Here is a 48,555-nt window from a genome sequence, read left to right on the forward strand (position 1 = left end):
CGCCGGTTCGGGCCTGCTGCACATCGAGGCCCCGCCGGAGTCCCTCGTCATGTCGGGCGGCCTCTTCCACGGTCTGCAGCTGTGGGTGAACCTCCCCGCCAAGGACAAGATGATGGCCCCGCGCTACCAGGACATCCGCGGCGGCAACGTGCAGCTGCTCACCTCCCCGGACGGCGGCGCGCTGCTGCGCGTCATCGCGGGTGAGCTGGACGGTCACAAGGGCCCCGGCATCACGCACACGCCGATCACGATGATCCACGCGACCCTCGCCCCGGGCGCGGAGGTCACCCTGCCCTGGCGCGAGGACTTCAACGGCCTCGCCTACGTCCTCGCGGGCCGCGGCAGCGTCGGCACCGAGCGGCGGCCCGTCCACCTGGGCCAGACCGCCGTCTTCGGCGCCGGCTCCGCGCTGACCGTCCGCGCGGACGAGAAGCAGGACTCGCACACCCCGGACCTGGAGGTCGTCCTCCTCGGCGGGCAGCCGATCCGTGAGCCCATGGCCCACTACGGCCCGTTCGTCATGAACACCAAGGACGAACTCATGCAGGCCTTCGAGGACTTCCAGAAGGGCCGGCTCGGAACGATCCCCGCCGTGCACGGCATGACGGCGAGCGGCCCCCAGGGCTGACCCGCCCGGAGCCGACCTCGGCGAACCGTACGAGAGCCCCGCCCGGCCACGCGCCGGACGGGGCTCTCGGCATGCGCGGCCGCGGAGACCTCTCGGCGGGCGGCGACGCATCGGGCACGGATGGAGCAGCCCACGCGGCGTGCCTCCCGCACCGCACCTAGCGTCGGTGATGTTCCTTCTGTCCCCCTGACCTCCTCGGGAGTTCGACGTGAACCGCATAAGCCGCACCCTGGCCGGCACCCTCGTCACCACCCTGCTCACCTTCGGCGCCCTGGCCGCGGCAGCCCCCGCCCAGGCACAGACCGCCCCCCGTTCCACGGTCGCCGCCGACGACACCGGAAGCGACGGCACCGGGAACGACGGCGGCGACCTCCTCGGCGGCCTGCTGGGCCTTGTCTCCGGCCTGCTCGGCGGAGGCGCCTGAACCGACAGATCGGCTGGAAACCGTGCAGCTGCTGCCCGACCCCGTTCGCCGGCTCGCCGCCTGGTGCGCCGCGCTGCTGCTCGTCGCCGGGGTGGGCTGGGTCGGGGTGCGGCTGTGCGGGGAGTTCCGTACGGCCGTCACGCCGGTGCTGCTCGCGCTGCTCGGGACCGCGCTGCTCGGGCCGCTGTACCGGCAGCTCGTGCGGGCCGGGGTGCAGGCGTCGGTGGCGGCCGGTCTCACCTGTGTCGCCGTCGTGGCCGTCGTCGGCGGTGCCGTGTACATCGTGGTCGCCGCGCTCATCGACACCGGAGACCAGATCGTCGCCTCGCTGCGCAGTGCCGCCAAGGCCGTCGCCCAGCACTTCGGGGCCGCCGGCACCGGTCTGGGCGATCTCGCCGCCAACGCGCGCAAGCTGCTGAGCGCGTTCGGCGCCACGGCCGCGTCCAACGTGATCAGCGGGGTCAGCGTCGTCGGCGAGAGCATCGCCATGGCCGTACTCGCACTGCTGCTGGTCTTCTTCTTCCTGCGCGACTCCCACCGGGCCGTGGAAGCCCTGCGCACGATCGCGCCCCGCGGCACCGCCGACACCCTGGAGGCCATCGCCCGGCGCGCCTTCGCGGCGGTGGAGGGGTTCATGCGCGGCACGACCCTCATCGCCCTCATCGACGCCCTGTGCATCACCGTCGGTCTGCTGATCCTCCAGGTCCCGGGCGCTCCCGGGCTCGGCGCGCTCGTCTTCGTCGGCGCCTACATCCCCTACCTCGGCGCTTTCCTGTCCGGCGCGGTCGCCGTGCTGGTCGCCCTCGCCGACCGCGGCTTCGTCATCGCGCTGTGGGCCCTCGGGGTGGTCCTCGCGGTGCAGGTGCTGGAGGGGCACGTGCTGCAGCCGGTGATCCAGAGCCGGACCGTGCAGATGCACCCGGCCGTGGTGATGATCGCCATCACCGCCGGGGCGTCCGTCGCGGGGATCCTCGGCATGCTGCTGGCGGTGCCGCTGACCGCCGCCGTCTTCGGCGTCGCGCACGAACTGCGGGCACGGTACGCCCTGCCCTCCGCGGACGCGCCCGCTTCCGAGCCACCGGACGCGTAGAACGGCGGTCGGGCAGAACGGCGTCCGGCTCTGAACGGCGGCCGGGCAGAACGGCGGTCGGCTCTGAACGGCGGACGCGTGCGACGACGGTCGAGCAGAACCGCCGACCCGTCTCAGGCGGCGCCCTCCCCCGCGCCGGCCTCCAACGCTGCCTCCACGTCCACATCCACATCCACATCGATGTCCATCTCGATGTCCACGCCCCCGCCTGCGTCCGCCTCCCCGGACTCGTACAGCTCGAACCAGATGCTCTTGCCCTCGCCGCGTGGGTCCACGCCCCAGCCGTCCGCGAGCAGCTCGATCAGCATCACGCCGCGGCCCGAGCTGGCCAGTTCGCCGGGGCGGCGCCGGTGCGGGAGGTCGTCGCCCGCGTCGGTGACCTCCACCCGCAGCCGCCGGCCGCACGTGTCCCCGGTCACCTCGGCGAGCAGCAGCGCGTCGGCGTCGGTGTGCACCAGGACGTTGGTGACCATCTCGGAGACCAGTAGCACCGCGGAGTCCACCTGGTCGGCCGACACCCAGTCGTGCAGCAGCTCGCGCACGTGCTGGCGGGCCTCGGCGATCCGCTCGGGCTCGTCCTGGGCCACCGACAGCAGGGTGCGCCGCACGGTCGGCCGTACGGTCACGACGTCGCCGCAGCCGCAGCCCTCCCCGGGCCGGCACAGCACCACCAGCGCGATGTCGTCCTCGCGGCGGTCGGCCAGTGGTCCGGTGGTGTGGTGCGAGGACGGGCCGTGCACGCCCTGGACCAGCGCGTCCGCCAGTGCCTCCACGTCGCCCTGGTGGTCCTCCAGGATCGCGCGCAGCCGGCGCCAGCCGCTCTCCATGTCGTGCCCGCCGGTCTCGATCAGCCCGTCGGTGCACAGCATCATCGTCTCGCCGGGCTCGAGCGCGAACCGGGTCGTCGGATAGTCGGCGTCCGGGTCGATGCCCAGCGGCAGCCCGCCCGCCGTCGGCCGCATCATCACCGTGCCGTCGGCCATCCGGACGGCCGGGTCGGGGTGCCCGGCGCGGGCGATCTCCAGCATCCCGGTCGCCGGGTCGGCCTCCACGTACAGGCAGGTCGCGAACCGCTGGTCGGAGGCCTGCTGGTCGCGGGCCTCGTGGGTGATGCCGTGCAGGAAGCGGGAGGCGCGGGAGAGGACGGCGTCGGGGCGGTGTCCCTCGGAGGCGTAGGCGCGCAGGGCGATTCGGAGCTGGCCCATCAGCCCGGCCGCCCGCACGTCGTGTCCCTGCACGTCCCCGATGGCCAGGGCGAAGCGGCCGGAGGGCAGCGGGATCATGTCGTACCAGTCGCCGCCGACCTGGAGTCCGCCGCCGGTCGGGATGTACCGGGCGGCCAGCCGCATCCCCGGGATGTCCGGGCCCAGCGACGGCAGCATGGAGCGCTGCAGGCCCTCCGTGAGCTCCCGCTCGGACTCGGCGGCCTCGGCCCGGGACAGTGCCTGGGCGAGCATCCGGGCGACCGTGGTCAGGACCGCGCGCTCGTCCGGGGTGAACGCCACCGGATAGGCGAATGCCGCCAGCCAGGCGCCCATCGTCCGTCCGGCCACCGTCAGCGGCAGGAAGGCCCACGAGCGGCGGCCGAAGTGCCGGGCGAGCGGCCAGGTGACGGGGTAGCGGTCCTTGTACTCGTCGGGGGAGGAGAGGTAGACGGCCCGGCCGGTCCGTACGACCTCGGTGGCCGGATAGTCGGTGGCCAGCGCCATGTGCGAGAAGGGGTTCATGTCGCGGGGCTGGTGCCCGTGCTGACCGGTGATCGTCAGCCGGTCGCCCTCGACGCCGAACACCACGAGCCCGTCCGGGGTGAACCCCGGCATCGACAGGCCGCCCGCCACCCGCAGCACCTCGGCCGTCGACCGCGCCTCCGCCAGCGCCCGGCCCGCGTCCAGCAGGAACGCCTCCCGGGAGCGCCGCCAGTCCCCGGTGACCGCGCTGCGGGCGGCCGGTGTGCCCGGGGTCGGTTCGGTGACCTCCTGGAGGGTGCCGACCAGCTCGTACGCCCGCCGCCCGGGGTCGTAGGAGGGCTTCGAACGGCTGCGGACCACTCGCAGGACGGTCCCGTGCTCGTCCATGATCCGGATGCGCACCTCGGCGAGCGTGCCCTCCGCGACGGCCAGCTGCACGACGCCGGTGATCTCGTTCCAGTCGACCGGGTGCAGGCGGGCCCGGGCCTGGGCCTCCGTGAGGGTGGTCCGCTCCGGGGGCAGGCCGAGCAGCCGCGCCGCCTCCGCGTCCACGGTGACCAGCCCCGTGGCCGTGTCCCAGTGCCACATCCCGGTCGCGAGGGCGGCGAGGACGTCCCCGACGTACGGGAGAGGCTCGCCTGTGCGCATTGCCCCACTTTATGAAGATCTAGTTGATAGGTGCCACTGTAAGTAGATCTGATGGGATCGGTTCCACGGTTGGAGGTATCGACGAAGGCCTCGTGCCGGTGCCCGGCGGGCGGGGGGTAAATGGTGGGGAGCCGATCTTGGGGTGCCCGGTACCCTTGATGGGTCCGGGCCCCGTGCCCGTTCTGGCCGGGGAGAGCAACCTCCCCCGCAGACCCACACACGAAGGACGATGAACGACGATGCATCGGTACAGGTCCCACACCTGCGGCCAGCTCCGCGCCTCTGACGTCGGCACCGACGTCCGGCTGAGCGGCTGGCTGCACAATCGGCGCGACCTGGGCGGCATCCTCTTCATCGATCTGCGCGACCACTACGGGATCACGCAGCTGGTCGCCCGCCCGGGCACCCCGGCCTACGAGGCCCTGGACAAGACCTCCAAGGAGTCCACGGTCCGCGTCGACGGCCGCGTTGTTTCACGTGGAACCGAGAACGTGAACTCCGACCTGCCCACCGGCGAGGTCGAGGTCGAGGTCGCCGAGGTCGAGCTGCTGGGCGCCGCCGCCCCGCTGCCCTTCACGATCAACGCCGAGGACGGGGTCAACGAGGAGCGGCGCCTGGAGTACCGCTTCCTGGACCTGCGCCGCGAGCGCATGCACCGCAACATCATGCTGCGTACGGCGGTCATCTCGGCGATCCGGCACAAGATGACGGCGCTGGGCTTCAACGAGATGGCGACCCCGATCCTGTCCGCCACCTCCCCCGAGGGCGCGCGTGACTTCGTGGTTCCCTCCCGCCTGAACCCGGGCAAGTTCTACGCCCTGCCGCAGGCCCCGCAGCAGTTCAAGCAGCTGCTGATGATCTCCGGCTTCGACCGCTACTTCCAGATCGCGCCCTGCTTCCGCGACGAGGACGCCCGGGCCGACCGCTCGCCGGGCGAGTTCTACCAGCTCGACGTCGAGATGAGCTTCGTCGAGCAGGAGGACGTCTTCCAGCCGATCGAGCAGCTGATGACCGAGCTGTTCGAGGAGTTCGGCAACGGACGCCACGTCACCTCGCCCTTCCCGCGGATCCCGTTCCGCGAGGCGATGCTGAAGTACGGTTCCGACAAGCCGGACCTGCGCGCCCAGCTGGAGCTGGTGGACATCACCGACGTCTTCGAGGGCTCGGAGTTCAAGGCCTTCGCCGGCAAGCACGTGCGCGCCCTGCCCGTGCCGGACGTGTCCGCGCAGCCGCGCAAGTTCTTCGACCAGCTCGGCGACTTCGCCGTGTCCCTGGGCGCGAAGGGCCTGGCCTGGGTCCGCGTCGGCGAGGACGGCGCGCTGTCCGGCCCGATCGCCAAGTTCCTCACCGAGCAGAACGTCGCCGAGCTGACCAAGCGCCTCTCGCTGGCCCCCGGTCACGCGATCTTCTTCGGCGCGGGCGAGTTCGACGAGGTCTCCAAGATCATGGGCGCGGTCCGCGTCGAGGCCGCCAAGCGCGCCGGCCACTTCGAGGAGAACGTCTTCCGGTTCTGCTGGATCGTCGACTTCCCGATGTACGAGAAGGACGAGGAGACCGGCGCGATCGACTTCTCGCACAACCCCTTCTCCATGCCGCAGGGCGGACTGGAGGCGCTGGAGACGCAGGACCCGCTGGACATCCTGGGCTGGCAGTACGACATCGTCTGCAACGGCGTCGAGCTGTCCTCCGGCGCGATCCGGAACCACGAGCCGGAGATCATGCTCAAGGCCTTCGAGATCGCGGGCTACGACCGTGAGACCGTCGAGGAGAAGTTCGCCGGCATGCTGCGCGCCTTCCGCTTCGGCGCCCCGCCGCACGGCGGCATCGCCCCCGGCGTGGACCGCATCGTCATGCTCCTCGCGGACGAGCCCAACATCCGCGAGACGATCGCCTTCCCGCTCAACGGCAACGCCCAGGACCTGATGATGGGCGCACCGACCGAGCTGGAGGAGTCCCGCCTGCGCGAGCTGCACCTGACCATCAGGAAGCCGCAGCCGAAGTAGTACCGGGTGTCCGTGCGCGCCGATTGTCCTGACTCGCTCTTGACGATCGGCGCGCACAGCCGTTTCCGGGCTCACCGCTGCGGGACGCGGCGGTCGACATCTGGCACTGCAACGCCGTCGGCGTCTACTCCGGATACGAGGCGTCGGGCAGCGGCGGGGCAGGCGGCGGCCCGGCCCCGACCGGCACGCCCACCGGCACACCCACGGGCGTGCCCCCTTCCGGTGGCCCCGGGGGCGGTGGTGGAACACCACGACCCGCACCACGCTCGACGAGGACACCATCCACGACGGCCCCGGCACGACGGCCCCGGTACGCCGACGGGGTGCGGCCCGCGCGGACCGCACCCCGTCTCTCGCCGGCGCGAGGCTCAGGACAGGGACTTGTATCCGCCCCAGCCCGTCGCGATCTTCGTACGGGAGCCGAAGGAGCCCCTGCCGTCACCGTTGTTGCGGTAGAGAGTGCCGCTGCTGTCGCGGGAGACGAGGTCGGCCCGGCCGTCGTCGGTGATGTCGCCGACGCCCACGACCGCGTTGTAGGAACCGCCCCAGGCCGTGAACAGCTTCACGCGGGCCGCGAAGGTGCCGTTGCCCCTGCCGTCGTACCGGTAGAGGGTGTTGGCCTTGTCCTGGGCGAGCAGGTCGCCGATGCCGTCGCCGTTCAGGTCACCGGCCCCGACGATCTTCTTGTAGCCCTTCCAGTCGTCGTACAGCTTCACCCGGGCGGACAGCCTGCCGGTGCTGGTGCCCTTGTACAGGTAGACCGCACCGGTGGAGGCGTTGCGGGTGACCAGGTCCGGCCGGCCGTCGCCGGTGACGTCACCGGGCGAGGTCAGCACGTCGTACTGCGTCCAGCCGCTGCTCGCGAGGGTCGTGTACGACGTCTTCGGAGTGACCGCGTGGCCGCAGCCCGGCTTGTACAGGCGCAACGCGCCGCTGCTCAGCCGGACGAGCACGTCGTTGCAGAGGTCGCCGCTCAGGTCGCCGAAGGGGACGGCCTTGACGCTCGTCGCCCAGCCGGTGCCGGTGGTCTTGCCGCCGAACGTGCCGGTGCCGGTGCCGGCCTGGAAGGTCAGCCCGCCGGAGGAGTTCAGGGTGAGCAGGTCACCCCGGCCGTCCGGGCCGTCGGGGCTCGTGAAGTCGTGCCGTACGGCCGCGCCCCGGGCCAGGAAACCCTTGCCGGTCGCCACGGTGACCGAGGTCCCGGTGCCGGTGCCGGTGGCCTTGAGGGTCCAGGTGAACTCCCCGTTGGGGAACCGGACTCCGGTGGACGTGGTGCCGTACCAGTTCGTCGTCACCCAGGCCGAGGACGCGCCCCCGGTGATCGTGTCGGTCACCTTGCCCGCGGCGCCGCTCTGGACGGAGGAGAACGTCACCGACCAGGACGTGACCGGGCGGGACAGCAGCCAGAAGCCCTCGAAACGCATGCCGGGGTCCACATGGCCGGAGGCCCCGGTCTCGAAGGCCGTCACGGCGGACGGTGTGACGCCGGTGGCGGCGACGTGCGTCCGCTCGTACAGGTCGGTCCAGGCGACCAGCCCCTTGTACTCGTCCACGGTCCACTTGAAGCGGCGGTCCACGGCGAGGCCGGTGCCGGCGACGTCGGTGGCGAGCACCCGGGCGGCGCCCGTGGCCGCGTCGGTCAGCACCAGGGTGCCGGCGGTGTGGTCGTGGCGGACGGTGAAGCCGTCGCCGAGCAGCACGTCGCCGCCGGTCACCGCGCGGGACGCGGCGGCCTCGGTGTCGTACACCCCGGCCGAACCGTCGGCGCACGCCCAGTACACCCAGCGGCCCGCCGCCTGCAGCTCGCTCGGCGCACAGCCGAGACCGGGCACGGTGACCGTGGCCAGGGTGCGGTCCTCGGTCAGGCTGTACGAGGTGAGCTTGCCGGTGCCCGCGGCGCTCCACAGCGTCGAGCCGTTCAGGGCGGCGGCGCGCACGGACCGTTTCAGCTTCTGTCCCTGCCCGAACTCACCGACGTACTGCGCCGGGGAGGCGCCGCCGGAGTCGTAGACCGCGTAGTCGTCGGAGACGTCGACGATCTTGCCGCCCTCGGTGCGGAACTCCAGGGGGTTGCCGGAGGAGCCGTCGTTCATCGCGACCAGCCGGTCCGCGTGACCCAGGCCGGTGCCGCCCTCGTCACCGTCGTAGAACGTGGTGAGGAAGACGTCACGCGGGCCGTCGCCGAGGTTGCCCCACAGCGCCGAGCAGTCGGCGCCCGCGTACGGGCACACCGCGTCGATCGTGTCGCCGGCCTGCGGCTCGGACGCGGTCAGCCGGCCGGCGACCGTGGCGAGCGTGCGGGTCGAGGTGGTGTCCAGGGTGCCGCTCGGGTCGTCCTCGGCGACGCGCAGGCTGCCCCGGCTGAGCGCGATGCCGGTCTTGGCGTTCTCCACGGCCGGGACCTGCGCCGCCCTGGTCACGGTCAGCGAGCCGTCGGCGGCCTGGCTCACCCGCTGGGCCCACCAGTCGGTGGCGCCGGTGCCGCCCGTGACCAGAGCGTCGTCACCGAAGGCGTGGACCGCGTACGCGCCGGCCTTGGCCAGCAGGGTGTGCGACGAGCCGTCGGCGAGGGACACGGCGGTCAGACCGGTGCCGGTTCCGCTGCCGATGCCGCCGGACAGCGGCAGCAGCAGCCAGTCGCCCAGCAGGACCGGGGCGCCTTCCAGGACTCCGCCGGGCGGCGGCAGGTCGATCACCTGCTCGGTGCCGCCCGGGTCGGTGCGCGGCTTGAGGTGCAGATCACCGGAGCCGGGCTCGTACCAGCCGATCCGGTCGTCGCTCATGACGGTGACCGGACGGGCGCCCACGGCGCCGAAGGCCTCGGTGGCGACGGCCGTGTCGACGTCGAGGTAGTACAGGTCCGTGCCCAGCCGGAACAGCGCGCCGTGCTCATCGGCGGCCGTGATCGTGCCCGAGGTGACCCGCAGGCCCGCCGGCGTGATGGCACGGGAGCGCCAGGCGCCGTCCACCCGGTCGTGCAGGGACCGCTCGGTGATCACGGTCCGGCCGGCCAGCCCCCGGTACGCCTCGTCGGAGGTGAAGGACGACGCCGTCCGGGTCGCCGGGTCCCAGAGGTCCACGGCTCCGGCCCGCGGCAGCGCGACCAGGTCGCCGTCGGTGCCGTACCAGGCTTCCCCGCAGGTCGTCGAGCCCAGACTCTCGCAGGAGCCCGCGGGCGTGTAGACGCCGTCGGCGGTCCGGACGACGACGCTCGTGCCGTCCGAGTAGTCCGTCCACAGGAGCCCCGGGATCCCGCTCTGCCGGTGCAGGAAGCCGCTCGGACCGGCGACGAGGGGCCGGTCGGTGCGCGGGCGGGTGGAGCCGGGGTCGGTCAGGGTGACCTCGGTGGTGTCGGCCACCGGGGCGGCCGGATCGGCCGAGGCACCGTCCTGCGGCAGGACTGCGACGGACACGGCCGCCGCGGCGACCGTCAACGAGGAGACGACCGCGGCCAGTCCGCGCCGTCTCGGGGCGTGTCTGCCCACGTGCGATTCCCTCCCCACGAGGGCCTGTGCCCTCGCCAAGTGAGCGGACTTTACCAGTCCTTTTCCCGCTCTTGGGATGCCGGGTTCCGCTTCATTCCTCGGCGTCCGGGGGCTCCGTGTCGGGGGAGGCACCGTCCTCCAGCAGCCGTTCGGCGATGTCGTCGGACCACCGCTGGGCCCACGCGCGCACCTCGCCGACCTCGGCTTCCGTCAGTCCGTAGCGGCGGAAGTCGGCGTCCGCGTAGAAGTCGGTGCCGGTCAGCCGGGACTGCAGGGTGGGCAGGTCGAAGGGGTCGTGGGCGTGCCGGCGGCCCAGTTCCTCCAGGTCGGGGAGGGAGAAGCGGGCCGCCGCCGCGTGGGCGTCGACCAGGTCGACGGCGGCGCCCCGGTCGTACAGGGCACGGATCTTGGTGCCGACGGCGTCCTCCAGGGAGAGCGTCGGGCCGTACTCGGTGAGGTCCGGCGGCTGCCAGAACGCCTCCTTGTGCAGCCCGATGGCGCAGCTCCCGCCGCTCGCCGGGTCCGTGACCGTCAGCCGGGCCGTGAGCGCGGTGCCGGTCCCGGCCCGGACCTGCCGGCCCCGCGCCTCCAGGGCCGTACCGACCGCGGCGGCGACGCGGTCCATGGGCTCGGCGCTCTGGGTGGCGAAGTCGAGATCGGCGTGCGGACGCGACACCAGTCCGTGCGCCTGCAGGGCGTAGCCGCCGGCGAGCACGAGCCCGTACGGGCCGCCCGTGGTGACGACCTCGGCGAGGAGCCGGCGGTGGGATTCGGGGAGGTTCACGACCTCCGTACTCTGCCAGAACCGGCCCGGCGCACCCGTGCGACCCGCGCCGGTCACCCGGAGCGGCGCCGCCACCAGCGGCGGCGCCGGGGCCGCTCGGCGGGCCCGGAATCCGCGAGGGCGCCGAGGATCCGGTCGAGCGTCACCACCGGGTGGTGGCCGAAGCCGTGATCGTCGGCGGGCAGCAGCACGCCCGCGCACAGCAGCTTGAAGGAGTCCTCGTCCTGCGGGGCGCTGTAGAAGACCGGGGCGCCCACGCAGCCCTCCGGCAGCCGCGCGCTCCAGCGGACCGAGCCGTCAGCCGCCCGGGCCAGCGAACCGACCAGGATCGCCTGGTCCCGGTCCTCGTCCTCCCCGGTCACGTCGTGGGCCAGGGCGTACGCCGTCACCGGGGTCCCGGTGATCAGGGAGAGGTCGTCCGCGCGGGCCGTCAGGCCGTCCCGGATCCCGTCGGCGGCCCACGTCCAGCCCTTGCGCGCCGCGTACGCGTGCAGCCCCGCGGTCGGCTGCACGGCCACGCCGAGCCCGTCCAGATGGGTCCAGCCCCCGGCGAAGTCGCGGATCAGCAGCTTCTGCGCGCTGGGCGCCGGATCGCACAGCTCCGGCCGGATCGTCACCTCGGCGAGTTCGACCCGGCGCGCCGGTTCGGAGGCGGTCACCAGGAGCTGGCGGACGGTGTCCGTGTCCCCGGTGGACTCCAGCAGCTCGTTGAACCAGAACATCGTGCCGTACGGGCCCCTCGCGTGCGCCCGCTGGAAGGGGAGCGTGGCCGGGCCGGCGTAGGAGAGGATCGCGTCGATGGTGGCCTGGTGCAGGTCAGGAGCTTGCGAGGACATGGAGCGGGACCTTACCGGCCGGTGCGGCGGGAGAGCAGGGGGACGGTCCCGAAATTTTTCTCCGGCACCTGTCACACGACGTCCGGCGCCGGTGTCGAAGAGGTGTCCGCAGCTCACCGAGCGCTCGATGGGAGCCTCTCATGCACACCGCCCACGTCGTCGTCACCCTCCTCGCCGCGCTGATGGCCGGGTTCTCCGGGGCCGTGCTGCTCCTGCGGGCCCAGTGGATCGTCAAGGCACTGCGGGACTACTCCGTGCCGCAGGGCTGGTGGCCCTGGCTGGGGCTGGCCAAGACCGCCGGGGCCGTGGGGCTGGTGGCCGGGCTGTTCGTGCCGGTGATCGGGGTGCTGGCCGGGATCGGGCTGGTGGCCTACTTCGCCGGCGCCGCCCTCACCGTGGCCCGCGCCCGCTGGTACTCCCACATCCCGTTCCCGCTCGTCTACGCCGCACCGGTGGTCGGCGCACTCGTCCTCGGGTTCGCGAGCTGAGCCCGCCCGTTCGGCCGCAGCCCCGGCAACGGCGAGGGGCCCGGGAAGTCTCCCGGGCCCCGGCCTCGTACATCCGATCCGTCATCCGCTACGCGGTCGGCTTCTCCTCCAGGCGCGGGAAGAGCACCGCGCCCTTGGTGACCGTGGAGCCCACCGGCAGCCTGCCCCACGCGCCCGCGTCCTGGACCCGCTGCTCGGCCAGGGAGCCGAGGCCGGCCTCCGCGCCGAGGGACTCCCACAGCTTCTGGGAGGTCTCCGGCATGACCGGGTTGAGCAGGACGGCGACCGCGCGGAGCGACTCGGCGGCCGTGTAGAGGATGGTCGCCAGGCGGGCCCGGCCCTCCTCCGACTCGTCCTTGGCCACCTTCCACGGCTCCTGCTCCGTGATGTAGCCGTTGACCTGCTTGACGAAGTCGAAGACGGCCAGGATGCCGCTCTGGAAGTCCAGCTCCTCGCCGATCTTCAGGTCGGCCGCCGCGACGGCCTTCGCGAGGCCCTCGTGGACCGCCTTCTCGGCCTCGCCGTCGGCCGTGGCCTCGGGCAGCGTGCCGCCGAAGTACTTGCCGACCATGGCGGCCACGCGCGAGGCGAGGTTGCCGTAGTCGTTCGCCAGCTCGCTCGTGTAGCGGGCGGAGAAGTCCTCCCAGGAGAAGGAGCCGTCCTGGCCGAAGGCGATGGCGCGCAGGAAGTACCAGCGGTAGGCGTCCACGCCGAAGTGCGAGGTGAGGTCCTGCGGCTTGATGCCGGTCAGGTTCGACTTCGACATCTTCTCGCCGCCGACCATCAGCCAGCCGTTCGCGGCGACCTTCCCGGGCAGCGGCAGGCCCTGGGCCATCAGCATGGCCGGCCAGATCACCGCGTGGAAGCGGAGGATGTCCTTGCCGACCAGGTGGACGTCGGCCGGGAAGGTGGTCTCGAACTTCTCCTGGTTCTCGTTGTAGCCGACCGCCGTGGCGTAGTTCAGCAGCGCGTCGACCCACACGTAGATCACGTGCTTTTCGTCCCAGGGGATCGGGATGCCCCAGTCGAACGTCGAGCGGGAGATGGAGAGGTCCTGCAGGCCCTGGCGGACGAAGTTCACGACCTCGTTGCGCGCGGACTCGGGCTGGATGAAACCGGGGTTCGCCTCGTAGTGGGCGAGGAGCTTGTCGGTGTACGCGCTCAGCTTGAAGAAGTAGTTCTCCTCGCTGAGGATCTCCACCGGCTTCTTGTGGATCGGGCACAGCTTCTGGCCCGCGAATTCACCCTCGCCGTCGAGCAGCTCGCCCGGGAGCTTGTACTCCTCGCAGCCGACGCAGTACGGGCCCTCGTAGCCGCCCTTGTAGATCTCGCCCTTGTCGTACAGGTCCTGCACGAATTCCTGGACGCGGTCGGTGTGGCGCTTCTGCGTGGTGCGGATGAAGTCGTCGTTCGCGATCTCCAGGTGCTCCCACAGAGGCTGCCAGGCCTCCGTGACGAGCTTGTCCGCCCACTGCTGGGGCGTCACCCCGTTCGCCTCGGCCGTGCGCATGATCTTCTGACCGTGCTCGTCCGTGCCGGTGAGGTACCACACCTTCTCGCCACGCTGGCGGTGCCAGCGCGTGAGGACGTCGCCTGCGACGGTCGTATAGGCGTGGCCCAGGTGAGGAGCGTCGTTGACGTAATAGATGGGCGTGGAGACGTAGAACGCCTTACCCGCCTGCTTCTCGGATCCAGTGGCCGCCATAAGTCGAAATCCTACTGGGCCCGTGGAGATCGACTCACACGCGTTTCGGGGGGTGGACGCGGTGGTCCACCCCCCGACGGCATCGGCCTTACGGGCGCCAGGCGGCGAGGACGCCCTCGTAGAGCTCGGTGTCCGTCAGCTCGCGGGGGGTGGGGCCCGCGTGGAAGAAGGACGTGTTGGCGGTCTTCAGCTTGCGGAGGTAGTCGAAGGCCTTGTTGTCGTGCTCGCCGAAGGCGACGAAGGAGAAGAAGAGGGCGGGGTGGGTGTCCGCCGCCGCGGTGAGGGCCTGGGTCGCGGGGGTCTTCGCGTCCGGGGCGCCGTCGGTCTGGAAGACCACGAGGGCGGGTGTGCCGGGGGCCGCGTTCTTCTCGTAGTGGGTGACGATCTCCTCGACGGCGGCGTGGTAGCTGGTACGGCCCATGCGGCCGAGGCCCGCGTGGACGTCGTCGATCTTCGTCTCGTGGTCCGGGGTGAGGGTGAGGTCGGTGGTGCCGTCGAGCTCGGTGGAGAAGAAGACGACGTGGACCGTGGCCTCGGGGTCCAGGTGGGCGGCGAGGGCGAGGGTCTGGTCGGCGAGGGCCTGGGCGGAGCCGTCCTTGTAGTACGGGCGCATGCTCGCGGAGCGGTCGAGCACGAGGTAGAGCTTGGCTCGGGCGCCGGTGAGGTCGGTCTTCTTGAGGGTGGTGGTGGCGGCCTTGTAGGCGGCGGTGAGGGAGGGGGTGCGGGACTTCACCCGGGTGAGGGGGGTGGCGGGCTTGGGCTTGGGGCCGGTGGTGGCGTCCGTTTCCGGCTCCGGGTCCGCGTCTGCCTGCGGCGCGCCTGCGGGGGCGGTGGTCGCCTCGGCTTCGCCTTCGGCGTCTTCGTTCCCACCCGCACGGGGTGCCTGCGGCGCGTCAGCGGGTGCGGTGGTCGCCTCGGCTTCGCCTTCGGCGTCTTCGTTCCCACCCGCACCACCCGTGCGGGATTCGTCGTCGAGTGCCGGTGGCCCCTGTGGGGTGTCCTCGCCGTCGGCGGCTTCCGGTTCGATCGCCTCTTCGGTCACCGTCACGGCGGAGTCGTGCACCTGCGCCGACACCGGCTCGGGAGCCAGCTCGGGCTCCGCCTGCGGCTCGGCTTCAGTAGTCGGCTCGGGGGATTCCTCGGCCTCGGCCTTCGTTGCCTCGGCCTCGGCCTCGGCCTCGGTCTGCTCCGCGACCGCGGGCTCGGGCTCGGCCGCAGCCTCTGCCTTCTCCGTGACGGCGGGCTTGGGCTCGGCCTCTGCCTTCTCCGCGACGGCGGGCTCGGCCTCTGCCTTCTCCGCGACCGCAGTCTCCGCCGTCTCCGCCGTCTCCGTGGTCTCCGGCTCGGTCGTCCGGTCGTCCGTCGGTTCCGCGGGATGGGGGACCTTCACGTTGTCGAAGGCCGCTGCCACCAGGTCGTGGGACTCGTGGGGCTCGTGGGTCTCGTGGGCCGAGCTGCGGGGTTCGGGGACCGTGGGTGTCGACTCGCGTGGCTCCGGGGTGGGCTCCGTGGCGGGGGCCGGTACCGCGACGGCCTCGGCGGGCTCCGCTTCCTCGCGCCGCGTCGGTTCGGCGGGCTCGGCAGGAGCGGTCGCCGGCCCCGCGGTGGCCGCCGTCGTAGACGATTGCTGCAGGTCGGAGGGGAGCGCCACACCCTCTGCTTCGGTGGCCCGTACCTTGCGTGAGCGGCCGAATGCGTTCCGCAGGAGAGTGAGAATGCCCATGTGCGCAACCCTTCGCGTGAGTTGATGCCCGTTTGAATCCCTGGCCAGGACGGACACGTAAGGTTAGCGAAGCCCTCAGTGTGGGGAAGCGATCGACCGGGCCGCGGCGACTTCCTGGCGGAGGGACTCCAGGACGCTCCCGGACGGACCGGTCAGATCGGTGCGGACCGGCGTCAGGGTCTCCGCGTTGCGCACGCCCTCCGACAGCTCCCGGAGCTGGAGGGTGATCTGGGTGATCTCCGCGGGTGACGGGGGTGCGGCGCCGTGACGGACGCGGACGCGGGCCGCCGTCGTGGCGTCCACGATGCGTTCCACGGCGACGACCAGCGGCCACCAGGCGGCGGCCCGGCGCCCGGTCGGCGGGGGCTCGGTGAGGGCCCGCTGGAACTCCGTGCGGATGACGGAGAGGTCCCGGTAGAGGCGGCGGCGCATGCGGGCGCGTGCGGCGGGGTCGGCGTCGCCGGTGGTGCCGAACGCCGTCTCCACGTAGCGCGCCGTGTCCGACACCGCGTCGGCCAGGCGGTCGCCCACGCGGGTGCGCCAGCTCTCCGGCCAGAGGAGGTAGCCCGCGATCAGGGCGATCGCGCAGCCGAGGAGCGAGTCCGCCAGCCGGGGCAGGAGCAGGGCCGTGCCCTGGTGGTTCAGGATGTGCGAGAGCAGGAGGATCACCGGGGTGATCGCCATCGTCTGGTAGCCGTAACCCCGGGGGGTGAGCGCCGGGATCAGCGGCGCCAGCAGGAACATGACCAGGACGTCCCACGGCCCCAGCGGGACCTCCGTCAGCACCACCGCCGCGATCCCCAGGCCCGCCACCGTGCCGAGGGCGCGCAGCAGGGCGCGGGAGAAGACCGAGCCGAAGTCGGGCTTCAGCACGAAGGTGATGGTCAGGGCCACCCAGTAGGAGCGGGGGACCGGGAGCAGGGAGACCAGGGTCTGGGCGATGCCGATGCAGACCGCCAGCCGCAGGCCGTAGCGCCAGGAGTTCGCCGAGAGGATGACGTTGCGGGCCGCCCGGGCGGTGCGGATGCCCAGGGCGGCGGGGCGGCCGAGGCGGTCGTCGATGCCCCGGGGGTCCACGTCAGGGGCCGAGACCACCCCGGCGGTGTGGCGCAGGGCGTGGTCCACCGCGCGGGCCGTCTCCGTGGTGGGCAGGGGGAGGGACAGGGCTATCGGTCCTGTGTAACCCGTCTCGACCGCCTGGGCCAGGTGGTGCACGGCCTCCGGGATCTGTGCGGGCAGGGGGCGGCCGGCCTGGTGGGCCGCGGGCGCCGCCTCGACCACCGGGATGATCGCGTTCAACTGGGCCAGCAGCCGGGTGAGTTCGGGGCTGCGGCCGTGGTGGCGGGCGCGCCGGGCCAGGATCAGGTCGTACGACTGGTTCAGCGACTGGGTGACGGCGCGGCGGGCCTCGTCGTACTCCTCCGTGCGGTCCGTGCCGGAGGCGGCGAGCAGGGCGGCCACCGTGCGGTAGGCGGCGGCCACCGCCGACCGTTCGGGGACGCCCGAGCGCAACGGCCAGGCCAGCAGGGCGAGGAGGAGGACCAGCAGGCCGCCGCCGGTCATCAGGACCGGCGCCAGCCACCAGGGGCGGGGCAGCGGGAGGCCCGCGCCCACCACGCAGTTCAGCAGGAGCAGCAGGCCCGAGACCGACGCCACCGCGCCGATCGTCGAGATCATCCCGGACACCAGCGCGACGCCGGTGACGGCCGCGACCGCGTACCAGCCCTGCCCGAACACCAGCGAGCCCAGCGCGACGCCGACCGCTCCGAACAGCTGGGGAACGGCGATGTTCAGGATGCGCATGCGGTAGGCGTCGGCGGTGTCGCCGATGACGCCGGACAGGGCGCCCATGGAGGCGAGCGCGCCGTACGCCGGGTAGCCGGTCGCGAAGCCGATGGCGAGGGGCAGGGACAGGGAGACGGCGGCGCGGGCGGCGGCCGCCCAGTTGACGGGCGCCTGCTGGGATCGGAGGTTCCGCACCAGCCAGTCGGGAGGGGTGAGGCCGATGGGGAACTCTCGGGACATGCGCCCATTATGGCCGGACCGCCCGGCCCCTCCTCGGCTCATTCGCGCTGGTGGAGCGTGACGTCCACGACGAGCGCCCGGTGGTCCGAGCCGGTCACGCGCAGGAAGTGGGCGCCGGTCGCGGTGAAGTCCCGGGAGAGCAGGACGTGGTCGATCTGGGCGCCGATGACGGAGGCGGTGCGGGCGGGCCAGCTGGGGGTGCGGTCGTGACCGGAGAGGCGGGCCGCGTCGGTCAGGCCGGTGTCCAGGATGCGGCGGAAGGCCGCGTGGTCCTGGGAGGCGTTGAAGTCGCCCGCGAGGACGGTCGGGGTGCCCCGGCCGGCGGCGGCGAAGGCGCGCAGCCGGCCGAGTTCGCGGCGCCACAGGTCCACCTGGCGCGGCAGCGGGGGCATGGGGTGGGCGAGCTGGAGGCGTACGGCGTGGCCGTGCACGTCGGCGACCGCGCCGGGCATGCCCATGGTGCCGTGGACGCCCGCGGCCGGTGTCAGCGGGAAGCGGCTGAGGACGAGGGAGCCGTGCGAGCCGGCCGCGCGGACCGCCTGCCGGTACGGGTAGGCGGCGTCGAAGTCGCCCTCCAGCGTGGCCTGGCACGTGTACTCGCACTCCTCCACGAAGACGACGTCCGGGCGGCGGGCGCGGATCTGCGGGACCAGGGCCGGGGTGCCGCGGCCGAACTCGACGTTCGAGGTCAGCACGCGGAACGTGGCGAGGGGCGGCCCTTCCGGCTCGTCGGTCCTGCCGTACGGGTCCAGGTGCCAGGCCAGCAGGCCGAGCACGGCGACGCCCCACACCAGCCCGGGCCACCAGCGGGCGAGCAGTGCGCACAGCAGGGCGAAGGCGGTCGGGGCGAGCAGCCAGGGCAGGAAGGCGAGGAGCTGGGGGACGGGGGTGACGCCGTCGGTGTCGGCCACGCGGCAGCCCACCACCACGCTCACACCCGCCAGCAGCAGCCCGGCACACCAGGCGCCGAGCCTGCGTCCGGGGCGTCGGTTCACGGGCCGAGCCTACGGTCGGCCGGCGCGGCCCGCCAGGAAACCAGCTGATATCGGGTGCAGCGCGGGCGAGTTGCCGGCGGTGGGGTGGCAAGCGGTCGCGGTTGTCCACAGGTTGGGGACAGCGGCCACGCTCCGGGGCTGCGCCATGCCCCCGTCTGCGCCTCGCTCCGGGCCCGCCGACGCCGTCAGACCTTGGCCCGTGTCAGACCCTGGCCCCTGTCAGACCCTGGCCCGTGTCGGTGCCTGGGCCTGTGCCGGGGTCCGGGCCGGTGCCGTGGCTCCGCGCCGGCGTCGTGCGGGACGGACCAGGCGCAGGTACCGGGTGAGCCAGGCGGTGAGGGCCACCGCGAGGCCGAGGCCCAGGAGCAGCCAGGAGACCGTGCGCAGGGTGCCGGTCAGGGCGTCGTAGACGGCGCCCGCGGCCGGGTGGGGCACGTCGGCGGGCAGGTCGGCGAGGGTGAGGCTGCGCCCGAGCGCCACGGTGAGACCCAGCAGCGCGCCGCCCAGCGCCGTGCCCAGCGCGGTCGCCGCGATGGCGCGGCGGCGGTGGACGGCCAGGGCGATCCCGGTGACGGCGAAGACGACGGCCGTCACGGGCAGCCAGAAACCGGCGACTTCGAGCACGTGGAACCCCTTTCGCAGTGCGGCCAGTTCGGCCGCCGGGAGCACGGCGACCGCCGTGTGCTCCACGGGGATGCGCTGGGCGAGCGGCATGTGGTCCTGGGCGAGCTGGCGTTTGACCTGGGCGGTGACGGGGGCGAAGTCGACGGTGACCTGCTGTTCGCGCTCGTCCTCGTCACGCAGGGCGCGCAGCACCGCGTCATGGGTGATCCGGTTGCCGGTGTTCCAGGCCAGCCGGAAGGCCCGGGTCTGGGTGAAGGAGCGCACCGCGTCGTGCACGAACGGGCGGACCGAGCCGCGCAGCGGGCGCACGTCCACCACGTGCTCGTCCACCTCGCGCAGGATGCCGTCACCGACCGTGTCCGCGACGGCCTCCCGCACGTCCGGGTCGGCGGCGAGCGGGGCCATCGCGGTGACGTACCGGCCCGTGTCGGTGAGCCCGTACGCCGCCCAGGCCGCCAGCGCACCGAACGGTACGAGGAGACAGGACAGGGCGATGAGTACGGCCGAAAGGGCGCTCCTTGGTCGTGGTGGCACCCCTCCAGGCAACGGCCGGGGGCGGTGCCGCGCGAGCGGTGCGCCCGCGTCCGGGCGACAACTACGCCCGAACGGGTGTCATTCGGTCCGCCCGCCGGGCGGAACCGCGGAAGCCGGCCTCCGGTGGAGAGTTCGCCCGAACGGGTGTTTCCTGGTGCTGGGGAGAAGTCCGGCCGCGTGTCCGGGTGGTGGGTACAGGGGAGTGCGTGGGCCCCGGCCGACCGGCCGGGGCCCACGCACACACCGCCGCCCTCGCCTCCGCCCTCGCCTTTGGCTCAGCGGACCCGGATTCCGAACGCGTCCTCACGCGTGTAGTAGCGGTAGAAGAACACGAGGAACGTCGTCGCCGCCACGACCAGGGACATCGCCACCGCCCGCCAGACCGACTCGTCGCTCTGGCTGTAGAGGAAACCGAACGCGACGCCCGCGAACCCCGACCACAGCAGCGCGTGCAGCTCCCGCGGCATCCGCGGGGCCAGCGCCAGCAGTGCCATGCTCACCACCGCGAACACCAGCGCGCTGACGAACCCGAGCAGCAGGTTCCAGCCGGTGATGGGGCCGCCCGCGCGGTTGTTGGCCGCGACCCAGTAGCCGTAGATCAGACCCAGCGCGATCGGGACGGCGATCCGGGCGATCGCATGGGTGCGCGCGTCGAAGACGTCCGGCGTGCGGCGGGGCGCGGCCCGCCCCTCCACCTCGGGTGTCCGGCCGGGCCGGGGCATCCTGCCGGGCGCGGGTGCCGCATGAGCCATGAGAGCACTCCTCTCTCCTCGCCCCGCTCTCCAGCCCACACCTGGGGCCAGGGCCTGGCAAGTCGGCCAGGAGAGTGACGAGTGCCCGGATGCGGCCGTTTCCCTCCCGTGTTTGGCTGGGGAGCATGGAGGGCTGCCCGCCGTGACCGAGATGGAGTACGGGCGGCGGCGGCGCCGGATGCTGCGCGTCCGCGGGCGGAGCATCGCCTGGGTCCCGCCCCTGCTGCTGCTCGCCGGCATCGTGCTGCTGGACTACAACACCACCGAGCGGTTCCGGATCATCTCCTGGATCGTGCTGGTGCCCGGGATCGCCGCCGCGATCTGCGGGGTGTGGACGACGGTCGCCCTCACCTTGCTGTCGGTGGTGACGTACGTCGTCGCGGACAGCACGTGGCCGGACCAGTACCAGGCCGGGCTCGGCGATTTCGTGCTGGTCGCCCTGGGCGGGCTGCTGGCCGTGCTGGCCGCGGCGGTGCGGGTGCGCCGGGAGCGGGAGACCCTGCACATCCAGGACATCGCCGAGACCACCCGGCGTACCGTGCTGCGCCCGCTGCCGCCGCGCTGGGCGGGGCTGGAGCACGCCGGGGTGTATCTGGCGGCCGACGTCGACGCCCGCGTCGGCGGCGACTTCTACGACATCCAGCCCAGTCCGCACGGCACCCGTGTCCTCGTCGGCGACGTGCAGGGCAAGGGCCTCGGCGCGGTGGAGGCCGCCGCCGCGCTGCTCGGCACGTTCCGGGAGGCGGGCTACCACGAGGGGGACCTCGCGACCGTCGCCGAACGGCTGGAGATCCGGATGCGCCGGCACCGCGTCCACCTCGGCGCGACCGGCCGCGAGGACGGAGACCGCTTCGCGACCGCGCTCCTGATCGGCTTCCATCGGGAGGGCGCGGACGAGGACACGGTCGAACTGGTCAACTTCGGCCACGAGCCCCCGCTCGCCGTGGGCCCGCGCGGGGTGCGGGAGCTGCCCAGCGGCGACGGGCTCCCGCTCGGCCTGTGCGACCTCGCGGGCGCCCTGCCGCCCGTGCGCAGGGTGCCGCTGGCCGCCGAGGAGACGTTGCTGCTGGTCACCGACGGGGTGACCGAGGCCCGCGACCAGTCCGGCTGTTTCTACCCGCTGGCCCGCGAGGTGGCCCGCGCGGTCATCGCCGACCCGCGCCGCAGCGAGCCGCGGCGCCTGGTGAGCCTGGTCCGCGACGGCGTGCTGCGGCACAGCAGGGGCCGGCTGGACGACGACACCACGGTCTTCGCCGTGCGGCGGACGACGGACGGGGCGGCCGGGGAAGGAGAGGCCGGGGAGGGGGAGGCCGGGGACGGGGCGGCCGGGGGACGGCGTGGACGGGGAGGGGGAGGGCGGGGAGGGCGAAGGCCCTGAACCGGGACAAGGTGCCGAACGAGGGCGTTTGCGGTCCTGAGGCGCCGGTTTGCAGCCGCAGCGGTTACGGTGCTGGCTGGAGAGCGGACCTGGAGGCCCCGAGGTCCGCAGGGGGGAGGGACGATGCCCGGAACCGTGCTGCTGCTCGCGGCCTCGCCGCTGGGCCGGGGGCGCCTGGTGGACGCGGCCGGGGTGCTGTCGGTGCTGGCCGCCGTCGCCCCCTCCGTGCTGTCCGGCACCGAGACGGCGAACGTGGTCGAGCTCGCCGATCCGCTGGAGCCGCAGGCCGTCCTCACCCGGCTGCGCGCCGCGGCCGCCGCACCCGGACCGCTCACCGTGTACATCACCGGCCAGCTGCACCTGGACCGCCGCCAGCGGCTGCCGCATCTGGCGCTGGCCCGCACCACGCCGGCGACCGTCCGCTACACCGCGCTGCCGTGGCACTGGATCCGTGAGGAGCTGCGGTTGCGCTCCGCCGCGGACACGGCGCTCGTCGTCGACCTGCACGCGGACGCGGAGGCCTGGCGGTACGTCGCCGAGCGCGGACTGGACTGCGGGCGTACCAGCACCGTCCACGGCCGCGTCGCGCCGCCGCCCGGTCGGCGGGGCGTGGCCGAGCCGGTGTACATGAAGGCCGTGGCGACGCTGCTGCGGAGCGGGCACCGGCCGCCGCTCGTGCAGTTGCACGAGCAGGCGTGGGCGCGGATCGCCGAGGCCGGCGGGGGCCGGGACCTGGTGCTGTCCGTTCCCGGAGGATTCGCCCCCGGCCTCCCCTACGCCCACCCGCCCGCCGCCGCGCAGGACCCCCACACCGCCATCAGCACCGCCGTGCAGGCCGGCCGGCACCTTGACGCCGACGTCCTCGCCGCCCGGCACGAGCAGCTCGCCGTCGGCTCTCACGGACCCGCCTCCGAGGAAGCCCTGCACTGGGCCGAGGTCCGGGCGGACCTCGCGATGTTCGCGGGGGACCCGGTGCGCAGCTGCCGGGCCTGGCTGGGGGTGGCCGGGGTGCGGCTGGCCGCCGGGCAGGCCGTGGACGCGCCCGCCGTGGAGGCGGCCGTGGACCGTGCGCACCACCAGTGGACCCGTATCAAGGACACGGCGCGGGCCCGTGAACTCGGGCCCGCGCTCGCGGAGTTGCGGCTCAGGGTGCCGGGCCGGCGGAGCGGCGCGCTGGAGAGCGTCCAGCGGCAGCTGGGCCGGCTCCAGGCCGCCCGGTGAGCCTTACTTGGTGAAGGTGAAGTACTTCCAGGCGCCGTGCGTCGTGGAGTTCACCGTGTCACCGGAGGAGCCGTTGATGTACGACGAGCGGACCCGGAAACGCCAGCCGACGTCCTCGCCGTGGTCGCCGGTGATGCGCACCTGGGAGACGCCGTTGCCGCCCAGCTTGAAGTAGGCCGGGTCGCCCGGGTACCAGCGGCCCTGGGCGTACACCTCGAACTCGAACTTCTGCGCCCGGCCCGGGAAGTACGACATCGTCGTCGTGATCAGCGGGTCCTTGGTCTTGTGGAAGAAGTAGTACGTGTGGCCCCACGCGGACGTCGACTTGTAGTGGTTGCCCACCGACGTGGAGATGCTGACCCGGGCTCCGGCCGTGCTGGACGCGGAGGCGGACGTGTACCGGGAGTCGCCCGCGAACTTCGCGGTGACCTTGGTGTCCCGCTTCATGTCCAGGGTGACCGACAGGTTGCCGTGGGAGTCGACCTTGCCGGACTTCACCAGCTTGTTCGGCTTGTCGTAGCCGAACGGGTCGGCCCAGATCTCCACCGTGCGGTTCTTGTACGTCGTGCCCAGGTGGGCGGTGAACTTGACGTCCTGGCCGTACGAGTAGACCTTGCCGTTGTTGTCGACGGTCAGCGTCGGCTTGGCGCGCGAGACGGTCACCGAGTCGGAGCCTGAGGACGCCGCGTGGTCGGCGTCGCCCGCGTAGGCCACCTTGTACGTCACCTTGCCGCCGGCCGGCGGGGTGTCGGTGAAGGAGAAGGTGCCGTCGGCCTTGGTGGACACCGCGGGCAGGGCCCTGCCCTTGGGCGAGTCCAGGTCGGTGCGGGTGACGGTCAGCTTGGTGCCGGCGGGCAGCGGCAGCGTGGAGGCGGTCTTGCCCTTGACGGTGAGCTGCTTGGCGCGGGTGGCGGTGGCCGGGGCGTCGACCGTGATGGTGGTGGCGGCCTTGGCCGGCGATTCGAGCACCCGCAGCGAGTACACGTCCCCGTCGTTGTGGGTCACCGCGAACAGGCGGGAGCCGTCCGGCGCCCACGCCAGGCCGGCGGTGGCCAGGGTGTCGGCGCCACTGCTGTGCCCGGTGTTGGGGAAGTCGTAGGTCCGCACCGCCTCGCTGCTGCCCGGTCGGAAGACGAAGACGTCCGGGTCGTACCAGGCGAAGGTGCCGCCCGCGACCGTGCCGTCCGGGGCGATCGCGACCGCGTTCGGGTAGGCGTCGGACACGTACTTGCCGTCCTCGTCGAGGTCGGCGGTCTTGAAGACCTGGTGGTAATACGGTGCACCACTGGCCACCACGACGTCCTTGCCGTCGGGAGTGACCTGGAGGTCGCCGAGGTTGTCGCCGGCCTCCCGGGTGGAGGCCAGCTTGGCCGGGGTGCCGGAGGAGACGTCGTAGGACGCGATCTCGGCCGGGCTCTGTCCGGCAGCGCCCGCGACCAGGGTGTTCGAGCCGGGCGCGGCGTCCAGCAGGGGCGCCGAGTACCAGGTGCCGCCGTCGACCTGCCCGAGGGTGACCTCGTGCTGGTCGCTCGTGAGGTCCACCGACCCGATGTTGCCGCCGGTGTCGCCGCCGTAGCCGAACCACAGCCGGCCACCGGCCAGGGCGACGCTGCCGGGCTTGTCACCGACCGCGTACCGGGCGGTCTCGGCGTCGGTGGCGGTGTCGATGACCGCGATGGCGTCGAGGTCCCGGACGGCCGCGTAGAGCGTGCCGGAGTCGGCGGACAGCTCCAGGCCGTCGACCCCGGACAGGTTGGTGCTGAGCTGCTTGACGACGTCGCCCGCGTAGTCGGTGACCACGATCTTGCCGTTGCTCGGGTCGCTGATGAACACCTGCCGGTGCACGCCGTCCACCACGATGTGGCCGACCTGCTTGACCGGCAGGGCGGCGCTGGAGTCGGCGGACGCCGGGGTGGCGGCGAGGACCGCCGAGCTGAAGAGGACCGCCAGGGTGGTGGCGGCCGTGAGAGAGCGCTTGCGCACGCTGATTCGAACCCCCCGGATCGAATGAAGAGTTGGGATCGCCACGCGGGCACGACTGCGCGGCCCCTTGTGAACCGGGTGTGCGCCGTGTGTGGCGAGTGAGCGAAGACTAGGTCATGCCACCGACAACAACGCCAGCGCCCCGGACACCAGCGTGCGGACACCGGGGGCGATCACGGACAGGTCGGGCGCGAAGTGCGGGCTGTGGTTGCTCGGCACGGCCGCGAACTTCTCCGGCAGGGTGTCGCCGGGGGCCCGGTCCCACACCTCGGCGGGGGTCGTGGTGACGAACCAGTACGAGTACGGGATGGCGTTCTCCAGCGCGAGTTGCGGGAAGTCCTCGCTGCCCATCGCCGGGCCCGGGTCGAAGACCGTGCCCGCGCCGAAGACCTCCTGGTGCACGGCGGCCACCGTCCTGTCGGTGTCGGCGTCGTTGACGGTCACCGGGAAGGTGTTGCCGATGGTGATCTCCGGCTCGCGCGGGCAGCCGGCGGCCAGGCACTCGCCCCGCGCGATGCGCCGGATCGCGTCCAGCATCCGCTGCCGTACGGCCTCGGACTGGCTGCGCAGGTTCAGCGAGATCCGCGCCTCGGACGGGATGATGTTGTGCCGGGTGCCGGCCTCGATCCGGCCGACGGTGAGGACGGCGGACTCGCCGGCCGCGATCTCCCGCGAGACCACGGTCTGCAGCCGGGTGACGAGATAGGCGGCGGTGACGACGGGATCCACGGTCGACTCCGGCCGCGAACCGTGTCCGCCCCGGCCGTGCACCACGATGTCGACGTCCGTCGCGGCGGACATGATCAGCCCCGGTGAGTGCGGGTACAGCCCCGCCGGGCCGGGCGCGGCATGCTGCCCGAGCAGGACGTCGGGCCGCCCGAACCGGTCGTACAGCCCGTCGGCGAGCATCCGGCTCGCCCCCTGCCCGCTCTCCTCGGCGGGCTGTCCGACGACCAGCAGGGTGCCCCGCCAGGTGTCCCGCCCGGCCGCGAGCGCCGTGGCGGCCCCGGCCAGCCAGGTGACGTGCAGGTCGTGCCCGCACGCGTGCATCACGCCGTCCGCGGTGGAGGCGTACGGCAGCCCGGTCTCCTCCCGCACCGGCAGCGCGTCCATGTCGGCGCGGAGCAGGACGGTGGGCCCGTCGCCGTTGGCCAGCCGCCCCACGACCCCGGTGCCGCCGACACCCTCGGTGGTCTCGAACCCGGCTTTCGCCAGCCGCTCGGCGAGTTTCCCGGCGGTGCGGTGCTCGCGCAGGGACAGCTCGGGGTGGCGGTGCAGGTCCCGGTAGAGGTCCTCCAGCGCCGGGACGGGCAGCTCGGCGGTCAGGTCCAGGGCGGTGCGGGCGGCGGCAGAGGGGGTCATGGCCCGTCAGCGTAGGCCTCCGGCGGTTTCGCCGACAGGCCCACCTGGGCGGAGTCGGCTGGCTACTCTCGGTACATGGTGAACATCCGCGAACTGGATCCCGCGGCCTCGCCGTTGGACTACTTCGGCTACGAGCTGCGCCGCAGGCGTGAGGCGGCGGGGCTGACGCAGAGGGAACTGGGCGCGATCGTCTTCTGCACGGGCTCGCTGGTCGGCCAGGTCGAGACCGGGGCGAAGGTGCCGACCCGTGAGTTCGCCGAGCGCGTGGACGCCGCGCTGGTGACGGAGGGCTTCTTCTCGCGCCTGGTGGGGCTGGTCCTGCGGAGCCAGCTGCCGACGTGGTTCCAGCCGTTCGCTGACATGGAGGCTACGGCGACGTACATCTCCACGTATCAGGCGCAGATGGTCTATGGCCTTCTGCAGACCGAAACGTACTCCAGGGCGGTGCTGGCAACCGGCGTGCGGGACAGGCTGGATGAGCTCGTGGCCGCGCGGATGGAACGCCAGCGCATTCTGCTACGCGAAGAGCCCCCGCTGACCTGGGTGGTCCTGGACGAGGCCGCCCTCCACCGGCCCATCGGCAGTCACCGGATCATGCGCGAGCAACTCGCACACCTGCTGACCTTCCTCGACCACAAGTGGGTGCGGGTGCAGGTGCTGCCGTTTTTTGCTGGTGAACACGCGAGTCTGATCGGGTCGTTCACGAGTCTTCGCTTCGACGGTCACCCAGACCTCGTGTACACGGAGGACATCATCTCGGGGCACATGACGGCCAACCCGGAGACTGTCAAGGAGGCAGCCCTTCGTTACGCTCACTTGCAGGCGTCCGCCCTCTCCGTGGAGGATTCGGCGGCACTGATCACCCGCGTGATGGAGGAACGTTATGCGCAAGCTGCCGAACCTGACGGACGCGGTGTGGCGTAAGTCCTCCTACAGCGGCAACACCGGCGGCGAGTGCGTCGAGGTCGCCCGTCACCCCGCCCTCGTGGCCGTCCGCGACTCCAAGACCCCCGGCGCGGCGCACTTCTCCGTGACCCCCGGAGTCTGGGGCGCCTTCGTGCGGGCTCTCAAGGCGTAAACCGACTGCTGGTGCTGAGCGGTGTGTCCCGACTCCGCCGCCCGCGCCGGGCCCGCGTTCGCCGCGGTTATCAGTGCCGCCACGGCGATCACGGCGGCGGCGACGGCCCTCCGCGCGGTGGGGGTTCCGTAGGGTGCGGATGTACGTCCGAACACGGCGACCTCGCAACACGACAGTGGCGTATTAAACAGGTTTAACCCGCCGTTTAACCTAGGGGCTGTACAACCCGAACGGCAAGGGGCGACGGGCGAGTTGGGGGGCCGGGGGTATGCGGGAGCGGGACGATCCCGAGGTCATCGGGCGGCGCGTGCAGAGGTTGCGCACCCAGGCCGGGTTGACGCAGCGTCAACTGGCCGAGCCGGCCTACACACCCGCCTACATCTCCACCCTGGAGGCCGGCCGGGTGCGCGCCTCCGACGAGGCGCTGGGGCACATCGCGGCCCGGCTCGGGGTGGCCTTCGAGGAGCTGGCCGTCGGCCGCCCCGCCCACCTCGCCACCGGCCTGAGGCTGCGGCTCACCGAGGCCCAGCGCGTCCTCGCCGACGGCCGGGCCGAGGAGGCCGCCGCGCAGTACACGGCGCTGCTCGCGGAGGCGGAGACGCACGGCCTGCGCCACGAGCAGGCCACCGCACTGCTCGGGCTCGGCGAATGCGGCCTGGAGACCGGAGAGCTGGGCACGGCACGCGACTGCTTCGAGCGGGCCGAGGCGCAGCTGGCCGACGAGTCGCTGCCGGCCCGGGTGCCCGCCGTACGCGGCCGGGCGGTCTCCCACTACCTGGCGGGCGAACTCCGGTACGCGGTCTACCTGCTGGAGTCCACCCTCGACGAGCTGAACCGCGGCGGTCTGCACGACCCCGACGCCCTTCTGCTGCTGTACGCCAGCGTCATCGGCCCGTACATGGACATGGGCGCCCAGGCCCGCGCCGCCCAGGCCGCCGAGTTCGCCCTCGCGCTCGCCCCGCAGGCCGCCGACCCCGCGCTGATCGCCCGGATGCACCGCTCGGTGGCCCGCACCCTGCTCACCGAGGGCCGGGCCGCCGAGGCCGACGCCTCCCTCGCCAAGGCGGCCGAGCTGTACCGCCGCCTCCAGCTGCGCACCGAACTCGCCAACTGCCACTGGATGCGCGGCTACGTCTGCGCCCAGAACGGCGAACTGGACCGCGCCGAGGTCGAGTTGCGCCAGGCGCACACCATGCTCGCGCAGACCCGGGCGGCCCTGTACCGCAGCCAGGCCGCGGTCGAGCTGGCCGACGTGCTGCACCGGCGCGGCAAGTCGGACGAGGCCGCCGGACTGCTCCGCGGCGTTCTCGGCGACTTCTCCTCCGAACGCGGCGCGGTCCACGCCGCCGCGGCCCACCGCCTCCTCGGCATCATCGCCGAGGACACCCGCGACACCGAGGCCGCCGAGGAGCACTACGTCCGCGCGCTCAGCCTCCTGGAACGCGCGGGCGCCGCCGGTGACCTGGCCGACCTGTGCCGTCTGCTCGGCGACCTGTTCCGCCGCACGGGCCGTACCGAGGCCGCCCTGGACGCCTACCGCACCGGCCTGGGCCACCGCACGACCCCCGGCACCACCACCCTCGGCCCGGCCCCGGCCCAGCCGCCCCTGTGACCCGGCCCGGCCCGGTCAGACCTGTGCCCGGCCCTGTCGGCGCACGTCCGCCAGGCGCAGGGCGCCGACCTGCACGGCGGCCTGCGTCGCGTCGTTCGGTACGTCGCCCAGGCCGCCGTTGGTGAGGGCGAAGGAGTCCTGGCCCACCCGGACGGCGGCCACGTCCAGCGTGAGCAGGTACTCGTCGCCCTGGTCCGTCGTCGTGGCGAGGCTGACCCGCAGCCCCTGACGCGCGTCCCCGACCTCCGGCAGCGGCGCGTCCACGACCTGCACGTCCTCGACCAGCCCCAGCTGCGTGGTGGCCGTGAACCGCGCGCACTGCACGGGCATCGTGCGCAGCCACGCCAGCGTCCTGTCGACGTCCGCCGGGCGGCGCGTGCCGATCTGGTAGCGCAGCTGGGCGTCGGTGTCGGCGTCGTCCAGGCCGACGGCGGCGCGGGCCGGGGCGCCGAGGAGTTCGTCGCTGTACAGGGCGTCCATGAACTTCTGGCACTCACCGGCCGAAGTGGCCGCCTTCAGCAGCGCGTCCCGCCAGGTGGCCGCGCCGCGCGTCGCGGTCCAGGGGGCGCCGAGGTCGGTCTCGGTGAGGAGCGCCGCCTGGGCCTGCGCCTCGGTGAGCGAGGCGGCGTCGGTGTGGCCGCTCGTCCTGGGCGCCGGGGTGGAGGCGGCGATCGTCGGGACGGGGTGCGGCGCGGACGCCGGCTGCTTCAGGCCGAGGGCGGCGATGCCGCCGGTGGTGAGCAGGCCGGCGCCGAGGAGGACGAGCAGCACACGGGGAGGTATCGCGGCGATCATGGGGTGCCTCCTGGGCAGCGGGCCGGTGGGGATGCCTGCTCTCACGGCACCACCGCCCCGACCGCCCCACCAGCGCTCCGGGCCGTCCGGGTGAGCGGCCCCGCGAAAACGCGTCGCCCCGGCCGGCCGGCGCTGTTACGGTCGCCGTATGCAGCGCGCCCCGCAGTGCCCGTCGAGCACGACGACGCCGGAGACCGTCCCGGCGCGCTGACACCTGACCAGCATCGAAGCCCCGGGGCGAGCGCCCCGGGGCTTCGGCGTCTTTGGCGTCCCCACCCCGGTTCCTCGCCCCCGCACCGCGGAGGATTCCCGATGAACGACCAGCTGCCCGACCACCGCCGCCTCGGCCGCGAACTGGACCTGTTCGACACCGACCCGCTGATCGGCGCCGGCCTGCCGTACTGGCTGCCCGACGGCGCGGCCGTCCGGCACACCCTGGAGGAGTACATCCGCGAGGCCGAACGCCGGGCCGGCTACCGGCACGTGTACTCACCCGCCCTCGGCAAACGCGAGCTGTACGAGATCTCCGGGCACTGGGACCACTACAGCGACGACATGTACCCGCCGATGAAGCTCGGCGCGGAGGAGGTCGTGCTGCGCCCCAGCCTCTGCCCCCACCACGCCCTGATCTACCGCTCCCGTTCCCACAGCTACCGCGAACTGCCGCTGCGCCTCGCCGAACTGGGCCCCATGCACCGCGCGGAGCTCTCCGGCGTGCTCGGCGGCCTGACCCGCGTCCGCGCCATCCAGCTCAACGACGCCCATATCTTCTGCACCCTCGACCAGGCCGTACAGGAGGCCCGCGCCGCGCTGGAGCTGATCGCCCGCGCCTACGCCGACCTCGGCATCCGGGCCGTGCGCCACCGGCTGTCGCTGCCCGGGGAGGGCGGCAAGTACGTCGCCGACCCGGAGCTGTGGCGGCGGGCGACCGAACTGCTGCGGGAGGTCCTCGCCGAGGCCGGGGTGGCGTACGAGGAGGCGGCGGGCGAGGCCGCCTTCTACGGCCCGAAGATCGACGTGCAGATCGCCGACCCGGCCGGCCGCGAGTCCACCCTGTCCACCGTGCAGATCGACTTCCACCAGCCGGCCCGCTTCGACCTGCACTACATCGGCGCCGACGGCGCCCGGCACCGGCCCGTGATGGTGCACCGCAGCATCATCGGCAGCGTCGAGCGGGCCGTCGCCCACCTGATCGAGGCGCACGGCGGGGCGTTCCCGGCCTGGCTGGCCCCCGTCCAGCTGGTGGTGCTGCCGGTCGGCGAGGAGCAGCTGGAGCAGGCGTCGGCGCTGGTCCGCGAGGCCGTCGCGGCCGGCCTGCGCGCCGAACTCGCCGCCCCCGGCCAGGGCACCCTGGGCGCCCGGATCCGGGCGGGGCGCCTGGTGCCGTACCAGGCGGTGATCGGCGCCCGCGAGGCCGGCGCGGGCCTGGCCGCCGTACGGCTGCGGGACGGCCGCAGGCCCGGCGCGCTCCCCGTGCCCGGCCTGCTGCACCGGATCTCCGAACGGGTGGCGGCACGCGGCACCGCGCTGTGGGACTGATCCAGTGTGCTGGATCTAGTGTGCTGAGCACAGGGCCAGGTACGACGAAGGAGTCCGCTGTGACCGGTCAGCCCATCCCCGTGATCATCGACTGCGACACCGGCGTCGACGACGCCCTGGCCCTGCTGTTCGCCCTGCGCCACCCGGGGATCGACCTGCGGGCGGTGACCTGCGTGGCCGGGAACACGGACGTCGACGGCGTGGTCCGCAACACCCTCACCGTGCTGGAGCAGGCGGGCGCACCCGACATCCCGGTGGGGCGCGGCGCCGAACGCCCGCTGATCGAACCGGCGCGCCCGGCCCGGCATGTGCACGGTGCCGACGGCATGGGCGACCTGGGCCTGCCCGCACCGGTCCGCACCCCGGCCCCGCTGGACGCCGTGGCCCTGCTGCGCCGCGAGATCCTGGCCTCCCCGCGCCCGGTGACCCTGATCCCCACCGCCCCGCTGACGAACATCGCCCTCCTGCTGCGCACCCACCCGGAGGTGACCCGCAACATCGAGCGGATCGTCTTCATGGGCGGGGCGGTCGCCACCGGCAACGCCACACCGGTCGCCGAGTTCAACGTCTGGCACGACCCCGAGGCCGCGGCGATCCTGCTCACGGCCGGGGTGCCGATCACGATGTACAGCCTGGACGTCTTCATGCAGGTGGTGGTGGACGCGCCGGACGTCCACCGGCTGCGCGCGAGCAGCGACCCCGGGACCCGGCTGGCCGGCGATCTGCTCGCCCACCGCCCGACCACCCAGGGCGGGGAACCGGAGGCGGAGGAGGCGGGCGGACTCGGCGACGCGGGCGCGGTGTGCGCGGTCGCCGATCCGCAGGGCATCACCACCCGCCGCCTCCCGGTCGAGGTCTCCCTGGCCCCCGGCCCGACCCGCGGCCAGACGATCGTCGACCGCCGCCCCCGCCCCGGCGAGTCCGAGATCCACGAGGGCCGACGCGAACAGCTGCTCGTCGACGTGGCGTTGGAGGTCGACGTGGACCGGTACGTGAAGCTGTACCTGGAGACCGTGGAGCGGTAGCCGGTGCCGGAGGGCCGGCCGGCTCCGGTGCCTTCCCCGCACTCTTCTCCGCCGGACCGGCCGAAGGTTCCCTTTCCGGGCAATGTGGACAGATTCTCTGGTGTCGACCGACCGCCGCATCCGCCCGAACGGAGCCCGCATGGCAGACCGCACGCCGGACCTCTCCTCCAGGAACCCCGACTGGTGGCGTCAGGCCGTCATCTACCAGGTGTACCCGCGCAGCTTCGCCGACGCCGACGGTGACGGACTCGGCGACCTGAAAGGCCTCACGCAGCGCCTGAACCACCTGGCCGCGCTGGGCGTCGACGCCGTGTGGCTCAGCCCCTTCTACCCCTCCGAGCTCGCCGACGGCGGCTACGACGTCGCCGACCACCGGGACGTCGACCCCCGGCTCGGCACCCTGGACGACTTCGACGCGATGGTCGCCGAGGCGCACCGGCTCGGCCTGAAGGTCGTCGTCGACATCGTCCCGAACCACACCTCCCACCTGCACCCCTGGTTCCAGGAGGCGCTGCGGGCCGGCCCCGGCTCCCCGGCGCGCGACCGCTACGTCTTCCGGCCCGGCCGCGGCGTCGGCGGCGAACTCCCGCCCACCGACTGGCAGTCCGTCTTCGGCGGCAGCGCCTGGCGCCGCACCCCCGACGGCGCCTGGTACCTCCACCTCTTCGCCCCCGAACAGCCCGACCTCAACTGGGACCACGAGGAGGTCCGCGCCGACTTCCGCACCACCCTGCGCTTCTGGTCCGACCGTGGCGTGGACGGTTTCCGCATCGACGTCGCCCACGGCCTGGCCAAGGACCTCACCGAGCCGCTGCGGGACACCGGCGCCATCGGCGCCACCGGCGAGCAGGCCCTGCCGCGCGTCCCGCCGGGCAGTCACCCCTACTGGGACCGGGACGAGGTGCACGAGATCTACCGCGACTGGCGCAAGATCTTCGACGCCTACAGCCCCCCGCGCACCGCCGTCGCCGAGGCCTGGGTCCCGGGCGCCCGCCGCGCCCTGTACGCCCGCCCCGACGAACTCGGCCAGGCCTTCAACTTCGAGTACCTGGAGACCGGCTGGGACGCGGAGGAACTCCGCCAGGTCATCACCGGCTCCCTGGCCACCGCCCACGCCGCCGGTGCCTCCGCCACCTGGGTGCTGTCCAACCACGACGTCGTCCGGCACGCCTCCCGCCTGATGCTGCCGCCCGGCACCGACCCGGGAGCCTGGCTGCTGTCCGGCGGCCGGGCGCCCGCGGTCGACCCGGCGGCCGGTCTGCGCCGGGCCCGGGCCGCGACCCTGCTGATGCTGGCGCTGCCGGGGTCGGCGTACCTCTACCAGGGCGAGGAACTCGGTCTGCCCGAGGTGGCCGACCTGCCCACCGAGGTCCTCCAGGACCCGATCTGGGAGCAGACCGGCCATGTCCGCAAGGGCCGCGACGGCTGCCGGGTACCGCTGCCGTGGACGGCGAGCGGACCGTCGTACGGCTTCGGGCCGGGCGCCGCCTGGCTGCCGCAGCCGCCGGCGTTCGCGTCGTACGCCGTCGAGGCGCTGACCGGCGTGGAGGGCTCGACCCTGGAGCTGTACCGCACCGCCCTGCGGCTGCGCCGCAAACTGCTGGAGGGCGAGACGCTGACCTGGACCCCGGACGCCCCCGACGGCGTGGTGGACTTCGCCCGCTCCGACGTCTGGCGCTGCGTCACCAACGTCACCGGCGAGCCCGTACCGCTGCCACCGGGCGAGGTCCTGCTCGCCAGCACCCCGCTGCCCGGCACGGCGGTGCTCCCCCCGGACACCACGGTCTGGCTGGCCTAGGCCCTCTCCTTCGGGTCTTGCCGGGGCCGCGGGGTCTAGCCGACCGTCGGGTTGGGCGTGGGCGCGCCGCCGCCGCTGCCGCCGCCCCCGGGGAGGCCGCTGAGGTCCAGCGGGGTGGACGTGGCGGTCGGCGGCGGCGTTAGCACCACTTCCGGCTGACCGGCGGCGGGGGGCGGCGGGGTCAGGTCGGAGTTGGGCAGCTTCGGCGGGGTGGTCTGCTGGAACAGGGTCTGGTCGAAGTCGACCAGGCCGGTCTTCTCCATCACCGTCATGTGGTCGAGGACGGTGTCGTTGGCCTGGTCGGCGAGGGCCCGCACCAGCGAGTTCTTGGTGGTCGACCGGATCTTCGCGATCGTGTTGAAGATGGCGCCGTGCGTCATCCGCAGGATGTTGGCGAAGTCGGTGTCGAACTTCTTCCCGCTGTCCGCCTTCAACTGGCTGACGAAGCCCTGCTGCTGGGGGCTCGGCAGGTCGGGCAGGGTGATGTTGAGCATGGGCGCGATCTTGCGGCAGCTGGTGTCCAGCGCGGCGTGCCCGTCCACCAGGTGCTGGCTGGCGGTGATCACGCCCTTGCTGCTGCCCTTCTGCAGCCCGATCTGCCCCACCGGGTACTCCCACAGGCCGGCGGCGCGCACCTTCACCACGAAGTCCCGGTCCTGCTCGGTGAGCGGCCCCCACTGCGTGTTGGCGATGATGCGGTCCTGTGCGGTGGAGACCTGGCCCAGACCCAGCATGCCCGGGTAGGCGAGGGCACCGAGGGTCAGAGCCATCGCACCGCCCACGAAGAGCGTTCCCGTCGCGTTCCGCGAAAAGCGCACCGTGCCTCCTGCCCGGCCGTGGATCCCGCCGCGAGGCGGTCTTGACGCACAGCAGTACGGACCGCAGGGCGTTCCGTCTCGGTCCGCCGGGCAAAAAACTGCCCAATCTGTCTCCGGCCGCGGGGGAGCGCCGGCCGGACCGACTGGTGTACATGACAAAGTTGCCGAAACGTTGACCATTCCCCGGGAGAAGCGAGAACGGACGCGGGCCTAGATTTCGCCGCATGCACCCCCGGATGCCCGCCACCCTGCCCGTCCTCCCCTACCGCAAGCCCACCAAGGGCCGCGACTACTGGGTGCTGGACGACGTCCTGCCCGACGTGGACGCCGTACGGGAGCGGTGCCTGGCCAAGGACGACTGGGTGAAGGGCTACCCCTACACCTCCGAGACCTGGCCCGGCCTGCGCGCCATGCCCGGCCTCGAACCCTCCGAACTGGCCCGCATCGAGCGGCTGGTGAAGAAGGAGACCGGGGCGAAGGACCTGTGGGTGCAGCAGACGCCCGGCGGCGGCACCCTCAACCACAACTGCGTCCAGGTGGTCGGCGAGGGCGAGAGCGAGCCCCGCCCGCACACCGACTCCCGCGCCCTGTGCCGGTACGCGGCCGTCCTCTACCTCAACCCGAGCGCCCCCAAGGACTGCGGCACCGCCTTCTACCGCCAGTCACTGCCCGGCGGCCGGCTCGGCGGCAACATCGTCCAGGCCCCGCACAACAACCTCGTCGAGGCCCTCGGCACGCGCTTCGTGCCCGGCGACCACTTCGAGGAGGACGTCCGGGTCCCGCACAAGTACAACCGCCTCCTCCTCTACAACGCCAACCTCGTGCACAGTGCGACGGGTTACTGCGGCAAGGAGCTGGAGGACAAGCGCATGACGGCGGTCTTCTTCTGGATGGCCTGAGCCGTCACAGCACCAGCAGCATCAGCGCCGCCGTCATGAAGGCGGCGCACACCGCCAGGGTCACCGCCACGCAGCGGCCCCTCAGCTCGCGGTAGCGGTGCTCGTACTCGGCCCGCAGGGACACGCAGCGGGCCGCGATGCGTTCCAGGTCCGCCCGGGCCCGGTGCAGGTGGTCGGCGACGTAGCGGCGCTCGATCTCCTCGCGCTGCCCCGTCGTCAGCCACTCCAGGGGCCCGGCGAACTCACGTGCGCGCTGCTCGGCCTCCGCGACCCTGGCCTGCCAGAGCAGATAGCCCTCCACCTGGTTGCCGAGGTCGCCGGCGGCTCCCCGCCGGCGCAGTCCGCTCACCCGTGACGCCGGTCGGTCGGCGCCGGGGTGGCGGAGTGGGCCTCGTACTCCAGCATCGCGATGTCGGGGTGGTGCAGGTCGAACGCCGGGGACTCGCTGCGGATGCGGGGCAGAGTGACGAAGTTGTGCCGGGGCGGCGGGCAGGAGGTGGCCCACTCCAGCGAACGGCCGTAGCCCCAGGGGTCGTCCACGCCGACCGGCTTGCCGTACTTGGCCGTCTTCCAGATGTTGTAGAGGAACGGCAGGACCGACAGGCCGAGCAGGAAGGAGGCGATGGTCGAGACCGTGTTCAGGGCGGTGAAGCCGTCGGCCGCCAGGTAGTCGGCGTACCGGCGCGGCATGCCCTCGGCGCCCAGCCAGTGCTGGACCAGGAAGGTGCCGTGGAAGCCGACGAACAGAGTCCAGAAGGTCATCTTGCCCAGGCGCTCGTCCAGCATCTTGCCCGTGAACTTCGGCCACCAGAAGTGGAATCCGGCGAACATCGCGAACACCACGGTGCCGAAGACCACGTAGTGGAAGTGCGCCACCACGAAGTACGAGTCGGACACGTGGAAGTCCATCGGCGGCGAGGCCAGCAGGACACCGGTCAGCCCGCCGAAGAGGAAGGTGACGAGGAAGCCGGCCGCCCAGAGCATCGGCGTCTCGAAGGAGAGACTGCCCTTCCACATGGTGCCGATCCAGTTGAAGAACTTCACACCGGTCGGCACCGCGATGAGGAAGGACATGAAGGAGAAGAACGGCAGCAGCACACCACCGGTGACGAACATGTGGTGTGCCCACACGGTGATGGACAGACCGGAGATGGAGATCGTCGCGGCGATCAGGCCCATGTAGCCGAACATCGGCTTGCGGGAGAACGCCGGGATGACTTCCGAGATGATGCCGAAGAACGGCAACGCGATGATGTACACCTCCGGATGGCCGAAGAACCAGAAGAGGTGTTGCCAGAGCAGTGCGCCGCCGTTGGCCGGATCGAAGACGTGTGCGCCGAACAGGCGGTCGGCCATGGCGGCGAACAGTGCGGCGGCCAGCACCGGGAAGGCGAACAGGACCAGGACCGCGGTCAGCAGCACGTTCCACACGAAGATCGGCATGCGGAACATGGTCATGCCGGGGGCGCGCATGCAGATGATCGTGGTGATGAAGTTGACCGCGCCGAGGATGGTGCCGAAGCCGGAGAAGGCCAGACCCATGAACCACAGGTTCGAGCCGAGACCAGGTGAGTAGCGTTCGCTGTGCAGCGGGGCGTACGCGAACCAGCCGAAGTCGGCCGCGCCGTCCGGCGTGAGGAAACCTGCCACGGCGATGAGCGAGCCGAACAGGTACAGCCAGTAGGCGAACATGTTCAGCCGCGGGAACGCCACGTCGGGCGCGCCGATCTGCAGCGGCATGATCCAGTTGGTGAAGCCGGCGAACAGCGGGGTGGCGAACATCAGCAGCATCACGGTGCCGTGCATCGTGAACAGCTGGTTGTACTGCTCCTTGGAGATGATCTGCAGGCCCGGCCGGGCCAGCTCGGCGCGCATGATCAGCGCCATCAGGCCGCCGGCCAGGAAGAACGCGAACGACGTCGTCAGATACAAGGTGCCGATCGTCTTGTGATCGGTGGTCGTCAGCCACCGCACCACGACGTTGCCCGGCTGCTTGCGCCTGAGCGGCAGCTCGTTCTCGTACGAGTCCTCTGCTGCCGCGGCACCCTGCGGTTCGTTGACGATGCTCACAAGTGGTCCGTCTCCTGATGCTCGCGGTCCGCGCACGCCATGACGTCGGCTACCCGTCATCCTGACTGCGCGGAGGCGGACTTCACACCGCGAGCGCCCGCCACACGGCCGTTCGCGTGACGGATGCACACGGATGGCGCAAGATGAGCCGGTGACCGAACAGATACATCAGCCTGCTGCCCTTCGTTCCCCGTACCGGCCCGTCCGGACGGCCGGGCAGCTGGCTGCCGGGGGATTGGCGCTCGCCGGGCTCGCCTGGGTCCTGCGCGGCGTGTGGGAGGTGCGGCTGGCGCTGGCCGGGGAGCCGGACGCGGGGCCGCCGGACCAGGGGGACGGGGTGCACCGGCCGCTCGACGCGCTGGAGAACTCGTACCACGTCGTCACCGACGTCACCGGCCTGGCCGCGCTCGTGTGCGCCGTCTTCTTCATGTCGTGGCTGTGGCGCGTGCGGGACAACGCCATCGCCCTGTCGCGGCGGCCGCCGAAGTACGCGGGGATCTGGGTCTACCTCGGCTGGATCGTCCCGCTCGTCAACCTGTGGTTCCCCCGGGGCATCCTCGTCGACGCGTTCCGCAACACCGCGCCCGGGCGGAAGCCGCCCGTCTCCGTGAACGTGTGGTGGGGACTGTGGCTGGTCGGGATGGTCGGCGGGGTGGGACTGGTGTACCGCGACGAGCCCGACCGGCTCATCGCCCGCGCCTACCACGAGGTGTGGCCCCTGCTCTTCTCCGATGCCGCCGTGGTCGGGGCCGCCGTCGCCGGGGCGTTCGCCGTACGGGCCGTCACCCGGGTGCAGCTGGAGCGGATGCGGGCCGGCGAGCCGGAGGCCGTCGCCGGGGCCGTGGCGGGCGCGGGGGTGCGGTAACCCCGAGTGTGCCGGGCGCGCGGGGTGTCGCCGCCCCCGTGCGGCGGCCGATGCGGTACGGATGGTCGTCGTGAACAGCATGGCCATCGTGGGAGCCGGGCCCGGGCTCGGGGCCGCCGTGGCGCGGCGGTTCGGGCGCGAGGGGTTCGGCGTCGCCCTGGTCGCGCGGGACCGGGAGCGGCTCGACGCGCTGGTCCGGGAACTGGGCGAGGACGGGATCACCGTCCGGGGGTTCGTCGCCGACGTGCGCAAGCCGCAGGAGCTGGCGCACGCCCTGGACGAGGCCGGGCGGGCGCTCGGGACCGTCGAGGTGCTGCAGTACAGCCCCGTACCGCACCGCGACTTCATGCGGCCCGTACTGGAGACCGGGCACCGGGAGCTCGTCGGGCCCATCGAGTTCTCCGTGTACGGGCCGGTCGCCGCCGTGCAGCAGGTGCTGCCCGGGATGCGCGGGCTCGGCCGCGGGACGATCCTCTTCGTCAACGGCGGGACCGCCGTCGTGCCCCGTCCGGAGCGGGCCGGGACCTCCATCGCGTTCGCCGCCGAGACCGCCTACGGGCATCTGCTGCACGAGCGGCTGGCGGGCGAGGGCATCCATGTCGCGCAGCTCGTGATCCCGGGGGCGATCACCCCCGGGCACGCGCGCAAGGACCCGCGCGTGCTCGCCCAGCTGCTGTGGAACATGCACCGGGAGCGGTACGGGTTCCGGCACTTCGCCGACGACCTCGACAGCTGACGGGGCACCGTCAACCTGCGGGGTGGGGGTTTGTGGGCCAATATGGTGATGTTGGCCGCATTGCTCTCTTCAAGGGGGCCTTCATGGCTGTCGAAATACCCGCGCTCATCAGGCCGTCCCGGCTCAGGAGCCGGGGAGGCCTGCTGGGCGAGTGCCTCGCCGAGTTCCTCGGGACGTTCGTACTCATCTCCTTCGGCTGCGGTGTGGTCGCGATGGCGGTCGCGGCGCTGCCCGGCTCGGGCCGTGCCGCCACCCCCACGACGATCTTCCTCGCGGCCGGGGACTGGCTGCTGATCACCTGGGGCTGGGCCTTCGCCGTCGTCTTCGGCGTCTACGTCGCCGGCGGCGTGAGCGGTGCCCATCTGAACCCGGCGGTGACGCTGGCCATGGCTGCGCGCCGCGGCTTCTCCTGGGCCAAGGTGCTGCCGTACTGGTTCTCGCAGGTCGTCGGCGCGCTCACCGGCGCGGCGCTGGTGTACCTCGTCTACCACGATGCGATCAACGCCTACGACCAGGTGGCGACGGCACCGAAGGTGAACGGGCACACGAACGCCACCTTCTCCATCTTCGCGACCTTCCCGGCGGCGTACTTCCACGGCGGCATCTGGGGACCGCTGATCGACCAGATCGTCGGTACGGCGTTCCTGCTCATGCTGATCGCCGCCGTCCTCGACGTGCGCAACCAGGCCGTGAAGGCCAACCTCGCACCGCTGGTCGTGGGATTCGTCGTCGCCGCCATCGGCATGTCCTACGGCGCCAACGCGGGCTACGCCATCAACCCGGCCCGTGACTTCGGGCCGCGCCTGCTCACCTACGCGGAGGGCTGGGGCAGTCTGGCGTTCCCGGGCAGCGTGTCCGGCGTGTACAGCGGCTACTGGTGGATCCCCATCGTCGGGCCGCTGGTCGGCGGTGTGATCGGGATCGTCGTGTACGACCTCTTCATCGGTGACGTCCTGCTGGTCCGGTCGGAGCTGGCCGAGCTGCCGGAACCGGGGCGGGCGACTCCGGTGCGCACCACCGACGAGGAGTAGACGGCGGGGCGCGGACGGTCCGTGGGCTCCGTGGGGTCCGTGGGGGCCGTCAGGTGTCGGTGTCGGTGCTCATGCTCGCGGCCCGGCGGGCCGTCGCCGCGATGGCCTCCAGCGCCGCCAGGTGCCGTGCGAACGCCCGGCGGCCGGTGAGGGTGAGGGCGGCCCAGGTGCGCGGGCGCTTGCCCAGGTAGCCCTTGCGGATGCTGACGTACCCGGTCTTCTCCAGGGCGGTCAGCGTCTTGCTCAACGTGGAGTCGGAGACCTGGCAGTAGTCCCGCAGCACCCCGAACTCCGCCTCGGCGCAGGCGGACAGGTAGGCGGCGAGGGCCAGCCGGGTCGCGTTGTGCAGCTCCCGGTCCAGCGGAGGGGGCGCCGCGTCGCCCGTCGTACCGGTCATGCGGCGCCGCCCTGCCGGGTCGCGCGCAGCAGGTACTCCGCCCCGGAGGCCACGCCGAAGGCGACGAGCCAGCCCGTCGTGCCGTACGGGATCGCGGCCAGCAGGCCCACGGCGGCCGGGAGGAAGGGGACCACCCAGGCGTACCAGGCGGGCCGGCCGGTCCGGCCGTCCCGGCTGAACCAGCGCGTCACCCCGCCGTGGTGCGCGCCGAGCCAGATCAGCACCAGGAACACGGTCAGGCTCAGCAGCCCGGCGAGCACCAGCCAGACCCCCCACCGCGGCTCCCGGTCGGCGACGCCCAGCGCGGTGAAGCCGGCCGCGAAGGCCAGGCCCTGGCCGATGGCGTAGACCCGGGGCCTGTTCCGCTCGTCGCCCGCCTTGCGCGCCGCGCACTGGGCGGCGCGCGCGGCGGCGAGTGCGTGCCGTGCCTGCTGGGCGTCCATCGGGTCCCCCGTGCTGTCCATGTGTCTGCCTCCGGTACGGGGGCGGGTGGTCGGACCGCCCCTCTGTCGTGCCGTCATCATGGACACTACTTTCCATAAATTCAAGTACTTCCCGGCATGCGCGATCAGGCGTCGCTGGGCTGTTGCGGGCCCCCGGGACGGCCCGGTCCCCGCGCTCACAGCGGGCGGTCGGGCCAGCCCAGCAGGCGGGCGCCGATCACCGCCGTCTGGAGCATGTAGCGGTCCGAGGGGTCGGCCGGGTCGGCGGCGGTGAGCTTGTGGATGCGCTCCAGGCGGTAGGTGAGCGCGCGCACGCTGAGCGAGAGCCGGCGCGCGGCCTCGGCGGCCACACAGCCGGAGTCGAAGTACGCGGTCAGCGTCTCCAGCAGCGGTCCGGCGCCGCCCCGGGTCGAGGTCAGCGGGCCCAGGGTGTGCTGGACCAGGTCGGCCATCGCCTGCCGGTCCCGGGCCAGGACCGGATAGACCAGCAGGTCGGCGGCGCGCAGCACCGGTTCGGTCAGGCCGAGCCGGGCCGCCATCTCCAGCGCGCCGAGAGCCTCCTCGTACGACTGCACCACCCCGCCCGGGCCGGGCTGCGGACGGCCGATGACGACCCGGCCGCCGTCCGTGGCCGCGCACGCCTGCTGGGCGAAGTGGGTCACGATCTCGTCCTCGTCGCCCGGCGCCACGCACAGCAGCCGGCCGGCCTTCGTGGTGATCAGGAAGCTGCGCGAGTCGAACCGGGCGAGGACGGCGGCCTCCACCCGCCGGGCGACCGAACCGCCCTCGGCGTAGGCCGTCGGACCTTCGGCGACGGCCACCGCGTGTGCCCGGGACAGGCGCAGGCCGAACCGGTCGGCGCGTTCCGCGAGCCGGCCCGCGTCGCTGCGGCCGTACAGCAGGTCGTCGATGAACTCCCGGCGCGCGGCCTCCTCCCGGCGCACGGCGAGCCGCTGGGCGCGTTCGTAACCCTCGGCGAACGCGTCGACCGCCTGCTGCACGGCGGCCAGCGCGCTGTCCGCCGAGCCGCGCGCGTCGGGCCAGGCGGCGCGGGCGGCGGCGAGATGGGCGACGATCAGGGCGCGCAGCCCGTGCCCGGCCTCGGCGGCCTGTTCGCCCAGGGCGCGGCGGATCCTCAGCTCCTCCCGGCTCAGCCGCCGGCCGGTGACCGCGACCTCGGCCAGCGTCCGCGCGAAACCGTCCAGAAAGCGTTCGGGCACCCCGTGCTCCGCCACCCCTGCCCCCGTGTCCCCGTGTCCCCCGCGTCCTTGACGCCCCGGTGACGCCTTCTTGGCGCCTTTCCGGCACTCAGACAGTAGTGAACGCTGCCGAGGACCGGCAATGCGCGGGGGCGTGCCCCTCCCGCACCATCGTCCGCCGGGGAGCACAACGGATGGTTTCCGGTGCCGGGCACCGGAGGACGCACGGCACCGGAACCACGGGGGGCTCCGACTTCATCGTCTGACGCAAGGACGTGTGCCATGGAAGCCCTCGGCGTGCTCGCCGCCGTCTGTCTCGTCGTCGTGCTGCTCGCACTGGCCGCCTTCTCCCGGCTCTACCGCAAGGTGGACCAGAGCCAGGCCCTGATCGTGTCGAAGACGCGCAGGGTCGACGTGTCCTTCACCGGCCAGGTCGTGCTGCCGATCCTGCACCGGGCCGAGGTCATGGACATCTCGGTGAAGACCATCGAGATCAGCCGCTCCGGGCGGGACGGTCTGATCTGCCGGGACAACATCCGTGCCGACATCCGGATCCTGTTCTTCGTGAAGGTCAACAAGACCGTCCCCGACGTCATCAAGGTCGCCCAGTCCGTCGGCACCGAGCGCGCCAGCCACCAGGACACGCTCCAGGAGCTGTTCCACGCGAAGTTCTCCGAGGCGCTGAAGACCGTCGGCAAGCAGATGGACTTCACCGACCTCTACACCAAGCGCGAGGAACTCCGGTACCACATCATCGAGTTGATCGGTGTCGACCTCAACGGCTACCACCTCGAGGACGCGGCGATCGACTACCTGGAGCAGACCCCGCTCTCCCAGATGGACCCGGCCAACGTCCTCGACGCCGAGGGCATCCGCAAGATCACCGAGCTGACGGCGATCGAGCACGTGCGCACCAACGAGGCCAGGCGCACGGAGCAGAAGGAGATCACCCGCCAGGACGTCGACGCCCGCGAGGCCATCCTGGAGCTGGAGCGCCGGCAGGCCGACGCCGAGATCAAGCAGAAGCGGGAGATCGAGACCTCCCGCGCCCGCGAGGAGGCCGAGACCGCCCGGGTGGTGGAGGAGGAGCGGCTGCGCGCGCAGGGCGCCTTCCTGCGCACCGAGGAACAGCTGGGCGTGCAGCGCGAGAACCAGGCCCGGGAGATCGCCGTCGCCGCGAAGAACCGCGAGCGGGTCATCGCCGTGGAGAACGAGCGCATCGAGAAGGACCGCCTGCTGGAGGTCATCGCCCGGGAACGGGAGACCCAGCTGACGAAGATCGCCGCCGAGAAGGAGGTCGAGGGCGAGAAGCGGGAGATCGCCGAGGTCATCCGGGAGCGGGTCGCGGTGGACCGTACGGTCGCCGAGCAGGAGGAGTCCATCAAGAAGCTCCGCGCGGTCGAGCAGGCCGAGCGCGACCGGCAGGCCATCGTCATCGCCGCCGAGGCGGAGGCGCAGGAGAAGCTCGTCAAGGACATCAAGGCCGCCGAGGCCGCCGAGCAGGCCGCCACCCACCGCGCCGCCGAGGAACTCACCCTCGCCGAGGCCCGCATGAAGACCGCCGACCTCGACGCCCGGGCCAAGCTGCGGCTCGCCGAGGGCATCCAGGCCGAGGCCGCCGCCGAGGGACTGGCCGCCGTGCAGGTCCGCGACAAGGAGGCCGAGGTCACCGTGAAGGCCGGCCGCGCCGAGGCGGAGGCCACCGAGGCCCGGCTGCGCGCCGAGGCGGAGGGCACCCAGGCGAAGGCACTCGCCGAGGCCGAGGGTGCGCGGGCGAAGCTGCTGGCCGACGCCGAGGGGGCGAAGGCCAAGGCCCTCGCGGAGGCGACCGGTATCGGCGAGAAGCTGAAGGCCGAGGCGGAGGGCCTGACCGAGAAGGCGGCGGCGATGGCCGCGCTGGACGAGGCCTCCCGCGGGCACGAGGAGTACCGGCTGCGGCTGCAGGCGGAGAAGGAGATCCGGCTGGCCGGCCTGGAGACACAGCGGCAAGTCGCCGAGGCGCAGGCCACGGTCCTCGCGACCGGTCTGGAGAACGCCGACATCGACATCGTGGGCGGCGAGTCCGTCTTCTTCGACCGCCTGGTCTCCGCGGTCTCGCTCGGCAAGGGCGTGGACGGCTTCGTGGACAACTCCCGTACGGCCCAGTCGCTGGCGGGGCACTGGCTGGACGGCTCGGGCAGCTTCACGGACGACGTCACCCGGATCCTCGGCTCGCTCGGCTCGGCGGACGTGCGGAACCTGACGGTGTCGGCGCTGCTGGCGAAGCAGATCAAGAACGGCGGCCCGCAGGCGGGACAGCTCCAGAAACTCCTCGACCGGGTGAGCGAACTGGGCCTGTCGGACACACCGGTGACCGCACTGAACGGAAGCGCCACGGGGAGCTGAGGCGGGGGGCGGGGCGCGGGGCTGTATCCATGTGCGGCTCCGCCGCGTGGCGCGACCGGCCACGACGCACCCGCGCCCGGCAACGCTCCGCACCCTCGCGGTGAGAATCCGCGTCCGCTCCCGCACTCACAACGAAGGGCACCGCAATGGCCACCGCTGAGGCGCCGCAGGCCCCCGTCGACGCCGGTACCTACGAGGTGCTGCGCGACCGGCTCGCCGGGCATGCCGCCGAGCTCGCCCGGCGGGCCGAGGACCTCAACGCGCGCCGGGCCGAGGAGTTCGGCTCGGCGCGGCTGGACCTCGCGCGCACCGCTCGCCTCCGCACCGAGCACGCGTGCACACCGAGCGACATCGTGGCCGTGGGGGACGCGCTCCTCTTCGGCGTCACCGGCACGGCCACGGACGCCCTCGCGCTGTACGACCGCGACGGCGGCCGGCTGCCCGGGGACGCCGTGCCCGGACTGCTGGACGACCCGGCGTTCGTGCGGGAGTTCACCGCGCTGCACCGCTACTACCGCGGAGCGAGCCTGCTGCGGCTGCGCCGGGTCGACGGCCGGCTGCTGGCGGTGTTCCGCACCGGCGAGAAGACCGACGACGTGCGCGCCCTGCGGTGGAGCGTCGCCGACGACGGCCGGGTGACCTTCCTCGACGCGCGCGGCGACCGCGACGACGCCTTCCCGCCGGGCCAGGACCTGACCTGGACGGAGACCACCCGCGAGGACCACGTGCTGGGCCGTGCGCCGTACGTCGCCGCCCCCGCCGGCCTCGGGGTGTCGACCGTCGGCGGCACGCTCACCGTGCGCGCCACGGACGGCTCCGACGGCTCCGACGGCCCGGCCGGGGAGCAGCTGTACGCCGAGCCCGTGCAGGAGCCGCTGCAGTCGCTCGCGGACGCGGCGGTCGCGCACGCCCGCGTGGGCCCGCTGGTGCTGCTGCGGGTGCGGCCGTACAAGGAGGACGCCGACCGGTACCTGGTGTTCAACACCCTCACCCGGACGGTGGTGCGGCTCGACGGGATCGGACAGGCCTGCCGCCGGCTGCCCGAGGAGCAGGGGGTGATCTTCCCGGGCGGCTACTGCCTGGCCACGGGTGCGCACAAGACGTACGAACTCGACGTGCTGGGGCTGGAGTTCGAGCGGGAGGTCCGGGCGCCGAACGGGGAGGACGTACTGTACGCGTTCCGCTCCCGTGCCGAGGGCCGGACGCTGCTGCTGTCGTACAACACCCTCCGCAAGGAGGTCGCGACCCCGCTGCCCTGCCGGGGCTGGGCCCTCTTCGACGACGGCGCCCTGGCCGTGCTGCGCGCCGGGGGCGAGGAGCCCGCGCACACGCATCCGCTCCAGTGGTGGACCTCGCCGTACGTCTCCGACACCCACGCCGCCGCCCTGCGCACCGGCACCGGCCCGCTCGCCCGGGTCGGCAACGCGGACCTGGTGCGCGGGCTCGCCGACTGCCTGTCCGTCGCCCGGCTGGTGACGGACAGGACCGAGACCGGCGAGGGGTACCGGGCGCTGACCGCCGCGTGTGTGCGGGCCGCCGACACCCACCACTGGCTCGCCGACCCCGAACTCGGGGAGCTGCTCGTGCCATTGACGGCCGTGCGGGAGACCGCCGAGCAGGTGCTGGGCGAGTTCGAGACGGTACGGGAGCTGACCCGGCAGGCCGCCGAGGCGCTGGAGGAGGCCGCCGGGCGGATCGCCTCCGTGGTGCGCCGGCTGCGCGGCGAGGCCCCGCGCGAGGCCGCCGCCTGGGTGCGCGGACTGACCGAACTGAGGCATGCGCACGGGCATCTGCTCACCCTGAAGGAGCTGCGGTACGCCGACACCGCCCGGGTGGACGAGCTGGACGCCGCCACGCGGGACGACCTGGCCGGGTTCGGGCGGCGCGCGGTGGCCTTCCTCGCCCGCGAGGACGCCTTCGCCGCCCAGCGCGAGGAGGTGGAGGGGCTCGTCGCGGCGGCCGGGGACATCGCCACGGTGGCCGCCGCCGCACCGGTCGCCGCCCGCCTCGACGACCTCGCCGACGGGCTGCGCACGGTCACCGAGGTCGTCACCGGACTCGGCATCGCCGACGCCACCGTCCGTACGGCCGTGCTGGAGCGGATCGCCGACGTGCTGGCCGGCGTCAACCGGGCCCGCGCCACGCTCGACGCCCGCCGCCGGGACCTGCAGGACCACGAGGGCCGCGCCGAGTTCGCCGCCGAGACGGCCCTGCTCGCCCAGGCCGTCACCGCCGCGCTCGCCTCCTGCGGCACACCCGAGGAGTGCGACGACCAACTCGCTTCCGTGATGGCCCGGCTGGAGGAGCTGGACGGCCGGTTCGCCGAGTTCGACGACTTCCTCAGCGAGCTGGCCGGCAAACGCACCGAGATCTACGAGGCCTTCGCCGCCCGCAAGCAGTCCCTCACCGACGCCCGCGCCCGCCGCGCCGAGCAGCTCGCCGTCTCGGCCGGGCGGCTGCTGGAGACGGTCGCCCGCCGCGCCGCCGGGCTCGCCGACACCGACGCGGTCGCGGCGTACTTCGCCTCCGACCCGCTGGTCGCCAAGGTCCGCCGCACCGCCGACGACCTGCGCGCCCTCGGGGACAGCGTGCGCGCCGAGGAACTCGACGGCCGGCTCAAGGCCGCCCGCCAGGAAGCGGCCCGCGCCCTGCGCGACCGCGCCGACCTGTACGCCGACGGCGGCCGCACCCTGCTGCTCGGCGGCCACCGGTTCGCCGTCAACACCCAGCCGCTCGACCTCACCCTCGTCCCGCACGGCGAGGGCCTCGCCTTCGCGGTGACCGGCACGGACCACCGCACCCCGGTCACCGACCCCGACTTCGCCGCGTACCGCCCTTACTGGGACCGCCACCTGCCCTCCGAGTCGCCGGAGGTCTACCGCGCCGAGCACCTCGCCGCCCGTCTGCTCGCCGAGCACGGCCCGGCCGCCCTCGCCGCCGCCGACCTGCCCGGCCTGGTCCGCCGGGTGGCGCAGGAGTCGTACGACGAGGGCTACGAGCGGGGCGTCCACGACCACGACGCGACCGCGATCCTCGCCGCCCTGCTGCCCCTGTACGACGGCGCCGGACCCCTGCGGCACGAGCCCGCCGCCCGCGCCGCAGCCCAGCTGTTCTGGACCCACGGGACCACGGACCCGGCGCGCACGGCCTGGACGCGCCGGGCGGTGTCCCTGGCCCGGGCCCGGGACGCCTTCGGCCCGTCGGCCGCTCTGACCGAGCTGGTGACGGAGCTGGCGGGGGCGATCGAGCGGTGGCACGGCGGGGCCGTCCCGTCGGCCGGGTCCGCCGCCGCGTATCTGTTCGAGGAGCTGACCGCCGGCCCGGAGGGGTTCGTGCTCGGGGCCGGTGCGCGCACCCTGCTGGAGAAGTTCCGGCACACCGCGGGGGGGTACCGCGACGAGCTCGGCCGGCTCGACGACCTGGCGCCGTCGCCGCCGAGGGTGTGGACGAAGGTGTCGCCGCCCACTACGGCGACCTGTTCCGGGAGCA

General features: G+C 72.9%; 38 protein-coding genes and 1 pseudogene (1 of these 39 cut by a window edge). 20 read left to right on the forward strand and 19 right to left on the reverse strand.

Features of this window, described 5'->3' with window-relative positions; translation table 11 throughout:
• From AB0N17_RS08640 to AB0N17_RS08650, 3 genes are all read left to right on the forward strand, one after another.
• Positions 1-628, forward strand: the 3' portion of a protein-coding gene (locus AB0N17_RS08640; RefSeq protein WP_366010414.1) for a pirin family protein. The gene continues 350 nt to the left of window position 1, outside the view; only the last 628 of its 978 coding nucleotides appear in the window; the start codon falls outside the window, past its left edge; its stop codon occupies positions 626-628.
• A 208-nt stretch (positions 629-836) separates the two neighbouring features.
• Positions 837-1,052, forward strand: coding sequence for a hypothetical protein (locus AB0N17_RS08645; protein WP_366010415.1), 216 nt, complete (start codon positions 837-839; stop codon positions 1,050-1,052).
• A gap of 22 nt (positions 1,053-1,074) precedes the next feature.
• On the forward strand, positions 1,075-2,142 hold the full coding sequence (locus tag AB0N17_RS08650) for an AI-2E family transporter (RefSeq protein ID WP_366010416.1): 1,068 nt from the start codon (positions 1,075-1,077) through the stop codon (positions 2,140-2,142).
• A gap of 113 nt (positions 2,143-2,255) precedes the next feature.
• On the opposite strand, the gene AB0N17_RS08655 is transcribed toward AB0N17_RS08650, so the two are convergent.
• Positions 2,256-4,478, reverse strand: a complete 2,223-nt coding sequence (locus tag AB0N17_RS08655; protein ID WP_366010418.1) for a SpoIIE family protein phosphatase — start codon at positions 4,476-4,478, stop codon at positions 2,256-2,258.
• A 239-nt stretch (positions 4,479-4,717) separates the two neighbouring features.
• Here AB0N17_RS08655 and aspS point away from each other — a divergent pair, with 239 nt between their 5' ends.
• Complete coding sequence (gene aspS, locus AB0N17_RS08660) at positions 4,718-6,481, forward strand: aspartate--tRNA ligase (RefSeq protein ID WP_366010419.1); 1,764 nt, start codon at positions 4,718-4,720, stop codon at positions 6,479-6,481.
• Positions 6,482-6,555: 74 nt separating this feature from the next.
• A pseudogene (locus tag AB0N17_RS08665) lies at positions 6,556-6,726 on the forward strand (dioxygenase); the annotation flags it as partial.
• 123 nt (positions 6,727-6,849) lie between these two features.
• On the opposite strand, the gene AB0N17_RS08670 reads toward AB0N17_RS08665, so the two are convergent.
• From AB0N17_RS08670 to AB0N17_RS08680, 3 genes are all read right to left on the reverse strand, one after another.
• A complete protein-coding gene (locus AB0N17_RS08670) occupies positions 6,850-9,966 on the reverse strand; it encodes a VCBS repeat-containing protein (protein WP_366010420.1) in 3,117 nt (1,038 codons plus the stop codon).
• 91 nt (positions 9,967-10,057) lie between these two features.
• Positions 10,058-10,750: a nucleotidyl transferase AbiEii/AbiGii toxin family protein gene (locus AB0N17_RS08675; RefSeq protein ID WP_366010422.1), complete on the reverse strand. Its 693-nt coding sequence runs from the start codon at positions 10,748-10,750 to the stop codon at positions 10,058-10,060.
• A 53-nt stretch (positions 10,751-10,803) separates the two neighbouring features.
• Complete coding sequence (locus AB0N17_RS08680; RefSeq protein WP_366010423.1) at positions 10,804-11,586, reverse strand: hypothetical protein; 783 nt, start codon at positions 11,584-11,586, stop codon at positions 10,804-10,806.
• A 140-nt stretch (positions 11,587-11,726) separates the two neighbouring features.
• Here AB0N17_RS08680 and AB0N17_RS08685 point away from each other — a divergent pair, with 140 nt between their 5' ends.
• Positions 11,727-12,074 (forward strand): DoxX family protein, encoded by a 348-nt coding sequence (locus tag AB0N17_RS08685; protein WP_366010424.1) that lies wholly within the window; start codon positions 11,727-11,729, stop codon positions 12,072-12,074.
• Positions 12,075-12,162: 88 nt separating this feature from the next.
• Here AB0N17_RS08685 and metG read toward each other — a convergent pair whose 3' ends face one another.
• From metG to AB0N17_RS08715, 6 genes are all read right to left on the reverse strand, one after another.
• On the reverse strand, positions 12,163-13,779 hold the full coding sequence (gene metG / locus AB0N17_RS08690) for a methionine--tRNA ligase (protein WP_366010425.1): 1,617 nt from the start codon (positions 13,777-13,779) through the stop codon (positions 12,163-12,165).
• A gap of 88 nt (positions 13,780-13,867) precedes the next feature.
• The gene (locus tag AB0N17_RS08695; protein ID WP_366010426.1) at positions 13,868-15,502 is read right to left on the reverse strand and encodes a VWA domain-containing protein; all 1,635 of its coding nucleotides are present in this window, start codon (positions 15,500-15,502) and stop codon (positions 13,868-13,870) included.
• A 75-nt stretch (positions 15,503-15,577) separates the two neighbouring features.
• Entirely contained in the window at positions 15,578-17,527 is a 1,950-nt protein-coding gene (locus AB0N17_RS08700) for an FUSC family protein (protein WP_366010427.1), read from the reverse strand.
• Between the two features lie 38 nt (positions 17,528-17,565).
• Positions 17,566-18,522, reverse strand: a complete 957-nt coding sequence (locus AB0N17_RS08705; protein ID WP_366010428.1) for an endonuclease/exonuclease/phosphatase family protein — start codon at positions 18,520-18,522, stop codon at positions 17,566-17,568.
• 219 nt (positions 18,523-18,741) lie between these two features.
• The gene (locus AB0N17_RS08710) at positions 18,742-19,680 is read right to left on the reverse strand and encodes a hypothetical protein (protein WP_366010429.1); all 939 of its coding nucleotides are present in this window, start codon (positions 19,678-19,680) and stop codon (positions 18,742-18,744) included.
• A gap of 275 nt (positions 19,681-19,955) precedes the next feature.
• Positions 19,956-20,432, reverse strand: a complete 477-nt coding sequence (locus AB0N17_RS08715) for a hypothetical protein (protein ID WP_366010430.1) — start codon at positions 20,430-20,432, stop codon at positions 19,956-19,958.
• A gap of 151 nt (positions 20,433-20,583) precedes the next feature.
• Between AB0N17_RS08715 and AB0N17_RS08720 the strand changes: the two genes are divergently transcribed.
• Together AB0N17_RS08720 and AB0N17_RS08725 are read left to right on the forward strand one after the other, a co-directional pair.
• Entirely contained in the window at positions 20,584-21,810 is a 1,227-nt protein-coding gene (locus tag AB0N17_RS08720; RefSeq protein ID WP_366010503.1) for a PP2C family protein-serine/threonine phosphatase, read from the forward strand.
• Between the two features lie 123 nt (positions 21,811-21,933).
• On the forward strand, positions 21,934-23,031 hold the full coding sequence (locus AB0N17_RS08725) for a hypothetical protein (RefSeq protein WP_366010431.1): 1,098 nt from the start codon (positions 21,934-21,936) through the stop codon (positions 23,029-23,031).
• A gap of 3 nt (positions 23,032-23,034) precedes the next feature.
• On the opposite strand, the gene AB0N17_RS08730 is transcribed toward AB0N17_RS08725, so the two are convergent.
• Both AB0N17_RS08730 and AB0N17_RS08735 read right to left on the reverse strand, forming a co-directional pair.
• The gene (locus AB0N17_RS08730; protein ID WP_366010432.1) at positions 23,035-25,014 is read right to left on the reverse strand and encodes an Ig-like domain repeat protein; all 1,980 of its coding nucleotides are present in this window, start codon (positions 25,012-25,014) and stop codon (positions 23,035-23,037) included.
• Positions 25,015-25,128: 114 nt separating this feature from the next.
• Positions 25,129-26,376, reverse strand: a complete 1,248-nt coding sequence (locus AB0N17_RS08735) for an amidohydrolase (RefSeq protein WP_366010433.1) — start codon at positions 26,374-26,376, stop codon at positions 25,129-25,131.
• Between the two features lie 75 nt (positions 26,377-26,451).
• Between AB0N17_RS08735 and AB0N17_RS08740 the strand changes: the two genes are divergently transcribed.
• The 3 genes from AB0N17_RS08740 to AB0N17_RS08750 all read left to right on the forward strand — a co-directional run bounded on the left by AB0N17_RS08740 (position 26,452) and on the right by AB0N17_RS08750 (position 29,066).
• A complete protein-coding gene (locus AB0N17_RS08740; RefSeq protein WP_366010434.1) occupies positions 26,452-27,300 on the forward strand; it encodes a helix-turn-helix transcriptional regulator in 849 nt (282 codons plus the stop codon).
• Positions 27,260-27,454: a DUF397 domain-containing protein gene (locus AB0N17_RS08745; protein WP_366010436.1), complete on the forward strand. Its 195-nt coding sequence runs from the start codon at positions 27,260-27,262 to the stop codon at positions 27,452-27,454. The genes AB0N17_RS08740 and AB0N17_RS08745 overlap by 41 nt, the downstream gene beginning before the upstream one ends.
• 268 nt (positions 27,455-27,722) lie before the next feature.
• On the forward strand, positions 27,723-29,066 hold the full coding sequence (locus tag AB0N17_RS08750) for a helix-turn-helix domain-containing protein (protein ID WP_366010437.1): 1,344 nt from the start codon (positions 27,723-27,725) through the stop codon (positions 29,064-29,066).
• A gap of 15 nt (positions 29,067-29,081) precedes the next feature.
• On the opposite strand, the gene AB0N17_RS08755 is transcribed toward AB0N17_RS08750, so the two are convergent.
• Positions 29,082-29,861, reverse strand: coding sequence for a hypothetical protein (locus AB0N17_RS08755; protein WP_366010438.1), 780 nt, complete (start codon positions 29,859-29,861; stop codon positions 29,082-29,084).
• Between the two features lie 312 nt (positions 29,862-30,173).
• On the opposite strand from AB0N17_RS08755, the gene thrS reads away from it, so the two are divergent.
• The 3 genes from thrS (at position 30,174) to AB0N17_RS08770 (ending at position 34,223) form a co-directional block, all read left to right on the forward strand.
• Positions 30,174-31,400: a threonine--tRNA ligase gene (gene thrS, locus AB0N17_RS08760; protein ID WP_366010439.1), complete on the forward strand. Its 1,227-nt coding sequence runs from the start codon at positions 30,174-30,176 to the stop codon at positions 31,398-31,400.
• Positions 31,401-31,459: 59 nt separating this feature from the next.
• On the forward strand, positions 31,460-32,425 hold the full coding sequence (locus AB0N17_RS08765; RefSeq protein WP_366010440.1) for a nucleoside hydrolase: 966 nt from the start codon (positions 31,460-31,462) through the stop codon (positions 32,423-32,425).
• Between the two features lie 139 nt (positions 32,426-32,564).
• Positions 32,565-34,223 (forward strand): glycoside hydrolase family 13 protein, encoded by a 1,659-nt coding sequence (locus AB0N17_RS08770; RefSeq protein WP_366010441.1) that lies wholly within the window; start codon positions 32,565-32,567, stop codon positions 34,221-34,223.
• A gap of 35 nt (positions 34,224-34,258) precedes the next feature.
• On the opposite strand, the gene AB0N17_RS08775 is transcribed toward AB0N17_RS08770, so the two are convergent.
• Positions 34,259-35,005 carry a DUF4142 domain-containing protein gene (locus AB0N17_RS08775; protein ID WP_366010504.1) on the reverse strand — a complete coding sequence of 249 codons (747 nt, stop codon included), beginning with the start codon at positions 35,003-35,005 and terminating at the stop codon, positions 34,259-34,261.
• 260 nt (positions 35,006-35,265) lie between these two features.
• Here AB0N17_RS08775 and AB0N17_RS08780 point away from each other — a divergent pair, with 260 nt between their 5' ends.
• Positions 35,266-35,940 carry a DUF6445 family protein gene (locus AB0N17_RS08780; protein WP_366010442.1) on the forward strand — a complete coding sequence of 225 codons (675 nt, stop codon included), beginning with the start codon at positions 35,266-35,268 and terminating at the stop codon, positions 35,938-35,940.
• A 4-nt stretch (positions 35,941-35,944) separates the two neighbouring features.
• Here the strand turns inward: AB0N17_RS08780 and AB0N17_RS08785 are convergent, their stop codons facing one another.
• Positions 35,945-36,289, reverse strand: coding sequence for a cytochrome C oxidase subunit I (locus AB0N17_RS08785; RefSeq protein ID WP_366010443.1), 345 nt, complete (start codon positions 36,287-36,289; stop codon positions 35,945-35,947).
• Positions 36,286-38,010: a cytochrome c oxidase subunit I gene (gene ctaD / locus AB0N17_RS08790; protein WP_366010444.1), complete on the reverse strand. Its 1,725-nt coding sequence runs from the start codon at positions 38,008-38,010 to the stop codon at positions 36,286-36,288. The genes AB0N17_RS08785 and ctaD overlap by 4 nt, the downstream gene beginning before the upstream one ends.
• A gap of 151 nt (positions 38,011-38,161) precedes the next feature.
• Here ctaD and AB0N17_RS08795 point away from each other — a divergent pair, with 151 nt between their 5' ends.
• The 3 genes from AB0N17_RS08795 to AB0N17_RS08805 all read left to right on the forward strand — a co-directional run bounded on the left by AB0N17_RS08795 (position 38,162) and on the right by AB0N17_RS08805 (position 40,642).
• Positions 38,162-38,875, forward strand: a complete 714-nt coding sequence (locus AB0N17_RS08795; RefSeq protein ID WP_366010445.1) for a DUF4328 domain-containing protein — start codon at positions 38,162-38,164, stop codon at positions 38,873-38,875.
• Between the two features lie 70 nt (positions 38,876-38,945).
• The gene (locus AB0N17_RS08800) at positions 38,946-39,611 is read left to right on the forward strand and encodes an SDR family NAD(P)-dependent oxidoreductase (RefSeq protein ID WP_366010446.1); all 666 of its coding nucleotides are present in this window, start codon (positions 38,946-38,948) and stop codon (positions 39,609-39,611) included.
• A gap of 83 nt (positions 39,612-39,694) precedes the next feature.
• Complete coding sequence (locus AB0N17_RS08805) at positions 39,695-40,642, forward strand: MIP family channel protein (RefSeq protein ID WP_366010447.1); 948 nt, start codon at positions 39,695-39,697, stop codon at positions 40,640-40,642.
• A 49-nt stretch (positions 40,643-40,691) separates the two neighbouring features.
• Here the strand turns inward: AB0N17_RS08805 and AB0N17_RS08810 are convergent, their stop codons facing one another.
• The 3 genes from AB0N17_RS08810 to AB0N17_RS08820 all read right to left on the reverse strand — a co-directional run bounded on the left by AB0N17_RS08810 (position 40,692) and on the right by AB0N17_RS08820 (position 42,717).
• Complete coding sequence (locus AB0N17_RS08810) at positions 40,692-41,039, reverse strand: transcriptional regulator (RefSeq protein WP_366010448.1); 348 nt, start codon at positions 41,037-41,039, stop codon at positions 40,692-40,694.
• Positions 41,036-41,503: a hypothetical protein gene (locus tag AB0N17_RS08815; RefSeq protein ID WP_366010449.1), complete on the reverse strand. Its 468-nt coding sequence runs from the start codon at positions 41,501-41,503 to the stop codon at positions 41,036-41,038. The genes AB0N17_RS08810 and AB0N17_RS08815 overlap by 4 nt, the downstream gene beginning before the upstream one ends.
• Positions 41,504-41,658: 155 nt before the next feature.
• Positions 41,659-42,717: a helix-turn-helix domain-containing protein gene (locus tag AB0N17_RS08820; protein ID WP_366010451.1), complete on the reverse strand. Its 1,059-nt coding sequence runs from the start codon at positions 42,715-42,717 to the stop codon at positions 41,659-41,661.
• 246 nt (positions 42,718-42,963) lie between these two features.
• Between AB0N17_RS08820 and AB0N17_RS08825 the strand changes: the two genes are divergently transcribed.
• Both AB0N17_RS08825 and AB0N17_RS08830 read left to right on the forward strand, forming a co-directional pair.
• Entirely contained in the window at positions 42,964-45,066 is a 2,103-nt protein-coding gene (locus AB0N17_RS08825) for a flotillin family protein (RefSeq protein ID WP_366010452.1), read from the forward strand.
• Between the two features lie 146 nt (positions 45,067-45,212).
• On the forward strand, positions 45,213-48,555 hold a 3,343-nt coding region (locus tag AB0N17_RS08830; RefSeq protein WP_366010453.1), incomplete at its 3' end, for a DNA repair ATPase.

It is taken from the genome of Streptomyces sp. NPDC051133, from assembly GCF_040682635.1.
Lineage (GTDB): Bacteria > Actinomycetota > Actinomycetes > Streptomycetales > Streptomycetaceae > Streptomyces.

Bases quoted from the DNA above. Each gene is read 5' to 3' on its own strand.
- AB0N17_RS08655 (WP_366010418.1), bottom strand. From the start codon at position 4,478: ATGCGCACAGGCGAGCCTCTCCCGTACGTCGGGGACGTCCTCGCCGCC.
- aspS (WP_366010419.1), top strand. From the start codon at position 4,718: ATGCATCGGTACAGGTCCCACACCTGCGGCCAGCTCCGCGCCTCTGAC.
- AB0N17_RS08680 (WP_366010423.1), bottom strand. From the start codon at position 11,586: ATGTCCTCGCAAGCTCCTGACCTGCACCAGGCCACCATCGACGCGATC.
- AB0N17_RS08685 (WP_366010424.1), top strand. From the start codon at position 11,727: ATGCACACCGCCCACGTCGTCGTCACCCTCCTCGCCGCGCTGATGGCC.
- metG (WP_366010425.1), bottom strand. From the start codon at position 13,779: ATGGCGGCCACTGGATCCGAGAAGCAGGCGGGTAAGGCGTTCTACGTC.
- AB0N17_RS08695 (WP_366010426.1), bottom strand. From the start codon at position 15,502: ATGGGCATTCTCACTCTCCTGCGGAACGCATTCGGCCGCTCACGCAAG.
- AB0N17_RS08700 (WP_366010427.1), bottom strand. From the start codon at position 17,527: ATGTCCCGAGAGTTCCCCATCGGCCTCACCCCTCCCGACTGGCTGGTG.
- AB0N17_RS08715 (WP_366010430.1), bottom strand. From the start codon at position 20,432: ATGGCTCATGCGGCACCCGCGCCCGGCAGGATGCCCCGGCCCGGCCGG.
- AB0N17_RS08720 (WP_366010503.1), top strand. From the start codon at position 20,584: ATGGAGTACGGGCGGCGGCGGCGCCGGATGCTGCGCGTCCGCGGGCGG.
- AB0N17_RS08725 (WP_366010431.1), top strand. From the start codon at position 21,934: ATGCCCGGAACCGTGCTGCTGCTCGCGGCCTCGCCGCTGGGCCGGGGG.
- AB0N17_RS08735 (WP_366010433.1), bottom strand. From the start codon at position 26,376: ATGACCCCCTCTGCCGCCGCCCGCACCGCCCTGGACCTGACCGCCGAG.
- AB0N17_RS08740 (WP_366010434.1), top strand. From the start codon at position 26,452: ATGGTGAACATCCGCGAACTGGATCCCGCGGCCTCGCCGTTGGACTAC.
- AB0N17_RS08745 (WP_366010436.1), top strand. From the start codon at position 27,260: ATGCGCAAGCTGCCGAACCTGACGGACGCGGTGTGGCGTAAGTCCTCC.
- AB0N17_RS08750 (WP_366010437.1), top strand. From the start codon at position 27,723: ATGCGGGAGCGGGACGATCCCGAGGTCATCGGGCGGCGCGTGCAGAGG.
- AB0N17_RS08755 (WP_366010438.1), bottom strand. From the start codon at position 29,861: ATGATCGCCGCGATACCTCCCCGTGTGCTGCTCGTCCTCCTCGGCGCC.
- thrS (WP_366010439.1), top strand. From the start codon at position 30,174: ATGAACGACCAGCTGCCCGACCACCGCCGCCTCGGCCGCGAACTGGAC.
- AB0N17_RS08770 (WP_366010441.1), top strand. From the start codon at position 32,565: ATGGCAGACCGCACGCCGGACCTCTCCTCCAGGAACCCCGACTGGTGG.
- AB0N17_RS08780 (WP_366010442.1), top strand. From the start codon at position 35,266: ATGCACCCCCGGATGCCCGCCACCCTGCCCGTCCTCCCCTACCGCAAG.
- AB0N17_RS08805 (WP_366010447.1), top strand. From the start codon at position 39,695: ATGGCTGTCGAAATACCCGCGCTCATCAGGCCGTCCCGGCTCAGGAGC.
- AB0N17_RS08810 (WP_366010448.1), bottom strand. From the start codon at position 41,039: ATGACCGGTACGACGGGCGACGCGGCGCCCCCTCCGCTGGACCGGGAG.
- AB0N17_RS08815 (WP_366010449.1), bottom strand. From the start codon at position 41,503: ATGGACAGCACGGGGGACCCGATGGACGCCCAGCAGGCACGGCACGCA.
- AB0N17_RS08825 (WP_366010452.1), top strand. From the start codon at position 42,964: ATGGAAGCCCTCGGCGTGCTCGCCGCCGTCTGTCTCGTCGTCGTGCTG.